We start from the raw sequence: 56927 nt of genomic DNA, 5'->3' as shown, positions 1-56927 counted from the left end.
TCGCCGTTCGGTCGGTCACTTCCTGAACACCACCTTCGCCGCCGTGTACTCGCCGGGCGAGCCGACGGTCTCCTCGATGGTCACCTTGGTGAAACCGTACTTCGCGGCCATCTTTCCGGTGAACGTCAACCGGGCGGCGTCCCCGTCAGTTGTGGCTGTGCAGGATCTCGTTCAGGCCGCCCCAGACCGCGTTGTTCGGGCGGGCCTCGACGGCGCCGGTGACCGAGTTGCGGCGGAAGAGGATGTTGGAGGCGCCGCTCAGGTCGCGGGCCTTGACGATCTGGCCGTCGGGCATGGTGACCCGGGTGCCCGCGGTGACGTACAGGCCGGCCTCGACCACGCACTCGTCGCCGAGCGCGATGCCGACGCCCGCCTCGGCCCCGACCAGGCAGCGCTCACCGATGGCGATGATCACGTTGCCGCCGCCGGAGAGAGTGCCCATGGTGGAGGCACCGCCGCCGATGTCCGAGCCGTTGCCGACGACCACACCGGCCGAGATACGGCCCTCGACCATCGACGTGCCGAGCGTGCCGGCGTTGAAGTTGACGAAGCCCTCGTGCATGACGGTCGTGCCCTCGGAGAGGTGCGCGCCGAGGCGGACCCGGTCGGCGTCGGCGATGCGCACGCCCTTCGGGACGACGTAGTCCGTCATCCGCGGGAACTTGTCGATGGAGGTCACCTGGAGGTGCAGGCCCTCGGCGCGGGCGTTCAGGCGGACCTGCTCGATCTCGTCGACGGCGACCGGGCCGAGGGAGGTCCAGGCGACGTTGGCGAGGAAGCCGAACTGGCCGTCCAGGCTCAGGCCGTGCGGCTTGACCAGGCGGTACGAGAGCAGGTGCAGACGCAGGTAGACGTCGTGCGCGTCGATCGGCTTCTCGTCGATCGAGGCGATGACCGTGCGGACCGCGACGACCTCGACGTTGCGGCGGGGGTCCGGGCCGATCGCCTTGGCCGCACCCTCGCCGAGGAGTTCCACGGCCTGCTCGGCGGAGAGCGTCTCGGTACCGGCCGGGCCGGGCTCGGCGACCAGCGCGGGGGCGGGGAACCAGGTGTCGAGAACGGTGCCGTCGGCGGCGATGGTGGCGAGCCCGGCGGCCACGGCGCCGGTGGGACGAAAAGCAGTCGTGTCGGTCATGAGGGCAACCTAACCGGCCGGGGGCCAGGGAGGCGAACCAGCGTGCGGGGCGTCTCGGAGGGCGGGCCGCGAAGACGCGCCCGGGCGGCCCGCACTCCCCCGTGGTCCGGGCCGCCCGGGATCGGGGGGTGGTGTCAGGGGCGCTTGCCGGCCTTGTCCACCACCGCCGTCGTGAGCCGCTCGCCGACGGTGACGACCTTGCCGTTCACGATCACGCGCGAGCCCATGAGGTGGTAGGTCCGCGGGTCGATCAGAAACTGGTCGGCCCTCCTGACCTTGCTGTTGCCGTCCAGGTCGTAGTTCAGGGCGACGGAATTGCGGCCGGTGGGCGTGTCGATCAGGTTGCCCGCGATGCCGTACAGCCACGGGCGCGCGTTGGGGCGCGCGAGGTCGTAGCGGGAGCGGAGCCGGAAGGCGACGGGGAAGGTGTCCGCGATGGGGGTCCCCCCGCGCGAGCGCATTCGAGCGTGGGGGAGTCGGCGGCGGCGGTGTCGCCGAGCCTGCGCGCCGCGTACCGGTGGATGTCGGGCGCGTAGCGATCGTAGAGCCGGGCGAAGAGCTCCGGTTGTTCCAGTGACTGGGCGACGGTCTCCGCGTCGTCCCCCGCCTGTGCCGTGGCCGGCGGCGGTCCGCTCACGAGGGCTCCCCCTGGTTCGTCGGTGCGTGCGTGTCGCCCCCTGTTCCCCGATGGCCGCCGGAGGGTTCACGGTGCCCCGGCCGGCTCGGCGGGAAGGGGAGCGGCAGACGCGTTCCGCTCAGGGAATCACGCGCCCCAGCATCTCCCGCGCGTACCGCTCGTCGTACGGCGTCCCCGTCAGCAGCACCTGGAGGCAGATCCCGTCCATCAGCGCGACCAGTGCCCGCGCCGTGACCGGGTCGGTGCGCCGTGCCAGCCGTTCGGCGAGGTCGTCGGCCCACTCGGCGGCGACGGGGCGCAGGGCCGGGCGGCGCAGGGCGGCGAGGTAGAGCTCGTACTCCAGCTCCACGGCGGTCGGGTCCCCGTTCAGCCAGTCGCCGAGAATCCGGGCGAGGGCGGTGGCGAGGTCCGCCGAGGAGTCGTCCAGTCCGCCGCGCGAGGCGATCACCTTGGCGAAGCCCTCGTTGGCCTGCCGCAGCGCGGCGACCATCAGCTCGTCGAGGGTCGTGAAGTGGTACGTCGTCGAGCCGAGCGGTACGTCCGCCGCGGCGGCGACGGAGCGGTGGGAGAGCCCGGCGAGCCCCTTCTCCCCCACCACGCGGATCGCCGCCTCGATGATCCGCTGCCGGCGTTCAGGGTCGTAACGGCGTGGCATCAGTGCGCGCCTCCCAGGTTCAGGACCACCACTCCGCCGATGATGAGCACGATCCCGGCGACCTTGACCAGGCTCAGCCCCTCCCCGAACAGCAGCAGGCCGAGTACGGCGATGGCCGCGGTGCCGGCTCCGGACCAGATCGCGTACGCCGTGCCGATCGACACGGTCTTCAGCGTCGCGGCCAGGAGCAGGAACGACACCACATATCCCAGTGCCGTCACCAGCGAGGGCCAGAGTCTGCTGAAGCCCTCGCTGTACTTCATCGCCGTCGTCGCGGCGACCTCGGCGGCTATGGCGCCGGCGAGCGTCAGGTATCCCATGTGTACGAGTGTACGCAACGTTGTGTACGACCGTACACAACAGCCGTGGCACAGCGCACCCGCGGGAGGGTGCCGAGAGCCACGCGTGAACTCCCCTGCGCCCACAGGAAGATGTTCAATTCTCATAGAAACCGCTAGCTGAAACGGCTCCCCGCGGCCACGCCACTCCACTAGTGTGTGCACCTCTGTGATCCATCACCGCTTCACACTTCACCCACCTCTCCCTCACACCCCCGGCTGCCGCTGCCTTGGCGCCGCTGGAGGAAAAGCGCATGCCAGAAAACACCCCCCAACCTCCGCCGCACCCCTCGTGGGAGAACGGCTGGGTCCCCGACACCTCCCGGCCTCCCGGAACCCGAAGACTCTGGCTGGCCGGCACGCTGGCGATCGCCACGGTCGTCGCCTGCATCACCGCGATAGCCGTCAGCCGCACCACCCCTGACCAGGCGTCGGCGACGCCTCCCCCGCCGACCGACGCGACCCTCGACCACGGCCCCGGCCTGCTCTCCTTCGCCTCACCGACGCCGACGGGACCGGCCACCCCCGCGAAGGACAAGTCGGGCATGCTGACGACTTCGCCGGCCTCGTCCTCCTCCGCCACGGCGTCGGCCGCGGCACCGGGCACCACCCCGAAGTCCTCGCCGTCCAGCGCGAAGCCCACCAAGTCCTCGCCGTCCAAGGGAAGTTCGGGCGGCTCAGGTGGTTCGGGCGGCTCGGGCGACTCCCCGCAGCAGTCCCCCACCCACAAATCGGTCCGCTCGGTCAACTACCCGGACCGCTACTGGCATGTGAGCGACGGCTACGTGAAGCTCGACCCGGTCCGCGGCTCGGAGTCCCGCGAGGACTCCACGTTCACCGTCGTCAAGGGCCTTGCGAACAGCTCCTGTTACTCGTTCAGGACGTCCGACGGGAAGTACCTGCGCCACCGCAACTTCGTGCTGCGCGCCGACCGCAGCGACGGCTCGTCCCTCTTCCACCAGGACGCCACCTTCTGCGCCCGGACCTCGGCCTACTCCGGCGCGGTCATGCTGGAGTCGGTGAACTACCCCGGCCGCTTCCTGCGCCACCAGAGCTTCCAGCTGAAACTGGTCTCCTACCAGAGCAGCGACCTCTACCGCGCGGACTCGGCGTTCCGCCTGGTTGATCCCCTGGCCTGAGCACACGAAAAGCGGCGGCACCTGCCCGGTGCCGCCGCTTTTTCGCTACGCGGGTGTCAGACGTTGAACCCGAGCGCCCGCAGCTGCTCACGACCGTCGTCGGTGATCTTGTCGGGGCCCCACGGGGGCATCCAGACCCAGTTGATGCGCAGTTCGTTGACGAGACCGTCCGTGGCGGACTTGGCCTGGTCCTCGATGACGTCGGTCAGCGGGCAGGCCGCCGAGGTCAGGGTCATGTCGATCGTCGCGATGTTCGCGTCGTCGATGTGGATGCCATAGATCAGGCCGAGGTTGACGACGTCGATGCCCAGCTCGGGGTCGACGACGTCGTACAGCGCCTCACGGAGTTCTTCCTCCGAGGCCGGCTTCATCTCAACGGTCTCGCTCATGCCGTCTTCCTTTCGGCGTCGGCGCCACCCAGCGCCTGGGCCGTCGCGTCCTTCCACGCCATCCAGCTCAGGAGGGCGCACTTGACCCGGGCCGGGTACTTGGAGACACCGGCGAACGCGACCGCGTCCTCCAGCACCTCCTCCATCGCGTCGTCGGGTTCGAGCCTGCCCTTGGACTGCATCAGCTCCAGGAAGGTCTCCTGGATCTGCTGCGCGTCGGCCAGCTCCTTGCCGACCAGGAGGTCATTCAGTACGGAGGCGCTCGCCTGGCTGATCGAGCAGCCCTGGCCCTCGTACGAGACGTCCTCGATCGTCGTGCCGTCGTACTTCACTCGGAGGGTGATCTCGTCGCCGCACGTCGGGTTCACATGGTGTACCTCGGCATCGCCATCCCTGAGACCACGCCCGTGCGGGTGCTTGTAGTGGTCCAGGATGACTTCCTGGTACATCGAGTCCAGCTTCACGGTTTCAGCTCACGCCCTTCAGCCGAAGAAGTTCCGTACGTGCTCCAGGCCCTCGACCAGTGCGTCGATCTCGGCCGGCGTGGAGTACAGATAGAACGACGCTCGCGTGGTCGCAGGAATTCCGTACCGCAGGCAGACCGGACGGGCGCAGTGGTGGCCGACCCGGACCGCGATGCCCTGCTCGTCGAGGACCTGGCCCACGTCGTGCGGGTGGATGTCCCCGAGGGTGAAGGAGATCGCGGCGCCCCGGTCCTCGGCCGTGGTGGGGCCGATGATCTTCAGATCGGGGACCTCGGCGAGCCGCCGTACCGCGTACTCGGTCAGCGCGTGCTCATGGGCGAGGATCTTGTCCATGCCGATCGAGTTGAGGTAGTCGATCGCCGCGCCGAGACCGACCGCCTGGGCGATCGGGGGGGTGCCCGCCTCGAACTTGTGGGGCGCCGGGGCGTAGGTCGAGGAGTGCATCGACACGGTCTCGATCATCTCGCCGCCGCCCAGGAAGGGGGGCAGGTCCTCAAGGAGCTCCTGGCGGCCCCAGAGGACGCCGATGCCCGTCGGGCCGCACATCTTGTGGCCGGTGAAGGCGACGAAGTCGGCCTGGAGTGCCTGGACGTCCAGCGGCATGTGGGGAGCCGCCTGGGAGGCGTCGATGCAGACCAGCGCGCCGACCTCCTGGGCGCGGCGGACTATCGCCTCGACCGGGTTGACCGTGCCCAGGATGTTCGACACCAGCACGAAGGAGACGATCTTCGTCTTCTCGGTGATGATCTCGTTGATGTTGGACAGGTCGAGGCGGCCGTCGTCGGTGAGGCCGAACCACTTCAGCTTCGCGCCCGTGCGCTGCGCCAGCAGCTGCCACGGCACGATGTTGGAGTGGTGCTCCATCTCCGTGATGACGATCTCGGTCTCGTGGTCCACCCGGTAGGGCTCGTCGGCCCAGCCGAGCATGTTCGCCACGAGGTTCAGCGACTCGGAGGCGTTCTTGGTGAAGATCACCTCGTCGCGGCTGGGCGCGTTGATGAACTCGGCGACCTTGTCGCGCGCGCCCTCGTACAGCGCCGTGGCCTCCTCGGCGAGCACATGCACACCGCGGTGGACGTTGGCGTTGTAGCGCTCGTAGTACTCACTGAGTGCGTCCAGCACCTGGCGCGGCTTCTGCGAGGTCGCCGCGTTGTCCAGGTACACGAGCTTCCGGTCGTCGTGGACCAGCCGGTCCAGGATGGGGAAGTCCTTGCGGATCGCCTCGGTGTCGAGGAGGCCCGGCAGCTGCGTCACGCGGATACGCCACCCTTCGTGTAAGCCTCGTAGCCCTCGTTCTCCAGCTTGTCGGCGAGCTCGGCACCGCCGGACTCGACGATGCGTCCGGCGGAGAAGACGTGGACGAAGTCGGGCTTGATGTAGCGCAGAATGCGCGTGTAGTGCGTGATGAGCAGGGTGCCCACCTCGCCGGTCTCGCGGACGCGGTTGACGCCCTCGGAGACGACGCGCAGGGCGTCGACGTCCAGGCCGGAGTCGGTCTCGTCGAGGATCGCGATCTTCGGCTTGAGCAGTTCCAGCTGGAGGATCTCGTGGCGCTTCTTCTCACCGCCGGAGAAGCCCTCGTTGACGTTGCGCTCGGCGAAGGAGGGGTCCATGGCGAGGCGCTCCATGGTCTCCTTGACCTCCTTCACCCAGGTACGCAGCTTGGGGGCCTCGCCGCGGACGGCGGTGGCGGAGGTGCGCAGGAAGTTGGAGACCGAGACGCCGGGGACCTCGACCGGGTACTGCATCGCGAGGAACAGGCCGGCGCGGGCGCGCTCGTCGACGGACATCTCCAGGACGTCCTCGCCGTCGAGGGTGACGGTGCCGCCGGTGATCGTGTACTTCGGGTGACCCGCGAGCGAGTAGGCGAGGGTCGACTTGCCGGAGCCGTTGGGGCCCATGATGGCGTGCGTCTCGCCCTGCTTCACGGTGAGGTCGACGCCCTTGAGGATCTCCTTCGTGGCGTTGTCGGCCTCGACGGTGACGTGCAGGTCGTGGATTTCAAGCGTTGCCATGGGTTCCTCAGGACTCCTGGGTGAGGGAGACGAGCACGTCGTCCCCTTCGATCTTTACGGGGTAAACGGGGACGGGGCGGGTGGCCGGGAGGCCGGACGGCTTGCCGGTGCGCAGGTCGAAGCTGGAGCCGTGCAGCCAGCACTCGATCTGGCAGTCCTCCACCTCGCCCTCGGAGAGCGAGACGTTGGCGTGGGAGCAGATGTCGTAGATCGCGAACACCTCTCCCTCGGTGCGGACGACCGATACCGGCGTGCCGTCGAGCTCCACCCGTTTCGGGGTGTCGTCCTCCAGCTCGCTCAGGCCGCAAGCGCGTACGAAGGTGGTCATGCGACCGCGGCCTCCAGCTCCTCCTCGATCTTGGCGAGCAGCCGCTCCTCGATGTCGGCGACGCCGATCTGCTGGACCAGCTCGGCGAAGAAGCCGCGGACCACCAGTCGGCGGGCCTCGTGCTGCGGGATGCCGCGGGCCATCAGGTAGAAGAGCTGCTCGTCGTCGAAGCGGCCGGTGGCGGAGGCGTGGCCGGCGCCGACGATCTCGCCGGTCTCGATCTCCAGGTTCGGCACCGAGTCGACCCGCGCGCCGTCCGTGAGGACCAGGTTGCGGTTCATCTCGTAGGTGTCGGTGCCCTCGGCCTTGGCCTCGATGAGGACGTCGCCGATCCAGACCGCGTGGGCCTGCTCGCCCTGGAGCGCGCCCTTGTAGGCCACGTTCGACTTGCAGTGCGGGGTGTTGTGGTCCACGAGCAGACGGTGCTCCTGGTGCTGCCCGGCGTCCGTGAAGTACAGGCCGAACAGCTCGGCCTCGCCGCCGGTGCCGGCGTAGGAGACCCGCGGGTGCAGCCGGACGACGTCGCCGCCGAAGGTGACGACGACCGACTTGAAGGAGGCGTCGCGGCCGATCAGGGCGTTGTGCTGGGCGACGTGCACGGCCTTGTCGTCCCAGTCCTGGACGGAGACGACGGTGAGCTTGGCGCCGTCGCCCAGGACGTACTCGACGTTGGCGGCGGTGACCACGTCGCCGGTGTGGTCGATGACGACGACGGCCTCGGCGAAGGCGCCCAGCTCGATGACCTGGTGGCCGTAGGAGACCCCGCCCTGGCCGTGCACGGTGATCCGGATCGGCTCGGTGAGCACCGTGTCCTTGGGGACGGTGACCACGCCGGCCTGCTCGAAGGCGGAGTACGCCTGGGCGGCGACCCGGTCCACCGGGGTGCCGGCCCGGCCGAGCCGGGGGTCGTCGCGGCCGACCAGCTCGACGGTGACGCCCTCGGGGGCCTCCACCGCGACCTTCAGGCCGTCGCCGGTGGCGACCGCCGTGCCGTCGTGCAGCCCGCGCAGGCGCTCCAGCGGGGTGAACCGCCACTCCTCCTCGCGGCCGTGCGGGACCGGGAAGTCCGCGACGTCGAAGGACGGGGGCGCGCTCATGCGCGTGGCGACGGTCGACTCGGCGGCGACCGCGATCGAGCCGGCGGTGGTGGAGCCCACCGGTGTGTTCTGAGCCTCAGCCATGGCTGTCGTAGTGCTCGCTTTCCGTTCCGTAAGTGGCTTGCTGGGAGAGGCGGTGGGGTTAGCCGACCGCGCCTTCCATCTGCAGCTCGATCAGCCGGTTGAGCTCCAGCGCGTACTCCATCGGCAGTTCCTTGGCGATCGGCTCGACGAAGCCGCGCACGATCATCGCCATCGCCTCGAACTCGGTCAGACCGCGGCTCATCAGGTAGAAGAGCTGGTCCTCGGAGACCTTGGAGACGGTCGCCTCGTGGCCCATGGACACGTCGTCCTCGCGGACGTCGACGTACGGGTACGTGTCGGAACGGGAGATCGTGTCGACGAGCAGCGCGTCGCACAGCACGTTCGACTTGGAGCCGTGGGCGCCTTCACCGATCTCGACCAGGCCGCGGTAGGACGTACGGCCGCCGCCGCGCGCCACGGACTTGGACACGATGTTGGAAGACGTGTTCGGCGCCATGTGGACCATCTTGGAGCCGGCGTCCTGGTGCTGGCCCTCGCCCGCGAAGGCGATGGAGAGGGTCTCGCCCTTGGCGTGCTCGCCCATCAGGTAGACGGCCGGGTACTTCATCGTCACCTTGGAGCCGATGTTGCCGTCGATCCACTCCATGGTCGCGCCCTCGTAGGCGACGGCGCGCTTGGTGACCAGGTTGTAGACGTTGTTCGACCAGTTCTGGATGGTCGTGTAACGGCAGCGGGCGTTCTTCTTGACGATGATCTCGACCACGGCGCTGTGCAGCGAGTCCGACTTGTAGATCGGGGCCGTACAACCCTCGACGTAGTGCACGTACGCGCCCTCGTCGACGATGATCAGGGTCCGCTCGAACTGGCCCATGTTCTCCGTGTTGATACGGAAGTAGGCCTGGAGCGGGATCTCCACCTGCACGCCCTTGGGCACGTAGATGAACGAGCCGCCCGACCACACCGCGCTGTTCAGCGACGCGAACTTGTTGTCGCCGACCGGGATGACGGTGCCGAAGTACTCCTTGAAGAGCTCCGGGTGCTCCTTCAGCGCGGTGTCGGTGTCCAGGAAGATGACGCCCTGCTCCTCCAGGTCCTCGCGGATCTGGTGGTAGACGACCTCCGACTCGTACTGGGCGGCGACACCGGCGACCAGGCGCTGCTTCTCCGCCTCCGGGATGCCCAGCTTGTCGTAGGTGTTCTTGATGTCCTCGGGCAGGTCCTCCCAGGACTCCGCCTGCTTCTCCGTGGAGCGCACGAAGTACTTGATGTTGTCGAAGTCGATCCCCGACAGGTCGGAACCCCAGTTCGGCATCGGCTTCTTCTCGAAGAGGCGCAGGCCCTTGAGTCGGAGCTTGGTCATCCACTCGGGCTCGGACTTCTTCTCGGAGATGTCGCGGACGACGTCCTCGTTGATGCCGCGCTTGGCAGAGGCGCCGGCCGTGTCGGAGTCGGCCCAGCCGTATTCGTACTTGCCCAGACCCTCGAGTTCGGGGTGGGCAGTCTCCGTGGGGAGCGTCATGCGGGGTTCCTCCCGGCCGTGCTAGCAGATGCGTCAGTGGAAATCTTGGGGATGTACGTCGTGCAGACGCCGTCGCCGTGCGCGATGGTCGCCAGCCGCTGGACGTGCGTTCCGAGCAGCTCGGCGAAGATCTCCGTCTCCGCCTCGCACAGCTGCGGGAACTGCTCCGCGACGTGGGCGACCGGGCAGTGGTGCTGGCACAGCTGTTCGCCGACCGGTGCGCTGCGCGCCGTTGCAGCGTACCCGTCCCTGCTCAGGGCCTTGGCCAGCGCTTCCGTGCGGTCGTCGGGGCTCACGGCCTCGATCGCCTTGCGGTAGGCGCCCGCCTGGGCGGCGATCCGGGCCCGCGCGAAGGCGGCGACCGCCTCCTGACCGCCCCCCTGCTCGGCGATCCAGCGCAGCGCGTCGGCGGCGAGGCTGTCGTACGACTGGTCGAAGGCGTCTCGCCCGCAGTCGGTGAGGGCGAAGACCTTGGCGGGCCGGCCGCGGGTCCGCGCGCCGTACACCCGCTGCTCGCGCGCCTCCACGACGTCGTCGGCGACCAGGGCGTCCAGGTGCCGGCGTACGGCCGCCGGGGTCAGGCCCAGGCGTCCGGCCAGCTCGGTGACGGTCGACGGGCCGTGGTCCAGGATCGACCGCGCGACCCGGTTGCGCGTCGAACGCTCACCGGTCGCGAGTTCCTCCTGCGGGGTTCCCGTGGGGGTCTCCCGAGCCTCGCCGACGTTTTTCACAACGCCATTGTTGCGTAATTCCTCAGAACCAGGCAAGCGGCGGCCGGACCGCCGGACGGTGCCCTGCGTCACTTAGGCATACCTAATCTGACCTGCGCAAACGATCTTTGATCGATCATCCCGCACGCAATCCGCTGGCGGTCGGCGGCCCCGTCCGGAACACTCCCCAACCATGCCCACACCCCCTCCGACCGGCCCTCTTGTCACCCGGGACACCCTCGCGAAGCAGCTTCGGATGCTCGGTGTCAAGACCGGCGAAACCCTCCTCGCACACACCTCGCTCAGTTCCCTCGGCTGGGTCAACGGCGGAGCCGTGGCGGTCGTAGAAAGTCTTCTCGACGCGCTCGGCCCGGACGGCACCCTGGTGGTCCCCACCCAGACCGGCGACCTCTCGGACCCCTCGGTGTGGCGCGACCCGCCGGTACCGGAGGAGTGGTGGGCGGACATCCGGGCGACCATGCCGTCGTACGACCCCCGGATCACCCCTGCGCGCGGGGTCGGCGTGATCCCGGAGACCGTGCGGACCTGGCCGGGGGCGCTGCGCAGCGCCCACCCGCAGACCTCCTTCGCGGCCGTCGGTCCCCGCGCCGCCGAGATCGTCGACGGCCACGCCCCCGACTGCCGGCTCGGCGAGCGCAGCCCCCTGGCCCGCCTGGAGAAGCTGGACGCGCGCGTGCTCATGCTCGGCACCGGCTATGCCACCTGCACCGGCTTCCACCTCGCCGAATACCGCATACCGTCGCCCCGGGTCCCGGTCGGCCGGCCCGCCCCGGGCGGCGGCTGGGAGGTGGTGACCGAGGTGTCGATCACCTCCGACCGCTTCGACGAACTGGGCTACGACTTCGAACGCGACCGGCCCGTCGTCGTCCGCGGGACGGTCGGCGCGGCCGAGGCGCGGCTCTTCCCCGTGCGTGAGGCGGTGGCCTACGCCGAGCGATGGCTGGCCGTACATCGACCCCGTGAGGAGGAGATCTAGCACCCGGCCGTCCGGGTGACGGCAGCCGTACCTAGACTCTGTCTCCATGCGAAGTGAGCCCGTGGTCCAGGTGCGGGACCTGGTGAAGCGGTACGGCACGAAAACCGCCGTGGACGGCCTCGACCTGGTGGCCCGGCCGGGTGTGACCGCCGTACTCGGACCCAACGGCGCGGGCAAGACGACGACGATCGAGACCTGCGAGGGGTACCGCAGGCCGGACTCCGGCGCGGTGCGCGTCCTGGGCCTCGATCCCGTACGTGAGTCCGCCGAGCTGCGCCCCAGAGTGGGCGTGATGCTCCAGTCCGGCGGCGTCTACTCCGGAGCCCGCGCGGACGAGATGCTCCGGCACGTGGCGAAGCTGCACGCGGATCCGCTGGACGTGGACGCGCTGATCGAGCGGCTGGGCCTCGGCGGCTGCGGCCGTACGTCCTACCGGCGGCTCTCCGGCGGCCAGCAGCAGCGCCTCGCGCTCGCCATGGCCGTGGTCGGACGCCCGGAACTGGTCTTCCTCGACGAGCCGACCGCCGGGCTCGACCCACAGGCCCGCCGGGCCACCTGGGACCTGGTGCGGGACCTGCGCACCGACGGCGTTTCGGTCATTCTCACCACCCACTACATGGAAGAGGCCGAGCAGCTCGCCGACGACGTCGCCGTCATCGACGCCGGCCGGGTGATCGCCCAGGGCTCCCCCGAGGAGCTGTGCAAGGGCGGCGCCGAGAACACCCTGCGGTTCACCGGCCGCCCCGGCCTCGACGTCGGCTCGCTGCTCAAGGCGCTCCCGGCCGACTCGGCGGCCGCCGAGCTGACACCGGGTTCCTACCGGATCATGGGCAAGGTCAATCCCCAGCTGCTGGCGACGGTGACCTCGTGGTGCGCCCAGCACGGGGTGATGCCGGACCGCATCTCGGTCGAACGCCACACGCTGGAGGACGTCTTCCTGGAGCTGACCGGCAAGGAGCTGCGCTCATGACCACCGCGACGGGCACCTACACCCCGAAGCCGGGTGCCGCCCCGCTGCCCCGCATGATCGCGGCGCAGGCGGCCCTGGAGACGAGAATGCTGCTCCGCAACGGCGAGCAGCTCCTGCTGACGGTGGTGATCCCCACACTCCTCCTCGTGCTCTTCAGCTCGGTGGACATCGTCGACACGGGATCAGGCAAGGCGGTCGACTTCCTCGCCCCCGGCATCCTCGCCCTCGCCGTCATGTCCACGGCGTTCACCGGCCAGGCCATCGCGACCGGCTTCGAGCGCCGCTACGGCGTCCTGAAGCGCCTGGCCTCCTCGCCGCTGCCCCGCTGGGGCCTGATGGCCGCGAAGACCGCGTCGGTCCTGGTCACGGAGATCCTCCAGGTGATCCTCCTGACGGTGATCGCCCTGGCCCTCGGCTGGTCCCCGCACGGAAACCCGCTCGCCGTCCTGCTCCTGCTGGTCCTCGGCACGGCCGCGTTCTCCGGCCTCGGCCTGCTGATGGCGGGCACCCTCAAGGCGGAGGCGACACTGGCCGCCGCCAACCTGGTGTTCCTCCTGCTCCTCGTGGGCGGCGGGGTCATCGTCCCGCTGGACAGGTTCGGCGCGACCGGACAGGACATCCTGGGCCTGCTGCCCATCTCCGCCCTGTCGGACGGACTCCGGGCCGTACTCCAGCACGGCGCCGGCATGCCATGGAGCGACCTGGGGATCCTCGCGGTGTGGGCGGTGGCGGGTCTGGGGGCGGCAGGCCGGTTCTTCCGCTGGGAGTGAGCGTCCGAGGAAACCGAGGAGCGGGCATGACAGCACGGTCGGTGTCAGGTCCGCGAACCGCTCGGTGACCATCCCGACGTGGTCGGCACCCTGATCCGTCTCGGACGGTTGCACCGCGACACGGGGGCGACCGGCGAGTCGTACGACGTTCTCGAGCGGGCCCGCCGGATGGCCGTGGCCGCGATGGGCCCCGACCACCCGTACGTGGCCGACGCCGAAGCCGATCTCGCCGAGACACTGCACGCACAGGACGACCGGGACGGCGCGGTCGACCGGCTGCGGGCGGCCGTGCGGCGCTACGAGGCGGCGTACGGCACCGACCACGTGCTCACCGTGCGCGCCCGGACCCGGCTGCACCTGCTGGAGACGCCACGCTCCGACGGCTGACCGGCCCGAACGCGACAGCGGGCCCCCACGTGAATTCGTGCACAAGCGGCGCCCTACCATGGTGGGCGTGCCAAAGCTGACCCCCGCCGATGCCGTAGCGGCCGTGCGCAACCCGCTCGCCTTCATCGCCGACCGCTGGACCCCTGATCCCCGGACCGTCCGGCGCGCGGCCCTCGCCGCACTCGTCATGTCGGTGGTCATCGTGGTCACCGGCGGCGCGGTCCGGCTCACCGGCTCCGGCCTCGGCTGCCCGACCTGGCCCGAGTGCACCGACGGCTCGCTGACCCCGACGACCACGCTGAGCTACCACAGCGCCATCGAGTTCACGAACCGCATGCTGACCTATGTGCTGTGCGCGGCGGTCGGGTGGGCGATCATCGCCGCCCGGTCCCAGAAGCCGTACCGGCGTAGCCTGACCCGGCTGGGCTGGGCGCAGTTCTGGATCGTGATGAGCAACGCGGTTCTCGGCGGTGTCGTGGTCCTGGTCGGCCTCAACCCGTACACCGTCGCCGCCCACTTCCTGCTGGCGACGGCCCTCATCACGGTGGCCGCCCTCATGTGGCAGCGCACCCGCGAGGGCGACGGCGAGCCGCGCCCGCTGGTCGGCAAGGCCGTGCAGCAGCTGGTGTGGGCCCTGGTGGTCGTGTCGCTGCTGCTCATCGCGGTGGGCACGGTGGTGACCGGCGCCGGACCGCACCCGGGCGACTCCGGCGAGGTGGAGCGCATCGACGTCAGCTGGGAGGGCGTCGCCGAGCTGCACGCGGTCCTGGCCTGGATCGTGGTCTCGCTGACCTTCGCGCTCTGGTTCTTCCTGCGGGGCGTCAACGCCCCCCAGGGGCCGCGCGACCGCACCCGTGACCTCTTCCTGATCCTGCTCGGCCAGGGCGTGATCGGTTACGTCCAGTACTTCACGCATCTGCCCACGGTCCTGGTGGGCTTCCACATGTTCGGCTCCTGCCTGGTGTGGATCGGCGTGTTGCGCGTCCTGCTCTCCCTGCGGGAACGCGCCGAGGCAACAGCCGAGGTGCCCGCTCAGTCGTACGACGCCGTGAGCGCGTCGGTGGCCGGCCCCCAGTAGTCCCGGGCCGGCCGGGTCCTGCGCGCCGTTCACTCCCCCGGCGGGCGGCGCGGGGTCGTCGCGGCGACGGCTCCGGCCCGCGCGTACGACGCAGTCGCCGGGTTCCCGGTTCGGCAGCGGCGGTAACGGCAGCGGCGTCCCGGTCGGCATGCGCCCGGTCCCGGCGGCTCAGTCCAGGCCGTACACCCGCCTCGCGTTCCCCGCCGCGATCAGCTTGGCCACACGCTGTGCGTCGCCGAGCGACCAGGCGCCCTCGGCGACCCAGGTGCCGAGGACCCGGGCGAGGGACTCGCGGAAGAGCCGGGCGCCGACGACGTGCAGTTCGGGCAGGCCGTGGGCGCCGCTGGAGAAGAGGATCTTGCCGAAGGGGGCCAGTTCCAGGATCTCGGCGAGGATCGTCGCGGCCCTGGCCCCGGTGCGGATCAGGGCCGCGCCGGAGTCGGCGTAGACGTGCGGGAAGACGCCGGCCAGGTGGGCGGCGTGACGGTGGTAGGGGTAGCCGTGCAGCAGGACCAGGTCGGTGCCGAGGCCCGCGGTGGCCCGGACGAAGTCGGTCAGCAGGACCGGGTCGGTACGGTCGATCCGGGCGCCGGGCTCGCCGAGGCCCGCGTGCAGCTGGAGCGGGAGACCGGAGGCCACGGCGATCCACAGCAGGTGCCGCAGGAGAACCGGGTCGGTCAGCTCGCCGCCGACCCGGCGGGCCGCCAGCCAGCGGCCCGCGGCGCCTCGCACCTCACCGGGTCCGGGCGGTTCGGGGGCCAGCGCGAGGCCGTGCCGCAAGCCGGCGACGGAGGTGAAGGCGACCGCGTTCGCCGCCGCGCCGTGCACCGACTCGGCGAGGTTGGCGAGGAAGGACTCGACGGTCCCGGAGGTGTCGGCGACCTGCTCGGCCAGCAGCTCAAGCCGGACGATCTCCCTGGCCTGGGCGGCGCCGGTGGACGCCAGCTCCGCGGGGCCGGTGAGGTCGCCGGGGAGGCCGGTGTCGACGAGGTAGGTGGTGATGCCGCTGCCGCGCAGCAGGCGCCGCCCCGCCTCCAGGACGCCGAGTTCACGGCGCCGGGCGAGGTAGCGGGCGGGCGGGCAGTGGGGTTCCAGACCGAGGAGCGGGGGGCACCAGCGCCGTACCGCGAAACCGGTCTGGGTGTCGAAGAGGGTGGTGCCGGCGGCCGGGGGGCCTTCGGTGCGGGCGAGCTGGGTCTCGAAGGTGCCCAGGCCTAGCTCCGTACGCAGCACTCCGTGGCAGTACTGGTCCACCAGGGACGGTGTTTCGATCATCCGGGCTCCCCCGTGGACGGCTGCATACCGTCTTAACGGGTGAACGGGGATTGAGGTCGCGGTCGAGGGTGGGTGGTACCGGTTGTACGGCGGCTGCGGACCGCATAGCTGGTCGCGGCCACGCGGCTGAGCCGCATGTCGGATACCGCGCGGTGCCCCTGAAAACTGCTGTTCAGCCGCCGATTTGAATGCCGGCCATCCGCTTCCACTCGTAAGGCCCCGTCCGGACCTTCGCCGCGAACTCGCCGTCGAAGGACTCGTGGACGGTGATGCCCGCCTTCTCCACCGCCTGCCGGGCGATCTCGGTGCTCGGGGCCACCAGGTCGCCCCAGCCGCCGTCCTCGCCGACGAGGACGATGCGGGCGCCGCGTTCGCCGATGTGGGCCACCTGGCCCTCGGCGCCGCCGTGGGCCTTGGCGAAGGTGCCGATCTGCTTGGCGAGGCGCGCGACCTTGCGCTCGGCCTTCTGGTCAACCTGCTGCGTGTCTGCCATGAGCAGGATGCTACTCACGAGTAGATCGACTGGCGAGGGCAGGGCGGTGTGACGTGGGCCCGCACGGGTCGGTGCGGGGTCAGCGCAGGAAGGGGTCCACGGCCACCGCCACGAACAGCAGCGACACATAGGTGATGGACCAGTGGAACAGGCGCATCTCCTTGAGCTTCCCGCCCGCCACCTCGGCCTTCGCGCGGTTCTGGAGCGCGTGCGCCTCCCAGAGCCACCAGCCGCCCGCCACCAGGGCGACCAGTGTGTAGAACCAGCCGGTGTAGCCGAGGGGGGTGAGGAGCAGCGACACCGCGACCATCACCCAGCTGTAGATGACGATCTGCTTGGCGACCACCTTGTTGGAGGCGACCACCGGCAGCATCGGCACGCCCACGCGCGCGTAGTCGTCCTTCACCTTCATGGACAGCGGCCAGTAGTGCGGCGGTGTCCAGAAGAACATGACGAGGAAGAGGATGACCGGCGCCCACGACATGGAGTCCGTGACGGCCGACCAGCCGATCAACACCGGCAGACAGCCGGCGATGCCGCCCCACACGATGTTCTGCGAGGTACGCCGCTTGAGGATCATCGTGTAGACGACGACGTAGAAGAGGAGCGCTCCGAGTGACAGCCAGGCGCTCAGCCAGTTGACGGTGAAACCGAACAACAGCGTGGAGACGACCGCCAGGGTGATGCCGAAGGCGAGGCACTCGCGCGGACTGACCATGCCGGTCACCAGGGGCCGCTGCGAGGTGCGGTCCATCAGCGCGTCGATGTCCCGGTCGATGTACATGTTGAGCGCGTTGGCGCCGCCCGCGGAGAGGTACCCGCCGACGCAGGTGAGCAGGACCAGCGTCATATCGGGCACACCCTGCTGCGCCAGGAACATCACCGGAACGGTGGTGATGAGCAGCAGCTCGATGATCCGCGGCTTGGTCAGCGCCACGAAAGCTTTGACACGGGCCCCGAACGGCCGGTGACTCGGGCTCTCGCTCGCACCGAGTACCCCCGCTGGACGGGATTCGACGGCCGTCACGCACACCCCTGACAGAGACATCCCAGCAAGCCTCCCCGTGTGAAGTCCCGGTAAAGGCTCGCGCGTACCACGCCACTTTAGACGTTGCCCATACCCCGACCTTCGCGGGGGTGGGGTCGTGTTGGCAGGCGTCTCCGGAGAGCCGGGAGGGGGCTCGGTTGAGCAGTCAGATGAGCGGCTCCGTATTCATGTGCCGAACGCCTTCCGGGCCAGTCGGGAGGCGGATCCCCGCAAGGCCCGGCAGTCTGGAAACACTCGAAAAAACGCACGTCCTTACGGGGGTAGGCTCGACAGCGGCCGGTGGGCACCCAGTGCACCGGCAGCCGGTGTGGGCGTGTGCCCGTGGACCGGTAACCGAACATGTGGAGAGGAGCCCTGACCCAGGGTGAGCACCAAGCCGACCACCACAGACCTCGACTGGACCGAGTTGGACCAGCGGGCCGTCGACACCGCCCGCGTCCTGGCCGCCGACGCCGTACAGAAGGTCGGCAACGGCCATCCGGGTACGGCGATGAGCCTGGCGCCGGCCGCGTACACCCTCTTCCAGAAGGTGATGCGGCACGACCCGTCCGACCCCGACTGGGTGGGCCGCGACCGTTTCGTGCTGTCCGCCGGTCACTCGTCGCTGACCCTCTACACACAGCTCTACCTGGCCGGCTTCGGCCTGGAGCTGGAAGACCTGGAGTCCTTCCGGACCTGGGGCTCGAAGACCCCGGGCCACCCGGAGTACGGCCACACCAAGGGCGTCGAGACCACCACCGGACCCCTCGGCCAGGGTGTCGCCAACGCCGTCGGCATGGCCATGGCCTCCCGCTACGAGCGCGGCCTGTTCGACCCGGACGCGCCGCAGGGCGAGTCCCCCTTCGACCACTTCGTCTACTGCATCGCCGGTGACGGCTGCCTCCAGGAGGGCATCTCCGCCGAGGCGTCCTCGATGGCCGGCCACCAGAAGCTCGGCAACCTGGTCCTGCTGTGGGACGACAACCACATCTCGATCGAGGGCGACACCGAGACGGCCGTCTCCGAGGACACCGTCAAGCGGTTCGAGGCGTACGGCTGGCACGTCCAGCGCATCGCCCCGAAGCCGGACGGCGACCTGGACCCGCACGCCATCTACAACGCGATCGAGGCCGCGAAGAAGGTGACGGACAAGCCGTCCTTCATCGCGATGCGCTCGATCATCGCCTGGCCCGCCCCGGACGCGCAGAACACCGAGGCCGCCCACGGCTCGGCGCTCGGCGAGGACGAGGTCGCGGCCACCAAGCGCGTCCTCGGCTTCGACCCGGCCAAGCACTTCGACGTCGCCGAGGAGGTCATCGCCCACACCCGCGCGGCCGGTGAGCGCGGCGCGGCCGCGAAGGCCGAGTGGGAGAAGTCGTTCCAGCTGTGGCGTGACGGCAACGCCGAGCGCGCCGCCGAATTCGACCGCATCGCCGCCGGCGAGCTGCCCAAGGGCTGGGAGGAGAAGATCCCGGTCTTCGAGCCCGGCAAGGGCGTCGCCACCCGCGCGGCCTCCGGCAAGGTGCTCCAGGCACTCGGTGCCGTGATCCCCGAGCTGTGGGGCGGCTCCGCCGACCTGGCCGGGTCGAACAACACGACCATCGACAAGGACAGCTCGTTCCTGCCGGCGGACAACCCGCTGCCGGGTGCGAACCCCTACGGCCGCACCATCCACTTCGGTATCCGCGAGCACTCCATGGCCGCGGAGATGAACGGCATCACCCTGCACGGCAACACCCGTGTCTACGGCGGTACGTTCCTCGTCTTCTCCGACTACATGCGCAACTCCGTGCGGCTGTCGGCACTGATGCACCTGCCGGTGACGTACGTGTGGACCCACGACTCCGTCGGTCTCGGCGAGGACGGCCCGACGCACCAGCCGGTCGAGCACCTCGCCTCGCTGCGCGCCATCCCCGGTCTGAACGTGGTCCGCCCGGCCGACGCCAACGAGACCGCGATCGTCTGGCGCGAGATCCTCAGGCGCTACACCAAGGTCTTCGGCAAGGGCGCCCCGCACGGCCTCGCGCTGACCCGCCAGGGCGTGCCGGTCTACGAGTCCAACGAGGACACGGTCAAGGGCGGTTACGTCCTCTTCGAGGCGTCGAACGGCACCCCCGAGGTCATCCTCATCGCCACCGGCTCCGAGGTGCACGTCGCCGTCGAGGCGCGCGAGCAGCTGGAGGCCGACGGCGTGCCCACCCGGGTCGTCTCCATGCCCTGCGTGGAGTGGTTCGAGGAGCAGGACCAGGGGTACCGGGACAGCGTGCTGCCGCCGTCCGTCAGGGCGCGGGTGTCGGTCGAGGCGGGTATCGGCCTCACGTGGCACAAGTACGTCGGGGACGCCGGCCGCATCGTTTCCCTGGAGCACTTCGGTGCTTCCGCCGACGGCAAGGTGCTCTTCCGTGAATTCGGCTTCACTGCCGAGAACGTGGCCGCCAAGGCCCGGGAATCCATCGCCGCCGCCCAGCGCTGACGCTCATATACGACACGTAGGAGATGTAATTCCATGACAGACGCACTCAAGCGCCTCTCCGAGGAGGGCGTCGCGATCTGGCTGGACGACCTGTCGCGCAAGCGGATCACGTCCGGCAACCTCGCCGAGCTGATCGACCAGCAGCACGTCGTGGGCGTCACCACCAACCCGACGATCTTCCAGAAGGCGATCTCGTCCGGTGACGGCTACCAGCAGCAGGTCACGGACCTCGCCGCCCGCAAGGTCACCGTCGAAGAGGCCATCCGCATGATCACCACGGCGGACGTCCGCGACGCCGCCGACATCCTGCGCCCGGTGTACGACGCGACCGGCGGCCAGGACGGCCGGGTGTCGATCGAGGTCGACCCGCGCCTGGCGCACAACACCAAGGCGACCGTCGCCGAGGCCAAGCAGCTGGCCTGGCTGGTGGACCGCCCCAACACGCTCATCAAGATCCCGGCCACCAAGGCGGGTCTGCCGGCGATCACCGAGGTCATCGGCCTCGGCATCAGCGTCAACGTCACGCTGATCTTCTCGCTGGAGCGCTACCGCGAGGTCATGGACGCCTACCTCTCCGGCCTGGAGAAGGCCAAGGAGCGCGGCCTCGACCTGTCGCTCATCCGTTCGGTGGCGTCGTTCTTCGTGTCCCGTGTGGACACCGAGATCGACAAGCGCCTGAACGACCTGGGCACCGACGAGGCGAAGGCGCTGCGCGGCAAGTCCGCCGTCGCCAACGCCCGGCTCGCCTACCAGGCGTACGAGGAGGTCTTCTCGACCTCCCGCTGGGGCGCACTGGAGAGTGCGGGCGCCAACAAGCAGCGTCCGCTGTGGGCGTCGACCGGTGTGAAGGACCCGGCGTACAAGGACACCCTGTACGTCGACGACCTGGTCGCGCCGAACACCGTGAACACCATGCCGGAGGCCACCCTCCTCGCGGTCGAGGACCACGGCGGCATCACCGGCGACACGATCACCGGCACCTACGAGCAGGCCCGCGCCGACCTCGACGCCGTCGAGCGGCTGGGCATCTCGTACGACGACGTGGTCCAGGTTCTGGAGGACGAGGGCGTCGAGAAGTTCGAGGCCTCCTGGAACGACCTGCTCAAGTCGACCCAGGCGGAGCTGGAGCGCCTGGCCCCCTCGGAGGGCTAAATTGTCGAGCAGCAACCCGCTGCGTGACCCCGCAGACCGACGGCTCCCGCGTGTCGCGGGACCGTCGGGTCTGGTGATCTTCGGTGTCACGGGCGACCTCTCCCGCAAGAAGCTCATGCCCGCGGTCTACGACCTCGCCAACCGGGGTCTGCTGCCGCCGGGCTTCTCCCTGGTCGGCTTCGCCCGCCGCGAGTGGGCCAACGAGGACTTCGCCGCCGAGGTCCACGACGCCGTCAAGGCACACGCCCGCACCCCGTTCCGCGAAGAGGTCTGGCAGCAGCTCATCCAGGGGATGCGCTTCGTCCAGGGCACCTTCGACGACGACGACGCGTTCGAGCGGCTCCGCTCCACCATCGAGGAGCTGGACAAGGCGCAGGGCACCGGCGGCAACTTCGCCTTCTACCTGTCCGTCCCGCCGCGCTCCTTCCCTGTCGTCATCCAGCAGCTGAAGAAGCACGGCCTGGCGGACCAGACCGGCGGCTCCTGGCGACGCGCGGTCATCGAGAAGCCCTTCGGCCACGACCTGAAGTCGGCCGAGGAGCTCAACAAGGTCGTGCACGAGGTGTTCGAACCGGACCAGGTGTTCCGGATCGACCACTACCTCGGCAAGGAGACCGTCCAGAACATCCTGGCGCTGCGCTTCGCCAACACCATGTTCGAGCCGATCTGGAACCGGTCCTTCGTGGACCACGTCCAGATCACCATGGCCGAGGACATCGGCATCGGCGGCCGCGCCGGCTACTACGACGGCATCGGCGCCGCCCGTGACGTCATCCAGAACCACCTGCTCCAGCTGATGGCCCTGACCGCGATGGAGGAGCCCGCCTCCTTCGACGCGGACGCGCTGGCCGCCGAGAAGGAGAAGGTGCTCGGCGCGGTACGGCTGCCGGACGACCTGGGCAGGCACACCGTGCGCGGCCAGTACGCGGCCGGCTGGCAGGGCGGCGAGAAGGTCACCGGCTACCTCCAAGAGGACGGCATCGACGGCAAGTCGAAGACCGACACCTATGCCGCGGTCAAGGTGGAGATCGACAACCGCCGCTGGGCGGGCGTCCCCTTCTACCTGCGCACCGGCAAGCGCCTGGGCCGTCGCGTCACCGAGATCGCGGTGGTCTTCCAGCGGGCCCCGCACTCCCCCTTCGACCACACGGCGACGGAGGAGCTGGGCCAGAACGCGATCGTCATCCGCGTCCAGCCCGACGAGGGCATCACGGTCCGCTTCGGCTCCAAGGTGCCGGGCACCTCGATGGAGATCCGGGACGTGTCGATGGACTTCGCCTACGGCGAGTCGTTCACCGAGTCCTCGCCGGAGGCCTACGAGCGGCTGATCCTGGACGTGCTGCTCGGCGACTCCAACCTCTTCCCGCGTACGGCGGAGGTCGAGCTGTCCTGGAAGATCCTCGACCCGATCGAGGAGTACTGGGACCAGCACGGCAGGCCCGCCCAGTACCCGTCGGGCACCTGGGGTCCCGCCGAGGCCGACGAGATGCTCGCACGAGACGGACGGAGCTGGCGCCGGCCATGAAGATAGACCTCACGGACACCACGGCCGGCAAGGTCAACAAGGCGCTGGTACAGGGCCGCCGGGCCATCGGCACGCCCGCCGTGGGCATGGTGCTGACCCTCGTCATCGTCACCGACGAGGAGAACGCGTACGACGCCCTGAAGGCCGCCGGCGACGCCTCGCACGAGCACCCCTCGCGCACGCTGGTCGTCATCAGGCGCGTCTCCCGCTCCCCCCGCGACCGTACGACGTCCCGCCTGGACGCCGAGGTCAGGGTGGGCGCGGACGCGGGCTCCGGCGAGACGGTCATCCTGCGGCTGTACGGCGAGGTCGCCGACCACGCCGACTCGGTCGTGCTGCCGCTGCTGCTGCCGGACGCGCCGGTCGTCGCCTGGTGGCCGGTGAACGCCCCCGTCGACCCGGCGAAGGACCCGCTGGGCGCCCTCGCCCAGCGCCGGGTCACCGACACCTACTCCTCGGAACAGCCGGTACGGGAGCTGTCCGCCCGCGCGGACGCCTACACCCCCGGCGACACGGACCTGTCCTGGACCCGGATCACGCCCTGGCGCTCGATGCTGGCGGCGGCCCTGGACCAGGTGGTCTGCGAGGTCCAGGCCGTCGAGGTGGAGGGCGAGGAGTTCAACCCGAGCTGCGAGCTGCTGGCGATGTGGCTCGCGGACCGGCTGGACGTCCCCGTCAAGCGCTCCCTCTCGTCCGGCCCGGGTCTGACGGCGGTCCGTCTCGACACCAGCGAGGGCGCGATCGCGCTCGACCGCGCGGACGGCTCCCTCGCCACCCTGTCCATCGACGGCCAGCCGGACCGTGCGGTGGCGCTGAAGCGGCGGGAGACGTCCGAGCTGATCGCGGAGGAACTGCGGCGGCTGGACCCGGACGACACCTACGCGTCGGCGCTGCGGTTCGGCGTGGAGCGGCTGAACGCGTCGGCCTCCCCGGCTGCGGAACCGGAGGCTCCCGCGGCTCAGGCGCCAGAGACGTCGGCTGCTCAGGCGCCAGAGACGTCGGCTGCTCAGGCGCCAGAGGCGTCGCCCGCTCCGGCTCCGGAGGCGCCTGCCAAAGGAGAACCGGCCGTCGAAGCCGCTGCCGCGGAAGCTCCCGCGCCCGAAGCGGCGGCGAAGGAACCGCTGAAGAAGAGGGTGAAGTCGCCATGAGCACCCCTCAGCTGGTCGTGCACCACGACAAGGAGCTGATGGCGCAGGCCGCCGCGGCCCGCCTGATCACGAAGATCGTGGACGCCCAGGCCTCCCGGGGCGAGGCGTCCGTGGTCCTCACGGGCGGCCGCAACGGCAACGGCCTGCTCGCGGCTCTCGCGGCGGCTCCGGCGCGGGACGCCATCGACTGGGGCCGGCTCGACCTGTGGTGGGGCGACGAACGCTTCCTGCCCGAGGGCGACCCGGAGCGCAATGACACCCAGGCCCGCGAGGCCCTGCTCGACCAGGTCCCGGTGGACCCGAAGCGCGTGCACGCCATGCCCGCGTCGGACGGCCCCTGGGGCGCGGACGTGGAGGCGGCGGCCGAGTCCTACGCGGCGGAGCTGGCCCGCGCGGCCGGCCCGGAGAACCACGGCTCGGTACCGACCTTCGACGTCCTGATGCTGGGCGTCGGCCCGGACACCCACGTGGCCTCGCTCTTCCCGGAGCTGCCCGCGGTCCGGGAGACGGAACGCACGGTGGTGGGCGTCCACGGCTCCCCGAAGCCGCCGCCGACCCGGGTCTCCCTCACCCTCCCCGCCATCCGCTCGGCCCGCGAGGTCTGGCTGCTGGCCGCGGGCGAGGACAAGGCCGAGGCCGTCGCCATCGCCCTCTCGGGCGCGGGCGAGATCCAGGCCCCGGCAGCGGGCGCCCGGGGCCGCCAGCGCACCCTGTGGCTCCTGGACGCGGCCGCGGCGTCCCAGCTGCCGCGGTCGCTGTATCCGCCGGCTTCACCGTGACGAAGCCCTGAAAAGGAACCCGTACGGCCCGCGGCCGTACGGGTTCTTTCATGACCGGACCTAACGCCCCCGCAGCTCCCGGTACTTGGCCACCAGGGCCTTCGTCGACGCGTCCAGGCCGGGTACCTCCGCGCCCTCCGTCAATGCCGGTTCCACGCGCTTGGCGAGGACCTTGCCGAGCTCCACGCCCCACTGGTCGAAAGAGTCGATGTTCCAGACGGCGCCCTGGGTGAACACCTTGTGCTCGTAGAGGGCGACGAGCTGGCCGAGGACCGACGGGGTCAGGGCGCGGGCGAGGATGGTGGTCGTCGGGCGGTTGCCCTTGAAGGTCTTATGCGGGACCAGCTCTTCCGGCACGCCCTCCGCGCGGACCTCCTCCGCCGTCTTGCCGAAGGCCAGCGCCTGGGTCTGGGCGAAGAAGTTCGCCATCAGCAGGTCGTGCTGCGCCTTGAGCTCACCGCTCAGCTCGGCGACCGGCTCGGCGAAGCCGATGAAGTCCGCCGGAATCAGCTTGGTGCCCTGGTGGATCAACTGGTAGTACGCGTGCTGCCCGTTGGTGCCGGGCGTGCCCCACACCACCGGGCCGGTGGTCCACTCGACCTCCTTGCCGTCCCGCGCCACGTGCTTGCCGTTGGACTCCATGTCCAGCTGCTGGAGGTACGCGGTGAACTTCGACAGGTAGTGGCTGTAGGGCAGTACCGCGTGCGACTGGGCGTCGTGGAAGTTGTCGTACCAGATGCCGAGCAGGCCCAGCAGGAGCGGGACGTTGGACTCGGCGGGGGCGGTGCGGAAGTGCTCGTCCACCAGGTGGAAGCCGTCGAGCATCTCGCGGAAGCGGTCCGGGCCGATGGCGATCATCAGCGAGAGGCCGATCGCGGAGTCGTACGAGTAGCGGCCGCCGACCCAGTCCCAGAACCCGAACATGTTCTCCGTGTCGATGCCGAAGTCGGCGACCTTCTCGGAGTTGGTCGACAGCGCCACGAAGTGCTTGGCGACGGCGTCCTGACCGGCCTTCAGCTCGCCGAGCAGCCAGTTGCGGGCCGAGGTGGCGTTGGTGATCGTCTCGATCGTGGTGAACGTCTTCGAGGCGATGATGAACAGCGTCTCGGCCGCGTCCAGGTCACGGGTGGCCTCGTGCAGGTCGGCGCCGTCGACGTTGGACACGAAGCGGACCGTGAGGTCGCGGTCGGCGAAGCTGCGCAGCACCTCGTAGGCCATCGCCGGGCCGAGGTCGGAGCCGCCGATGCCGACGTTGACCACGTTCTTGATGCGCTTGCCGGTGTGGCCGGTCCAGGCGCCGGAGCGGACGCGGTCGGCGAAGCCGCTCATCTTGTCCAGGACCGCGTGCACCTGCGGTACGACGTTCTCACCGTCGACCTCGATCACCGCGTCACGCGGGGCGCGCAGTGCCGTGTGCAGCACGGCGCGGTTCTCGGTGACGTTGATCTTCTCGCCGCGGAACATGGCGTCCCGCAGGCCGAAGACGTCGGTGGCGGCGGCCAGCTCGCGCAGCAGCCGCAGTGTGTCGTCGTTGACCAGGTGCTTCGAGTAGTCGATGTGGAGGTCACCGACCTGGAGGGTGTAGCCCGTGCCGCGCGCCGGGTCGGCGGCGAACAGGTCCCGCAGATGGGTGTCGGCGAGCTCCTCCCGGTGCTTGGCGAGCGCGGTCCACTCGGGCGTCTGGTTGAGCCTGGTACGGCCGTCTGCGTTCATGTGCGACTTCAGCCTTCTTCCTTGCACCTGTCCTGTTGCGTGCCTGCCCCGCTGCCGTTCCAACCTAATTGATCAGCGTGGGGCGCGGCCTGCTGTCGCGCCGTCCCGCGGCGCAACAACAGGTACGTCCGGCTTGCGCACCGGTATCAACGAGGTGACGGCCAGACCGAACAGGACCGCGGCGAGCAGCGCGGGCCCGTTCAGGCCGTACGCCCCGGCGACGGCTCCGCCGAGGAGGGCGCCGAGCGGCGCGCCGGCCGTCGAGGAGGTACGGAAGGCGGCGGCGATCCGGCCGGTCATCGACTCGGGTGCGCGTTGCTGCATCAGCGTGACCTGGTTGACGTTCCACACCATGTTCATCGCGCCGAGCAGCAGCATGCCCACGACGAGGGCGCCGAGGTGGCGGACGGAGCCGACGAGGACCAGGGACGCCGTCTGGACGGTCCCGGCGACCAGCAGGGCGCGCACCCGCCCGGTGCGGCGGGCGACGCGCTGGGCGAGGAAGCCGCCGGTGATGCTGCCGGCCGAGTACGCGGTCATGGCCGCCGCGTATCCCGCGCTGCCCGCGTGCAGCCAGCGCGTCACATGCAGCACCAGGGTGGCGATCAGGGCGCCCATGCCGATGTTGCACAGCAGCGTGGCCACGCAGACCGCCCGCAGGGCGCGGTCCTGCCACAGCGCGCGCAGGCCCTCGCCGATCTCCGTGCGCAGGGTGCTGCCGGCCGGGCGTGGCGCCCGCTCCGGCGGCCGTGTCCGCAGGGAGGCGACCAGGGCGGCGGCGGCCAGATAGGTGGTCGCGTCGGCGGCGAAGGGCATGAACGCGCCGGCGGCCAGCAGCAGCGGGACCAGCGGGGCGCCGAGCAGCCCGCCCGCGATCTGCTGTCCGGTCATCAGCCGGGCGTTGGCCCCGCCCAGTGTCTGCCGGTCGACCAGGGAGGGCAGCAGGGCCGTGGACGCGTTGTCGAAGAGCGTCTGGAGCGTGGTCAGCGCGAAGGCGAGCAGGAGCAGCAGCGGGATCGAGGCGTGGCCGAGCCCCACGGCGAGCGCGAAGGCGGCGACGAGCAGCCCTCGTACGGTGTCCGCGGCCCACATGGCGCGCCGCTGGTCCACCCGGTCCGCGACGGCGCCGCCGAGCAGCCCGAACAGCAGCCACGGCACATAGCCGCAGGCGGTCACCGAGGCGATGGCGAGGGGATCGTCGGTCAGGCGCGCGGCCAGCAGGGGCAGCGCGGACGTCCGTAACGCGTCCCCGAACCGGGAGACCACGGCGGCCGTCCACAGCCGCCCGAATCCCCCGCGCCACGCGGGCGCCCGCTCCTCCACCGTCATCGTCGCCCCCTCACGATTCGCCGATGCGCAAACCGTAGAGGGCACCACTGACAACGGCCCGGGGCCGGCCGCGGAGACGACTCCGGCCAGACGCCCTCAGGCACCCGGCCGGTCCCGACTCCTAGATCTCGCCCCGCAGTTTGGCGAGCGCCTCGGCGAGGATCGCCTCGCCGTCCGCGTCGCTGCGCCGCTCCCGTACATACGCGAGGTGCGTCTTGTACGGCTCGGTGCGCGGCGGGTCCGGCGGGTTGTCCCGGTCCTGACCGGCCGGGAAGCCACAGCGCGGGCAGTCCCAGGTCTCGGGCACCTGCGCGTCGCTGGCGAAGCTCGGCACCGTCTCGTGCCCGTTGGAGCACCAGAAGGAGATGCGCAGACGCGGCGCGGACTCGCCGCGCTCGGCCTCGCCCATCGGCCCCGCCCCGACCCGGCTACCTCGGATCGCGTTGCCACTTGCCACGGTCGTAACTCCCTGCGTGATGGTGCCGCGAAGCGAGTCGGCGTGTCGCTTCGTTGCGAGCGCCTCAGTCTACGTAAGGCCCAACGCGCGTCCAGTGTTGGGAGTTACCGCCCCCGCACCTAGACGCAAGCCCCATGATAGGCCGCGCTCAGGTGCGCGTACCGAACATGGGGCCTTACGTGCGGATTGTGCGTGTGTGCGAGTCGCGGATCAGCTGTTCGTCTTCATCAGCATGCCGAGGACGATGATGCACGCGAACCACAGCAGACCGACCACCACGGTGATCCGGTCCAGGTTCCGCTCGGCGACCGAGGAGCCGCCGACGGAGGACTGCATGCCGCCACCGAACATGTCGGAGAGGCCGCCGCCCTTGCCCTTGTGCATCAGCACCAGCAGCATCATCAGCAGGCTGAAGACGATCAGGGCGATCGAGAACCCCAAAACCACGGCTGGACCAACTTCCTCGGATACGGATGGACTGCGGGGCCGAATCTCGTATTGAACCTCGGAACGCGGATCCAATAACAGTTTCGGCCCCGCAAGGGTACGACGGATCGCCGCTACCGCCTACTGGCAGGTCCCCTCACTGGTCGCGGAAGCGCACGATCTTGACGAATTCGTCGGCGTCCAGCGAGGCACCGCCGACCAGCGCGCCGTCGATGTCGGCCTGCGCCATGATCTCGGCGACATTGCCGGCCTTGACGGAGCCGCCGTACTGGATACGGACCTGGTCGGCCAGCTCCTGGCTGTACAGCTCGGCGACCTTGGCGCGGATCGCGGCGCAGACCTCCTGGGCGTCCCCGGAACCGCAGACCTTGCCGGTGCCGATGGCCCAGACGGGCTCGTAGGCGATCACGACCGACTCGGCCTGCTCGGCCGGGACGTCCTTCAGACCGCCCTCGACCTGGGCGAGGGTGTGGGAGACGTGGTTGCCGGCCTCGCGGACGTCCAGCTCCTCGCCGACGCACAGGATCGGGGTCAGGCCGTGCTTGTAGGCGGTCTTGACCTTGGCGTTCACGATCTCGTCGGTCTCGGCGTGGTACTGCCGGCGCTCGGAGTGGCCGATGACCACGTACGTGCACTTCAGCTTGGCCAGCATCGGACCGGAGATCTCGCCGGTGTAGGCGCCGGAGTCGTGCGCCGAGAGGTCCTGGGCGCCGTACTTGATCTTGAGCTTGTCGCCGTCGACCAGGGTCTGCACGGAACGCAGGTCCGTGAAGGGCGGCAGGACGGTGACCTCCACGGCCTCGTAGTCCTTGTCGGCCAGGGCGAAGGCGAGCTTCTGGACGTGCGCGATGGCCTCGAGGTGGTTGAGGTTCATCTTCCAGTTGCCCGCCATGATCGGCGTGCGCCCAGAAGAAACAGATTCAGCCATGTAGGTCAGTCCTCCAGTGCGGCGAGGCCGGGGAGCGTCTTGCCCTCGAGGTATTCGAGGGAGGCGCCGCCACCGGTCGAGATGTGTCCGAACGCGTTCTCGTCGAAGCCGAGGATGCGCACGGCGGCTGCGGAGTCACCGCCACCGACGACGGTGAAGCCCTTGGACTCGACGAGAGCCTGGGCGACCGTCCGGGTGCCCGCGGCGTAGTCGGGGTGCTCGAAGACGCCCATGGGGCCGTTCCAGAAGACGGTGGCGGCGTCGGCGAGCTTCGAGGCGTACAGCTTGGCCGTCTCCGGGCCGATGTCCAGGCCCATCTGACCGGCCGGCATGGCGTCCGCGGCGACCGTGCTGGGGTCGGACGGAGCCTTGCCCGACAGGTCCGGGAACTCGGGAGCGACCAGCGTGTCGACGGGCAGGACGATCTCGACACCGGTCTTCTCGGCGCGCTCCAGGTACTCGGTGACGGTGCCGAGCTGGTCCTCCTGGAGGAGGGAGCTGCCGACCTCGTACCCCTTGGCCTTGAGGAAGGTGTAGACCATGCCGCCGCCGATCAGGAGGCGGTCGGCCTTGCCGAGCAGTTCGTCGATGACGGCGAGCTTGTCGGAGACCTTGGCGCCGCCGAGCACCACCACGTAGGGGCGCTTGACGTCCTCGGTGAGCTTCTTCAGGACGCCGACCTCGGTGGCGATCAGGTAGCCGGCGTAGTGCGGCAGCCGGGCCGGGAGGTCGTAGACGGAGGCGTGCTTGCGGTGCACGGCGCCGAAGCCGTCGCCGACGTAGACGTCCGCGAGGGCGGCGAGCTGGTCGGCGAACTCGCCGCGCTCGGTGTCGTCCTTCGAGGTCTCGCCGGCGTTGAAGCGCAGGTTCTCGATGACCGCGACCTGGCCGGGCTGCAGGCCGTTCACCGCGTCGTGGGCAGCGGGGCCGACGGTGTCCTGGGCGAACGCGACCGGGGCGGCGAGCAGTTCGGCGAGCCGCTCGGCGGCCTGGATCAGCGAGAACTTCAGGTCCGGGGCGCCCTTGGGGCGGCCCAGGTGCGAGGCGACGACCACCTTGGCGCCCGCGTCGGCGAGGGCCTTGACGGTGGGCAGGACGGCGCGGATGCGGCCGTCGTCGGTGATGAGGCCGTCGGACATCGGCACGTTGAGGTCGGCGCGGACGAAGACCCGCTTGCCGTCGACCCCTTCGGCGAGGAGTTCGTCGATCGTCTTCATGGGTGGGGACTCCTACAGGAGGGCTCTTGATCGTACGAGGGCTGATCGAACCGTAGACGCCGGGTCGATCCTTACGTGCGTCAGGGCTCGGGCGGCGCGACCTTGCGCTGCCCGAGCCCTGCTACCGCATCGAGGTGCCTGCTCGGCCGATCAGAGCTGGTTGCCGACGAAGACCGTGAGGTCGACGAGGCGGTTGGAGTAGCCCCACTCGTTGTCGTACCAGCCGAGGATCTTCACCGTGTTGCCCTCCTGGACCATGGTCAGGGAGGAGTCGAAGGTGCAGGAGGCCGGGTCGCCGACGATGTCCGAGGAGACGATCTCGTCCTCGGTGTAGGCCAGGTAGCCGCTCAGGTCGCCGTCCTCGGAGGCCTTCTTGAACGCGGCGTTGACCTCGTCCTTGGTGACCTCGCGCTGCAGCGTCACGACCAGGTCGGTGGCCGAGCCGGTCGGGACCGGGACGCGCATCGCGATGCCGTCCAGCTTGCCCTTGAGCTGCGGCAGGACCAGGGCGGTGGCCTTCGCGGCACCGGTGGTGGTCGGGATGATGTTCTCGGCGGCGGCACGCGCGCGACGCAGGTCCTTGTGCGGGAAGTCCAGGATCCGCTGGTCGTTCGTGTACGCGTGCACCGTCGTCATCAGGCCCTTGACGATGCCGAAGTTCTCGTCGAGGACCTTCGCCATCGGCGCCACACAGTTGGTGGTGCAGGAGGCGTTGGAGATGACGTGGTGGCTGGCCGGGTCGTACTTGTCCTGGTTGACGCCCATCACGATGGTGATGTCCTCGTCCTTGGCCGGAGCCGAGATGAGGACCTTCTTGGCGCCACCGGCGATGTGCTTGGCGGCGTCTTCCTTCTTGGTGAAGATGCCGGTCGACTCGATGACGATGTCGACGCCCAGCTCGCCCCACGGGATGTCGGAGGGGTTGCGCTCGGACAGGACCTTGATGGTGTGACCGTCGACCGTGATGGTGTCGGCGGTGTGCGAGACCTCGGCCTTGAGACGCCCAAGGATCGTGTCGTACTTGAGCAGGTGGGCGGTGGTTGCGGTGTCACCCAGGTCGTTGACAGCCACGATCTCGATGTCAGCACCCTGCTCCAGCAGCGCGCGGAAGTAGTTGCGACCAATACGACCGAAGCCGTTGATGCCTACGCGGATCGTCACGAACCGATCTCCTCGTTGGTACGCCGGCCATGCGGTGCCGGCGAGCTGTATTTGGGATGTCCCCGACCACCCACGACCCTACCTCCCTGAGGCTCCCGAGGTGACATCCAGATCCCCCATACACGGCGAGGCGGTCCGTACCCGCCAGTAGGGGTACGGACCACCTCGGATCGGGGGTCGCATCACACCGTTTTGTCACGGAATGCCGACCGCGTTTCAGGCCGTTGTCACTCGTTCGTGAGCGGGTCGGCTCACTTGTCGCGCGCCGTCGCCATCAGTTGTCGAGTGCCGTCAACGCCTTCTTCACCAGAGCGGCACGCTCGGCGGCCGAGGTGAGCTGTTCCAGGCCGAAACCGAGCAGCACGGTGCGGCCGGTGGTGACGGCCCCGTACGTCTTGAACAGGGCTCCGGTGCGCTCCCAGTCCTTGAGGACGGCCGGGCTGCCCGCGGGCGGTCCGGTGACGCTCCAGGCACCCAAGGAGGTTTCGAAGCCCTCGGTCTCGACGGCCGTGCCACCGGTCACGAGCGAGGCGTCGTCGACGAGGACGCCGTGTCCGCCGGTGCTCGGGTCGGTGATGTAGCCGATGGAGACCTCGACGGTCCTGCCCGCGTAGGCGCTCAGGTCGAACTTCACGGACTGCCAGCCCGTGGAGCTGCCGGTGAGGCTGTGCCAGGAGCCGGTGGTGCCGCTCGCGGTGCACCCGTTGTTCCCGATGGTCAGGTAGTGCTTGAGCCACGGGTGCTCGGCGATCAGGAACCCGGCCCCACACTCGGTCGGCACGGCGTCACTGGTGGCGCCGCCCGCCTCGGGCAGGGTCGTCCAGTCGTCGGCGCCCACGATGTGCGCCTCGACCACCGCGTGGTCGTAACCGGGCTCGGTGTCCCAGAGCAGCTTGGCGCTCAGCGCCGGCTGGTCGGCCGCTGTGACGCCGGTGAGGTCGATGGTGCGGGTGAGGCGCTTGTAGGCGTCGTCGGTGTGGACGGCCGCCGCCATGGCGGACCCCGAGTACGGCCCGTACGGGTTGATGGTCCCCGCGAACTGGCCGGCGCCCGCGCTGGCGAACTGGGGGTAGGTGTCGGTGGCGAGCTCGTCGGAGGTGACGGAGTAGGTCCCGGCCTTGTCGAGCGGGTTGGCGGAGGTGCCGCTCAGGGCACCGCCGAAGCCGTCCAGCGAACCGGAGCCGGTGAAGCCGGTGGCGCCCGGTGTCGACGTACGGGAGTAGGCGCCCAGGTAGTACTGGCTGAAGTCGTTGGACGGGGTGCCGTCGCCGAGGTCGACGCTGCCGCCGGCCAGCTCGCCCGCCTCGACCAGCTTGCCGCCCTCGTTGAGATAGGCGCGCAGCTGCAGCTGGGTGTCGTTGCCGGGGCCCTTGGTGCCGGAGTAGTGGACGACCGTCCCGAAGTGCTTCAGTACGCCGAGCGCGTCGGGCGCGCCCTGGGTGGCGACGTCCCAGACGACCGCCTTGTGCCCGGCCGCCTTCAGCGCGTCGACATAGGTCTGGGCCTCGGTGGCCTTGGCGCCTTCCTCGGCGACCACGAGGGTGTCCGCCTTGGGGCGCTCGGCGACGGTGTACGTGAAGTGCGAGCTGGCGACCTTCTTGCCGCTCTTGGTCTCACCGGTGAACCAGACCTCGACCTTGTCGCCCGGCACGCCGTCCTTCACCTTGGCCCGGTACTCGTCGAAGTAGAGGTTGTCCTCGCCGCCGTAGGTCTCGCCGCCCTTCCAGGGCTTGAGCGCCATGTCGAGCGTACGGCCGCCGTTGACGCGGTACTTCAGCTCCTTGTCGCGGATCGCCTTGCGGACGACGGCGGAGACCTCCTGGTCGGCGCCGCGCGAGTACGACGTGGAGAACGTGGCCGGGGTGAAGTCGGCGGCGCTCAGGCCGACCGAGGAGACCGGCTGGTCGGGGTGGGCGGCGGTCTCGGCGACGGAGAGCGCGAACGGCACGTTCTTCGCGAACTCGTCCTGGATCAGCGTCTCGTCGTCCGGGAAGTTGAAGACCGACTGGCAGTCGGCGGCGTTCCAGGCGTCGTTCGGGTCGATGTTCGAGGCCGTCTGGCAGGTCGACATCTCGGGGGTGAACATCGCCATGCCGTTGACGTTCGACGCGTGGCCGTCCGCCTCGCCGTTGGTGGTGTAGAGCTCCGAGGAGACCTGCGGGTGGTAGCCGGGGACCGCCGAGTTGTCCGGGGTGCCGGCGAGCGCCTTGTAGAGGACGTCGTCCGGGGTCGGGGTGGCCACCTGCCAGCCGACGCCGTAGAGGAGGAGCTCGGCGGCCGAGTGGTAGTTGATGCCGTACGTGAAGTCGACGCGCTTCTCGAAGTCGTCCAGCGCCTTGGTCTCGGGCTCGGACTCGGGGCTCGCGCCGCGGTAGGTCTCGCTGGTGGGGTTCGGGGACGAACCCTCGTCGTCGTAGCCCCACTTGTAGCCGAAGTTGCGGTTGAGGTCGACGCCGTCGCCCGTGCTGATGGCGCCGTCGCCGTTGACGTCCCGCAGGTTCTTGCGCCACAGGCGGGTGTCGGAGTCCTGGAAGGTGTAGTCGTAGCCGTCGGGGTTGGCGGACAGCACGAACCACAGCTCGGTCGAGTCGACGATCTTCTTGACGCGCTTGTCGGTGCTGTAGTTGTCCAGGTAGTAGTGCATCAGCCGGCGGGTCATCTCCGGCGTGATCCACTCGCGCGCGTGCTGGTTGGACACGTACAGCACGGACGGCTTCGAACCGTCCTTGGAGCTCTTCGCACCCTTGGTCAGTTTGAGCGCGAGGATGTCCTGGCCGCTGATCGTCCTGCCGATGGACTCGACCTTGGTGAGACCGGGGTTGGCCTGCGCGGTCCGGAGGATCTCCTCCTTGAGCCCGCCGCTGCCGCTGTACGGGCGGAACACGCCCTGGGAGGCGTCCGCGACACGCGTCTCCGCCTTGGCCGACAGCGTGTGCTCGGTGAGGTCGACGCCCTGCTTCTCCAGGGTCCGGGCCTGCCCGCCGGTGAGATAGAGCTCGACTTCGGTCTTGCCGGATCCGGTGACCTGGTCGCCGAGCTCATGGCCGTCCTGACCGGCCTTGAGCAGCAGGGGAATCTGCTTCTTGGTGACGTCGGCATGGTAGACCTTGACCTCGTCGGGGTCGGGCTTCGCCGAACCTCCGGTCTGCGCCTGGGCCATGGGTGCGAGTGCGGCTCCGCCGATCAGGAGCGCGCCGACAGCGAGGATCGATCTCGCTCTGTGTCTCATGTACCCCCCTAGCAGTGGTCCGCCACGGCGGCGAACCTCTGCCAGGCTCATGACACTCCATGATCGAGTCAAGGGCGCCTCACGGACAGCTCACGGTGGCTCAAAAGAGATGCAAACGCCGGTGCCGACGACCACTTGGCCGTCGGCACCGGTGCGCTGACGGATCCTCAGCCTGCGAGGTTGTCGGCCAGTTCCTCGCTGAGGTTGGCCTCGGTGCCCGGGATGCCCAGGTCGGACGCGCGCTTGTCGGCCATCGCCAGCAGACGGCGGATCCGGCCCGCGACGGCGTCCTTGGTGAGCGGCGGGTCGGCGAGCGCGCCCAGCTCCTCCAGGGAGGCCTGCTTGTGCTCCATGCGCAGCCGCCCGGCCGCCGCGAGGTGCTCGGGCACCTCGTCGGCGAGGATCTCCAGGGCACGCTGGACCCTTGCTCCGGCGGCGACCGCCGCGCGCGCGGAGCGGCGCAGATTGGCGTCGTCGAAGTTGGCGAGGCGGTTCGCGGTGGCCCGCACCTCGCGGCGCATCCGGCGCTCCTCCCAGGCCAGCACGGACTCGTGCGCGCCGAGGCGGGTCAGCAGGGCGCCGATCGCGTCACCGTCCCGGACGACCACCCGGTCCACCCCGCGCACCTCACGGGCCTTCGCGGCGATGGACAGCCGGCGAGCCGCCCCGACCAGGGCGAGCGCGGCCTCCGGGCCGGGGCAGGTCACCTCCAGGGAGGACGAGCGGCCGGGCTCGGTCAGCGAGCCGTGTGCCAGGAATGCGCCGCGCCAGGCGGCCTCCGCGTCACAGGTCGCCCCGGAGACGACCTGCGGGGGCAGGCCCCGGATCGGGCGGCCCCGGCCGTCCACCAGTCCGGTCTGGCGGGCCAGCTGGTCACCGCCCGCGACCACCCGCACCACGTACCTCGAACCGCGGCGCAGCCCGCCGGGTGCCATCACGATCAGCTCGGAACTGTGGCCGAAGATCTCCAGGATGTCCCGCTTGAGACGCCGGGCCGCCATCGCCGTGTCCAGCTCCGCCTCGATCACGATGCGCCCGCTCACCAGGTGGAGGCCGCCCGCGAACCGCAGAATGGCGGAGACCTCGGCCTTCCGGCAGCAGGTCCGGGTGACGGGTAGCCGGGAGATCTCGTCCTTCACCGCTGCCGTCATCGCCATGGGCCGATCCTTCCATGCATCCGAAAAATACGGTCGTACGCGGCGGCCAACAGCTCCGGATCATGCCGGGGTGATCCGTCGGTCCGGGCCACGGGGCCCAGCTCGACCGCGGCTCCCAGCCACTTGGCGGCTTCGGTGAGCGAGTCGCGGTCGGGCACGGCGGCCTCGTCGGCCAGCACCACGTCCAGGGCGAGTTTAGGGGCGTGTCGGCCCAAAACCTCCAAATGACGCTGCGGGGAGAAGCCTTCGGTTTCACCCGGCTGCGGTGCGAGGTTCAGCGACAGGACCTTCCGGGCCTTGGTCTCGGTGAGCGCGTCGAGGAGATCGGGCACGAGCAGGTGCGGGATCACCGACGAGAACCAGGACCCGGGGCCCAGCACCACCCAGTCCGCGTCCAGGACCGCCGCGACGGCCTCCGGCACGGCCGGCGGGTCGTGCGGCACCAGGTGCACGGACTGCACCTCGCCGGGTGTCAGCGCCACCGTGGCCTGCCCCCGGACGATGTCCACCTCCTCCGGCCGCTCCGGGTCGTGCCCCTTGACCAGGGCCTGGAGCTCCAGCGGCACGGCGGACATGGGCAGCACCCGCCCGTGCGCGCCGAGCAGCTTGCCGACCAGGTCCAGGGCCTGGACGTGGTCGCCGAGCTGTTCCCACAGGGCGACGATCAGCAGATTGCCGACCGCGTGCTCGTGCAGGTCGCCCTTGGACTGGAAGCGGTGCTGGATGACCCGGGCCCAGGTCTGGCCCCAGTCGTCGTCACCGCACAGCGCGGCGAGGGCCTTGCGCAGATCACCCGGAGGAAGCACGCCGAGTTCGTCGCGGAGGCGCCCGCTGGAGCCGCCGTCGTCGGCCACGGTGACGACGGCGGTGAGGTCGCCGGTGATCCGGCGCAGCGCGGCGAGCGAGGCGGACAGGCCCATGCCGCCGCCCAGGGCGACCACCTTGGGCTGGGCACCACGCCGGCGCGGCCGGGCGCCGCGGGCCTCGACGGGGCGGCCCGAGCGGGACTCGGGCACGACCCGGCGCAGCCTGCTCAGCCGTGGAGAGCGTCCGGTCACTCGCGCCCCATGTCCCGGTGCACGACTACGGTCTCCACTCCCTCGGCGGCCAGACGGGCAGCGAGCTTCTCGGACACGGCGACCGAGCGGTGCTTGCCGCCCGTGCAGCCGATGGCGATGGTCACATAGCGCTTGCCCTCGCGCCGGTATCCGGTCGCGATCAGCCGCAGCAGCTCGGCGTACCGGTCGAGGAACTCCTTGGCGCCCGGCTGGTTGAAGACGTACGCCGACACCTCCTCGTTGAGGCCGGTGTACGGGCGCAGCTCCGGCACCCAGTGCGGGTTGGGCAGGAACCGCATGTCGGCGACCAGGTCGGCGTCGACCGGCAGGCCGTACTTGAAGCCGAACGACATCACGGTGGCCCGCAGCTCGGGCTCCTCCTCGCCGGCGAACTGGGCGTCCATCTTGGCGCGCAGCTCGTGCACGTTGAGGCTGGAGGTGTCGATCACCAGGTCGGCGTCGCCGCGCAGCTCGCGCAGCAGCTCGCGCTCGGCGGCGATGCCGTCCACGATCCGGCCGTCGCCCTGGAGGGGGTGCGGGCGGCGCACCGACTCGAAGCGGCGGACCAGGGCGTCGTCCGAGGACTCCAGGAAGACGATCCGGCGGGTGACGCCCCGGCTGTCGAGGTCGGCGAGGGACTCGCGCAGGTTGTCGAAGAAGCGCCGGCCGCGCACGTCGACGACGACCGCGATCCGGGCCACGTTGCCCTGGGAGCGGGCGCCCAGTTCGACCATGGTGGGGATGAGGGCCGGCGGGAGGTTGTCCACGACGAACCAGCCGAGGTCCTCCAGACACTTCGCCGCCGTGGACCGGCCCGCTCCCGACATGCCCGAGATGATCACCAGCTCGGGGATGGCGGCCTCGGGCGCCCCGGCCGGAGTGGCATCCGTACTCACTTCTGCTCCGTTTTCCTGGCCCGCTTCCACTTCCGCTTCCGCTTCCGCTTGCTGCGGCTGATCCTGGCCCGCCTCGTTGTGCGATTCCTTTGGCGCGCCCTGCGTGTCGCTGAACGCCGGATCTCGTCGGGCTGTGTGCTGTGCGTCGCGCTCGGTCATCTCTCCTGCCCCCGATCGTCCGGGGCACCCGCGGGTACGGGCTCCCCCGAGGCGTCCGCCGTCGTCTCGGGCGCCTCGTCTTCCCTGTCATCCATGATCTCTCCGGTCGCCGTGTTCACGGCAGGCGCGGCCGGGGCCGCCTGGGCGAGGGCCACGGCGATGGTCTCGGCCGTCTTGCGGCCTATCCCGGGCACCTCCTGGATCTGCTCGATTGTGGCGGACCGCAGCTTCTTCACCGAGCCGAAATGCTTGATCAACGCCTGTTTGCGGGTCTCGCCGAGGCCCGGTACGTCGTCCAGCGGGCCGGAGCGGAAGCGCTTGGCGCGCTTGGTGCGCTGGTAGGTGATGGCGAAGCGGTGCGCCTCGTCACGGACGCGCTGGAGCAGGTAGAGGCCCTCGCTGGTGCGGGGCAGGACCACGGGGTCGTCGTCCTCGGGCAGCCAGACCTCTTCGAGGCGCTTGGCGAGGCCGCAGACGGCGATGTCGTCGATACCCAGCTCGTCGAGCGCCCGCTTGGCCGCCGCGACCTGCGGCTGGCCGCCGTCGACGACCACGAGCTGGGGTGGGTAGGCGAACTTCCTGGGACGGCCGTCGTCGTCCTTGAAACCGTTGACCGGGTCGGTGGCGGTGGCGGTGGCGGTGGCGGTGGCGGTGGCGGTGGCCGGGGGGATATCTGCGACCGTGGGTGCGCCAGGGGCCGTGAGTGCACCGACGGCCGTGAGTGCACCGACGGCCGTGGGTGCGTCGGAGGTCATGGGTCCACCGGAGGCCGTGGGTGCGTCGGAGGCCGTGAGGGCATCGGTGTCGGTGGGCGCACCGACGTCCGTGAGGGGCGTTTGCGTGCCGTCCTCCTCCGCCCACTCACCGGTCCTCTCCTTCTCGGCGAGGTAGCGGCGGAAGCGGCGGGTGATCACCTCGTGCATGGAGCGCACGTCGTCCTGGCCGGCGAAGCCCTTGATCTGAAAGCGACGGTACTCGCTCTTGCGCTGCAGGCCGTCCTCGAAGACGACCATGGAGGCCACGACGTCGTCGCCCTGGAGGTGCGAGATGTCGTAGCACTCGATACGCAGGGGGGCGCTGTCCAGGTCCAGGGCGTCGGCGATCTCCTCCAGCGCCCGGGAGCGGGTGGTGAGGTCGGAGGCGCGCTTCGTCTTGTGCAGGCCGAGCGCCTGCAGGGCATTGCGCTGCACGGTCTCCATCAGGGCCTTCTTGTCGCCGCGCTGCGGAATGCGCAGCGAGACGTTCGACCCGCGGCGGCCGGTCAGCCACTCCTGGACCGGCTCGACCGGCTCGGGCAGCGCCGGGACCAGCACCTCCTTGGGGACGGCGTCCCCGCTCTCCTCGCCGTAGAGCTGCTGGAGGGCATGCTCGACGAGCGCTCCGGTGGTGACGTCCTCCACCTTGTCCGTCACCCAGCCGCGCTGACCGCGCACGCGGCCGCCGCGCACATGGAAGATCTGGACGGCCGCCTCCAGCTCGTCCTCGGCGACGGCGATCAGGTCAGCGTCGGTCGCGTCGGCGAGCACGACCGCGTTCTTCTCCATGGCCTTCTTCAGGGCCTCGATGTCGTCGCGCAGGCGGGCGGCCCGCTCGTACTCCATCTCCTCGGCGGCCTCCATCATCTGCTTCTCCAGACGGCGGAGGTAGGTGCCGGTGCGGCCGGCCATGAAGTCGCAGAACTCCTCGGCCAGTTCTCGGTGGTCCTCCGGGGAGATCCGGTCGACGCAGGGGGCGGAGCACTTGCCGATGTAGCCGAGCAGGCAGGGGCGGCCGGTGCGGGTGGCGTTCTTGAACACCCCGGCGGAGCAGGTGCGCACCGGGAACACGCGCAGCAGCAGGTCGACGGTGTCCCGGATCGCCCATGCGTGGCCGTACGGCCCGAAGTAGCGAACGCCCTTCTTTTTGTGACCGCGCATCACCTGGACACGCGGGAACTCCTCGTTCATCGTCACCGCGAGGTACGGGTAGCTCTTGTCGTCGCGGTACTTGACGTTGAACCGGGGGTCGTACTCCTTGATCCAGGAGTACTCCAGCTGGAGCGCCTCGACCTCCGTGGACACCACGGTCCACTCCACGGACGCGGCAGTGGTGACCATCGTCCGGGTGCGGGGGTGCAGGCTCGTCAGGTCCTGGAAGTAGTTCGCCAGGCGCTGGCGCAGGCTCTTCGCCTTTCCGACGTAGATCACCCGGCGGTGCTCGTCACGGAACCTGTACACCCCGGGAGAGTCCGGGATCTGTCCCGGCTTGGGGCGGTAGCTGGAGGGGTCGGCCATGTCTCACACCCTACTGGCGCACACCGACACCGCGACGAGCCTGTGGACAACCCCGGCGGGGCCGACGGGGGCGGCGGAGCCAGCAGGGCTGCGGAAAGGAGAGGGCTCCCGGGGTGTCCCGGGGCGCTGAGCGGAGAGGGTCCGGGGGTATGCGGGGGGGGCGCCCGGCAGAGGGGCGTCGGGGCATCTGGGGGAAGCCGACCGACAGGGTGGGGGCATCGGCGCGTCCGGAGATGGTGGGCTGGCAGGGCAGGGGGCTCCTGGAGCGCAAAGGAGACGGCGCACCGGCCGGGGGCCCGGGGCGAGACCAGCGGCGCCAAGCGGACCCGGTGGACTCAATGAACCCAGTGAACCCGGCGGACCCGGCGGACCCGGCGGACCCGGCGGACCCGGCGGACCCGGCGGCGGCATATGCCGAGGTGGCCGCGCAGCCCCGTCACCACTCAGCCCTGTCACCACGCCCCCGCCGCACAGCCCCCCTGCCGTGCTGCCCCTCGCCGCACAGCCCCCCTGCCGTGCTGCCCCTCGCCGCACAGCCCCTCTCCCCGTACAGCCCCGCCGTGCCGCTCTCCGTCATCGTCGCGAGAACCCCGCGCTCCGGGCGCGGCCAGGCTCCGCCCGCCGGCCCGCCCGCGCCGGGCGGATCTCGGAATCGGCCACCTCGGTGGCATCGTGAGCCGTCCCGGCACTCCGCCGACGCGGGGCCGCCCCGTGACCGGCGCGGAACCGCTGAGCCGATCGCAACGGACCTTGCACGGACCTTGCGCGGCTTCCTCCCCAAATCGGCGCCTTGCGCTCGAACGGGCTTCGGTCTCCCGGACAGCCACGGCGCCCTCTCCCCCGCACCGTCCTTCCGGCGACGGGGTCACGCCTCGGCCAGGTGGGGCGCCTTCGACCGGCCGAAGGTGTTGTCGGGGATTGGTCAACACGCTTCAATGCGGGGGAACTCGGGGCCGTGAGCAGCGGTCTGCGGACGCGGCGTACCCAGGTGCGGCCGCCCCGACACCGACGGGGTGGCCCCGGACCCGCGCCAACGGCCTGACCAGCCGTTGTGAACCCCCCAAGAGAAAGGCCCCTCTGCATGCGGCACGGCACACAGCACGCGGACGTCGCCACCGCGGAACTGGACTCGGCCCTGCGCGGCGGCCCCTTCCATGTGGCCCTGCGCGCCGCGATCGCCGCCCGCGGGCTGCCTCTCCAGCGCGTGCAGCACCATCTGTCGCGCTACGGGGTCAAAGTGGGTGTCACCAGCCTGAGTTACTGGCAGCAGGGGGCCCGCCGCCCGCAGCGCCCGGAGTCGCTGCGGGCCGTGCGCGCGCTGGAGGAGATACTCCAGCTCCCCGAGGAGTCCTTGATCCGGCTGCTCGCCGATACCGACCAGGGCCCTGCCGTACGCCGCCCCGCCGCCCGCTCCTACCGCTCGCTGGTCGAGGCCTCCGACGTCCTGGACCGTCTGCAGGCCGAGCTCGACTGGTCGCTCGACGGCGGTCTGCACACCCTTGGACACCACGAGCGCGTGCGGATCGGCGCCCACCGCGAACTGACCGCCCGTGAATCGCAGCACATCGTGCGCGCCCACCGGGACGGCGTCGACCGCTTCGTGGCCGTCCACCACGGCGACCCCGGCTGCGCCCCGCAGCACATGACCGTGCGCGCCCTGGAGAACTGCCGCACCGGACGCACCCGTTCGGACCCGGAGACCGGCCTGCTCGTCGCCGAACTCCTCTTCGGCACCCGCCTGCGCTCCGGCGACACCTTTCTCTTCCGCTACGCCGTGGAGGACGGCACGGCCGGTGTCTCCCGCGAGTACGTCCGTGACTTCGGCTTTCCCGGCGGCCAGTACACCCTCCAGGTGCGTTTCACCGCCGACGCGCTGCCGACGCGCTGCCACCGGTTCGCCCAGCACTCCGCGGCGGCCCCGCGCAGCGGCCGGCAGGCTCTCCCGCTGAGCGGACTGCACCGCTCCGTGCACCTGGTCGAGCCCCGGGTACGGCCAGGCCTTCTCGGGATCGGCTGGGACTGGGAATGACCCGGCGCTGAACCGGTCCCCAGGGATCAGGCGCCCGGCCCCGCCACGATCCGCCCGTTCGCGGCCTTGACCGGCAGCTCGTTCAACGGCTCGGTGGCCGGCGACCGGACCACCTTTCCGGTGACCGCGTCGAACTCACTGCCGTGGCAGGGGCAGACCAGTGTCGTGCCCTGGAGTTTGTTGATCGGGCACCCCGCGTGTGTGCAGATCGTGCTGTACGCCTTCAGCGCGCCGTCGGCGGAGCGGCTGACGACGACGTTGTGCTCCCGGTAGAGCTTCGCGCCGCCCTTGGTGACCTCGCCCTCGGCCCCGAGGTCGACCGGTGCGGTCGGCGTCGCGTCCGCCGGGGCTCCGCCGCCGGGAGCCGAACAGGCGGCCAGCCCGAGCCCGGCGACCGGTGTGACCGCGGCCCCACGCAGGACGGTACGGCGGCTGGCGGAGGGGCGGGCGGCGTGCATGAGGGGCTCCAGGCGGGGCGAGGCGCGGCAGGGCAGAGCAGGGGCGGTGGTGGTAGAGCAGAGCGACGATACCTGGGCGGATCATCCCGCTTCGGGGTGGGTCGGGGGCGCGGGGGGCGGTGGAGCGGTGGAGCGGTGGGGGCAAACGGGCCGACGGCGGACGCGGGTAGAGGCTGGTGAGGGCTGAGGGCGGGTGGACCAGCGCAGTCGACGGACCGGGCGGAGGAGGCGAGAACATGACCGGGGGCAGTTCACCCGATCTGACGTAAACGCTTACGCAAGCGTTTACGCGACGGTTCCGGATGGGGTAGCTTCCCGGCCGGGGCCCAAGGCCCGAGGCAACCCGCGAGGGAACGGAAGAGCCTTGCCCAAGGGCGGGACGCGAAGGAGGAGAGCCCCGTGCCCACCATGGCCGACGTCGCCCGAAGTGCCGGTGTCTCCGTGGCGACCGTCTCCCATGTGCTGAACGAGACGCGTCCGGTGCTGCCCCACACCCGTCAGGCGGTGCTCGACGCCATCGAGGAACTGGGCTACACGCCCAACACCCTCGCCCGCTCCCTGGTGACCTCCCGCACCCGCTCCATCGGGCTCGCGGTGTCGGCGATCACCAACCCCTACTTCACGGAGATCCTCCAGGGCGTCGAGGCCGCTGCCCTGGAACACGGCTACAGCCTGCTCATCGCCGATCCGCACGACGACCCCGAGCACGAACGCAAGGTCGTCCAGCTTCTGCACGAGCGCCGCGTCGACGGCATGATCGTCGCCCCCTCCGCCGAGCCTCGCGCACTCCTCGCCTACCTCGACCGGCACGCCGTGCCGACCGTCCTCCTCGACCGGGTGATCGATGTCGGCACGGACGCCACCCCGCGCTTCGACCAGGTCTGCGCCGAGAACACCGAGCCGACGGCCCGGCTCGTCACCCACCTCGCCGGTCTCGGTCATCGCCGGATCGGCCTGGTTGCGGGGCTGCCCGGGCTCAGCACCACCGGCGAACGGATCACCGGCTACCGGCAGGGGCTCGCCACCGCCGGGCTGCCCCTCGACGAGGGTCTGGTCGTCCCCGGCCACTCCGAGTCCGCCGGAGCCGAGCGGGCCACCACGACCCTGATGTCGCTCACCGTGCCGCCCACGGCGCTCGTCACTGCCAACAACGCGATGACCATCGGCGCGCTGCGCGCCCTGCGCGCACACGGCTTCTCCGTGCCGGACGACATCGCCCTGTGCTGCTTCGACGACTTTGCCTGGGCCGATCTGTTCTCGCCTCGCCTCACCGCCGTCGCCCAGCCCAGCAGAGAGATCGGCGCCGAGGCGGTCCGGGTGCTCCTCGAACGGCTGGCCGTACCCGACCGGCCCGCCAGGACCGTACGGCTTCCGTGCACCTTCGTGCACCGGACGTCGTGCGGCTGCCAGGAGGAGGAAGAGGGCGGGGCGGCGGCGCAGGCCCGGTCGCCCTGGTCGGCGGAGTCGCGTCCGCGGTCCGCACGCTCCCGGCAGGTCCCGCGGTCCGCACGCTCCCGGCAGGTCCCGCGGTCCGGACGGTCCGGGCCGTCCGGACGCCACCAGCAATCCGAGTCCCCCGAGGAAGGAACCCTCTCGTGATCGTCGTCGCCGGTGAGGCACTGATCGACCTGGTACCGCAGGGCACGGGCGCCCTGGCACCCCTGCAGCCGGCGCTCGGCGGCGGCCCGTACAACACGGCCGTGGCCCTCGGCCGCCTCGGCTCCCCCACCGCGTTCTGTTCCCGCACCTCGTACGACGCCTTCGGCGAGGCCCTGCTGGACGGGCTGCGGCGCGCGGGTGTCGATGTCTCCCTCGTGGAGCGCGGCACGGAACCGACCACCCTCGCGGCCGCCACGATCGACGCGCAGGGCTCGGCCTCCTACTCCTTCTATGTCGACGGCACCGCCGACCGCCTGTTCACCGCCCCCGCCGGCCTTCCCGCCGCGACCCGTGCCGTCTCCTTCGGCACGCTCTCGCTCGTCCTGGAACCGGGGGCGAGCGCCTACGAGGAGCTGATGCGCGGTGCGGCCGGGCAGGGCCTGTTCACCGCCCTCGACCCGAACATCCGGGCAGGTCTGATCACGGACCCGGACGCCTACCGGGCGCGCTTCAAGAGCTGGCTGCCCTCGGTGACTCTCCTCAAGCTCTCGGAGGAGGACGCGCTGTGGCTGGGCGGCACCCCGCGCGAATGGCTGGCGTCGGGCCCCTCCGCAGTGGTGATCACCCACGGCGGTGACGGTCTCAGCGCCTTCACCCCCGACGGCACCGTGTACGCCGTCCCGGGTGAGGAGGTCGACGTCGTGGACACGATCGGCGCCGGCGACACCGTGAACGCGGCTCTGCTGCATGGGCTTGCCGCCCAGGACGCCCTGTCCGCCGAGGCGCTCGCGGGACTGGGCGCCGACGGCTGGACGAGGCTGCTGCGATTCGCGGCGCGGGCAGCCGCGATCACCTGCTCCCGGGCGGGTGCGGAGCCGCCGTACGCCTCCGAACTCGGGGCGCTGTAAGGGACGTTCGGCTCTCCGTCGCCGATTCGTCGCTACCAGCTGATTCCACTGATTCCGCTGTTGATGAGTCAAGGTTCTTCGTCGCCGCGGGGATCGGGCGGCTGATGGTGGAACGAGCGGTGCCCCGCGGGAAGTTCCCCGGGGGCACCGCACTTTTCTGGATTTGTCCGATCCGGTTGCCCGGGGGCCTCAGGCCTTGCGGGCCCGCGTCGTCTTCTTCGCGGGCGTCGTCTTCCTCGTGGCCCCGGCCGCCTTCTTCGTGGCCGTGTTGTTGGCGGTCGTGACGGTCGCCGTCTTCTTCGCCGCCGTCTTGCGCGGCGCCTTCACCGAGCTGGCGTCGCTGATGCGGTCGGCGCCGAGGACCTCGCGCAGGAACTTGCCAGTGTGGCTGGCCGGGACGGCGGCGACCTCCTCGGGCGTGCCTTCCGCGACGACGAGACCGCCGCCGGCACCGCCTTCCGGGCCCATGTCGACGACCCAGTCCGCGGTCTTGATCACATCGAGGTTGTGCTCGATGACGATGACCGTGTTGCCCTTGTCCACGAGGCCGGCGAGGACCTTCAGCAGCTTGCTGATGTCCTCGAAGTGCAGACCGGTGGTCGGCTCGTCCAGGACGTAGACCGTGCGCCCGGTGGAGCGCTTCTGCAGCTCGCTGGCGAGCTTCACGCGCTGCGCCTCACCGCCGGACAGCGTGGTCGCGGACTGGCCGAGGCGGACGTAGCCGAGACCGACGTCGTTCAGCGTCGAGAGGTGGCGGTTGATCGCCGGGACGGCCTCGAAGAAGTTCATGGCTTCTTCGATGGGCATGTTCAGGACCTCGGCGATGGACTTGCCCTTGTAGTGGACCTCCAGCGTCTCCCGGTTGTACCGGGCTCCGTGGCAGACCTCGCACGGGACGTAGACGTCCGGGAGGAAGTTCATCTCGATCTTGATGGTGCCGTCGCCCGCGCAGTTCTCGCAGCGGCCGCCCTTGACGTTGAAGGAGAAGCGGCCCGGCAGGTAGCCGCGGACCTTCGCCTCGGTGGTCTCCGCGAACAGCTTGCGGACGTGGTCGAAGACACCGGTGTACGTCGCCGGGTTCGATCGCGGGGTGCGGCCGATGGGCGACTGGTCGACGTGCACGACCTTGTCGACGAGGTCGTCGCCGTCCACGCGCGTGTGCCTGCCGGGGACGTTCCGCGCACCGTTCAGCTCACGGGCCAGGTGCGTGTACAGGATGTCGTTGACCAGCGTCGACTTGCCGGAGCCGGACACGCCCGTGACGGCCGTGAACACGCCCAGCGGGAAGGACACGTCGATGTCCTGGAGGTTGTTCTCGCGGGCGCCGTGCACCGTGAGCCGGCGGGACGGGTCCTGCGGGCGGCGGATGTCGGGCAGCGGGATCGACCTCTTGCCGGACAGGTACTGGCCGGTCTGCGACTCCTCGTTGGCGAGCAGTTCCTTGAGGGAGCCGCTGTGCACGACCTTGCCGCCGTGCTCGCCGGCGCCGGGGCCGATGTCGACGACCCAGTCGGCGACCTTGATGGTGTCCTCGTCGTGCTCGACGACGATGAGCGTGTTGCCCATGTCGCGGAGCCGGACCAGGGTCTCGATCAGCCGGTGGTTGTCACGCTGGTGCAGGCCGATCGACGGCTCGTCCAGGACGTACAGGACGCCGACGAGACCGGAGCCGATCTGCGTGGCCAGGCGGATGCGCTGGGCCTCGCCGCCGGAGAGGGTGCCGGCCGCGCGGTTCAGCGAGAGGTAGTCCAGGCCGACGTCGACCAGGAACCGCAGACGCTCGTTGACCTCCTTCAGCACGCGCTCGGCGATCTTCTTGTCGCGGGCGTTGAGCTTGAGCTCGCCCAGGAACTCCGCGCAGTCGCTGATGGACATCGCCGAGACCTCGGCGATCGACTTGTCCATGATCGTGACCGCGAGGACGATCGGCTTCAGGCGCGTGCCCTGACAGGTCGGGCAGGGCACCTCGCGCATATAGCCCTCGAAGCGCTCGCGGCTGGCGTCGCTCTCGGCCTCGCTGTGCCGGCGCTTGACGAAGGGCACCGCGCCCTCGAAGGGCGTGGTGTACACGCGCTCGCGGCCGTAACGGTTGCGGTAGCGGACCTCGATCTGCGTCTTGTGGCCGTAGAGCAGGGCCTTCCTGGCGCGCTGCGGCAGGCCGGCGAAGGGGATGTCGGTGCGGAAGCCCAGCGCGTCCGCGAGGGCGCCGATCAGACGGCCGAAGTAGTCCTTGGTGTGCCCGTGCGACCAGGGGTGGATGGCGCCCTCGTCGAGGGACTTGTCCTCGTCCGGGACGATCAGCTCCGGGTCGACCTCCATGCGCGTGCCGATGCCGGTGCACTCGGGGCAGGCGCCGAAGGGCGAGTTGAAGGAGAAGGAGCGGGGCTCCAGCTCCTCGAAGGACAGGTCGTCGTACGGGCAGTACAGGTGCTCCGAGTACATGCGCTCGCGCTCGGGGTCGTCCTCGGGGAGGTCGACGAAGTCGAGCACGACCATGCCGCCGGACAGGCCGAGCGCGGTCTCCACGGAGTCCGTGAGGCGGCGCTTGGCGGTGTCCTTCACCGTGAGACGGTCGACGACCACCTCGATGGTGTGCTTCTCCTGCTTCTTCAGCGTCGGCGGCTCGGAGAGCTGGACGGTCTCGCCGTCCACGCGCGCGCGGGAGTAACCCTTGGTCTGGAGGTCGGCGAAGAGGTCGACGAACTCGCCCTTGCGCTCGCGCACCAGCGGCGACAGCACCTGGAAGCGGCTCCCCTCCGGCAGCTCCAGGACCTTGTCCACGATGGCCTGCGGCGACTGGCGGGAGATCGGACGGCCGCACTCGGGGCAGTGCGGCTTGCCGATGCGCGCGAAGAGCAGACGCAGGTAGTCGTAGACCTCGGTGATGGTGCCGACCGTCGAGCGCGGGTTGCGCGAGGTCGACTTCTGATCGATGGACACCGCCGGGGACAGACCCTCGATGAAGTCCACATCCGGCTTGTCCATCTGCCCGAGGAACTGGCGGGCGTACGAGGAGAGCGACTCCACGTACCGACGCTGACCCTCGGCGAAGATCGTGTCGAAGGCCAGGGAGGACTTGCCCGACCCGGACAGCCCCGTGAAGACGATGAGCGAGTCACGAGGCAGGTCGAGCGAGACATTCTTCAGATTGTGCTCGCGCGCGCCACGGACGATGAGACGGTCGGCCACAGCCGGTCCGCACCTTTCTTGAGAGAAGTGACAGGGGCAGGGCCCCGTGCTTCTTCAGACTAGGGGGAGCCACTGACAACGCCGGTCGGATTCCTGGATGCGTAAACAATCCCGGACCATCCAGCATGCCCGACGCCGCCACCGACGATATAGCACGTGCATTCGATTTACGGACCTAGCGCGAAACCTTCACCCGAAGGTGTGGCGGGGCTACTGTCAGCCTCATGATTGATCACGCTCATGACCTGGCGTCTGTACGGGAAGCGACGGACCGGCTCCTCACCGCAGTCGCCAAACTGGACAACGCGTCCGTAGCGCGACCGTCACGGCTGCCCGACTGGACGGTCGGCCACATCCTGGCCCACCTCGCCCGCAACGCGGACGCGCTCACGAACGTCCTCGAAGGACGTCCCATGTACGTCTCCGGCGAGGCCCGGGACACCGACATCGAGCGGGACGCCCCGCGCCCGCTCGACGTTCAGCTCACCGACCTGCGCGAGAGCGACGCGCGGTTCCGGGCCCGCGGAGCGGAGCCCGCGGACTGGACGCGCACCGTGGAACTGCGCAACGGGGTCACCGACGCGGCGGCACGGGTGCCGTTCCGGCGCTGGGTCGAGGTCGAGCTGCACCATGTCGACCTGGGGATCGGGTACGAGCTGGAGGACCTCCCGAAGGAGTTCACGGAACGGGAGATCGACTTTCTGGCGGAGCGCTTCGGGGGCCACCGGGACGTCCCCTCGACCGGGTTGCGCAGCGAAGACGGCCGCGTCTGGACGACGGGCGGCGGTGCCGCGGGAGGCCCGGTCGGCGTGGAGGGAAGCGCCGCGGATCTGCTGGGCTGGCTCGCCGGCCGCCGTGACGGCGCGGCGCTGACGGTGCACGGCGGCACCCTGCCCGCGCTTCCTCCGCTGTAGCGCACGGCACCCCGCCGGCCACTCCCCGCTATAGGCTGACCGCCATGACGTACAGCGGAGAGGTGACGGTCGGCGGACCGGCGGACGTGCACGAGCTCAAGGACCTGATGATCACCAAGATCGCGGTCGGGCCCATGGACAACAACGCCTATCTGCTGCGCTGCCGCGCCACGGACGAGCAACTGCTGATCGACGCGGCCAACGACGCGGAGACACTCCTCGGCATGATCGGTGACGACGGCATCGCGTCCGTCGTCACCACGCACCAGCACGGCGACCACTGGCAGGCGCTGGCCGAGGTCGTCGCCACCACCGGCGCACGAACGTACGCGGGCCGCGAGGACGCCTCCGGCATCCCGGTCACCACCGACGTCGCCGTCGACGACGGCGACGTCATCCGGGTCGGCCAGGTCGAACTGACCGCCCGGCACCTGGTCGGCCACACCCCCGGCTCCATCGCCCTGGTCTACGACGACCCGCACGGCCATCCGCACGTCTTCACCGGGGACTGTCTCTTCCCCGGCGGGGTCGGCAACACGCGCAAGGACCCGAAGGCCTTCGCCAGCCTGATCCGCGACGTCGAGACCAAGATCTTCGACGTGCTGCCGGACGAGACCTGGGTGTACCCGGGACACGGCAACGACACCACTCTGGGCACCGAGCGTCCGCACCTGCCGGAGTGGCACGCGCGCGGGTGGTGAGTGCGGAGGCGCGTGCGGGTGGTGAGCACGGGCGCTCGCGCGCGTGGTGAACGCCAGGCGCACGCGCGCCATGGGCGCGAGCCGTCCGGGTGGGCCGGGCGAGCGAGCGCGCGGCCCGGCGCGCGAGCCTCGGTTCACCCGGCGCACGGTTCTCAACTCGCGCCCGGCGCGCACCCCTTCACCCGCGCCCCGCGCGCACGACGTCACACGCCCCGCGCGGACTCCTCGCGCGCCCCGTGTGAACGGTTCGCACGCGCCGGAGTCCAGCGCACGCTCCCCGCGCGCGTCGTTGCGCGGTCAACTGGTGACAGCCCCGCACAGGATGACGGCTCCTGCGCGGTACGGGCCGCCGGTCACCATTCCCCGCCCTCGACCGGCGGCCCCGGCGTGACCACCTCGCAACCCGCAGCAGGCAACGTTCACAAGACCGCAACACCGGTTCCCAGTATGCGGACAAATACGCTCTTGACCTGGACAAACGCGGCCTCCGCTGTCACTCTCCCGCCATGCACCCTGCCCCGAGCGCACTGCGCCGCGCTGTCGCCGCCGCCACCATAGCCCTGCTCGCCACCGCTGTCGGCTGTGCTCCGCAGCCGGACGACAAGGCCTCGGGCGGTACCTCCTCGTCGGCCGGAACCACCTGCGCCAAGGGCAAGTTGGCCACACAGACGTCCGGCAAGCTGACGATCGCGACGGACGAACCGGCGTACGAGCCCTGGTTCAAGGACGACAAGCCAGCCAACGGCGAGGGCTTCGAGTCGGCGGTCGCGTACGCCGTGGCGAAGCAGCTGGGGTACGACAAGAGTGCGGTCGTCTGGCAGAGCGTGCCGTTCAACAAGGCGTTCGCGCCCGGGGTGAAGACCTTCGACTTCGACATCAACCAGGTGTCCATCAGCGCCGAGCGCAAGAAGGCCGTGGACTTCTCGTCGGGTTACTACGACGTGCGCCAGGCGGTCATCGCGCTGAAGGGCAGCAAGGCCGCGAAGGCGACCACCATCGCGGATCTGAAGGGGCTGAAGCTGGGCGCCCAGGTCGGCACCACCAGCCTCGACTACATCACCGACGTGGTGAAGCCGTCGCCGCAGCCCGCCGTGTACGCCAAGAACGACCAGGCCAAGTCGGCGTTGAAGAACGGCCAGGTGGACGCGATCGTGGTCGACCTGCCGACCGCCTTCTACATCACCTCGGCCGAGGTGACCGACGCGAAGATCGTGGGCCAGTTCGAGAACCAGGGCGGTACGCCCGAGCAGTTCGGCCTGGTCCTCGACAAGGGCAGCGCGCTCACCTCGTGCGTCACGAACGCCGTCGACGCGCTGCGCAAGGACGGCACCCTGGCGAAGATCGAGCAGCAGTGGCTCTCCGACGCCGTCGACGCCCCGGTGCTCAAGTGACCGTCACAAAGGACGGGGCAGGACGGGAGGACGCGGACGGCGCGAGTGACATGTCCGAGCGCGGGGACGACGGCTACACCCCGTCCGGACGGCGGCTGGAGCGGGAGCGCTACCGGCGTACCCGGGCCCGCCGTGCCACCGCGATCGCCGCGCTCTCGACGCTGGTCACGGCGGCCGTGCTCTATCTGGTCGTCGTCAGCGCGCCCGGCTGGCCGCGTACCAAGGAGACGTTCTTCAACGGGCAGTACGCGCGCGAGGCGTTTCCGAAGGTCCTCGAAGGGCTGTGGCTGAACGTCCGGCTGCTGGTCGTCTGCGGTGCCGCCGTACTGGTCCTCGGCATGCTGATCGCCATCGCGCGCACGCTGCGCGGGCCGGTGTTCTTCCCGCTGCGGGCGCTCGCGGCGGCGTACACCGACTTCTTCCGCGGGCTGCCGCTGATCATCAACCTGATGATCGTGGTCCTGGGCGTCCCGGCGCTGCGGCTCCAGGGTGTGACGGTCGATCCGGTACTGCTGGGTGGTACGGCGCTGACGCTGACGTACTCCGCGTATGTCGCCGAGGTGTTCCGCGCCGGCATCGAGTCGGTCCACCCCTCGCAGCGCGCGGCGGCCCGCTCGCTCGGCCTGACCAACCGGCAGGCCCTGCGCCACGTCGTGCTTCCGCAGGCGGTACGGCGTCAGGTGCCACCGCTGCTGAACGACCTGGTGTCGCTCCAGAAGGACACCGGACTCGTGTCGATCGGCGGTGCGATCGACGCCGTACGCGCGGCGGACATCATCGTGGGCCGCAGCCTCAACTACACGCCGTACATCGTCGCCGGGCTGGTCTTCGTGGCGCTGACCATCCCGATGACCCGTTTCACGGACTGGGTGACGGCCAGGATGGACCGGCAGCGGGCCCAGGGAGGATCCATATGAGCGACGCACCTGTCCTGCGCATGGAGTCCGTCCGCAAGACCTTCGGCGACTCGGTGGTCCTGCGGGACGTGGACCTGGCGGTCGCCCCGCACACGGTGACCGCGCTGATCGGCGCGTCCGGATCCGGCAAGTCGACGCTGCTGCGCTGTGCCAACCTCCTTGAGGAGATCGACGACGGCGCGATCTGGCTGGACGGCGAGGAGATCACCGACCCGCGCGCGGACCAGGACGCGGTGCGCCGCCGTATCGGCGTGGTCTTCCAGGCGTACAACCTCTTCCCGCACATGACCGTGCTGGAGAACATCACCCTGGCGCCGCGCCGGGTGCACGGCGTCTCCCGCGCGGAAGCCGAGGAGCGGGCCAGGGAGCTGCTCGAGCGCCTCGGCCTGGGTGACAAGGCGGGCGCCTACCCCGACCGGCTGAGCGGCGGTCAGCAGCAACGGGTGGCGATCGTGCGCGCCCTTGCGGTGCGGCCCCGGCTGCTGCTGCTCGACGAGATCACCGCCGCCCTCGACCCAGAGCTGGTCGGCGAGGTGCTCACCGTGGTCCGTGGTCTGAAGGACGAGGGCATGACCATGGTGCTGGCGACGCACGAGATGGGCTTCGCCCGGGACGTCGCCGACCAGATCTGCTTCCTCGACGGCGGCGTCGTACTCGAACGCGGCACCGCCGAGCAGGTGTTCCAAGACCCGCAGCAGGAACGCACCCGGCGCTTCCTGCGGCGGATCGTGGAGGCCGGACGGCTCTGAGGGGTCACGCGTCGGCGGTGGCGGCGCCGACCAGCGCCGCCACCCGCTCCACGCCGAACACATAGCCCTGCACACCGCATCCGGCGATCACGCCGTCGGCACGCAGGGAGACATAGGAGTGGTGCCGGAACGACTCGCGCTGGTGGATGTTGGAGATGTGGACCTCCAACACCGGCATCCCGTCACAGGTGTTGAGGGCATCCAGGATCGCGACCGAGGTGTGCGAGTAGGCCCCCGGGTTGATGACGATCCCGCAGTGGCCAAGGCGCGCCTCGTGGATCCAGTCGACCAGTTCACCCTCGTGGTTGGACTGGCGGAAGTCCACGGTGCCGCCGTGCGCGGCCGCCGCCTTGACGCACAGGGCCTCGATGTCGGCGAGCGTGTCGGAGCCGTAGATCTCGGGCTGACGCTGGCCGAGCAGGTTCAGGTTCGGCCCGTTGAGGATCATGATCGGGGCGTTGGCCAGGGTGCGGGGCACGCTTCCTCCGGTCCGTTCGGACGATGAGCGGTCCTGGGCGGACCGCGGCTCAGACCGGTTTATCACGGTGCGCCGAGGCGCCCGCGAAGGGCGCCGTGCGCCCCCGTAACTGACGGTCACCGTGGGTAGTTGACGCGACATGCACGATGTACGCACCGTAAAGGTTCCCTCGATGATGCGGCTGGCGGCCGCCTCGCTCGCCGGGACCGCCATCGAGTTCTACGACTTCTTCGTCTACGGCACGGCCGCGGCGCTGGTCCTGGGGCCGCTGTTCTTCCCGACGTTCTCGCCGCTCGCGGGGACGCTGGCGGCGTTCGGGACGTTCGGCGTGGGGTTCGTGGCCCGGCCGCTGGGCTCGGTGCTGTTCGGGCACATCGGGGACCGGCGCGGCCGGCGTCCGGTCCTGGTCGCGTCCCTGCTGCTGACCGGCGCCTCGACGGTCGCGGTCGGGTTCGTGCCGTCGTACGACAGGATCGGCGTTGCCGCTCCCCTGCTGCTTCTCCTGCTGCGTTTTCTGCAGGGGCTGGGGCTCGGCGGTGAGTGGGGCGGGGCGGTGCTGCTGACCGCGGAGCACGCGCCCCCCGGGCGGCGCGCCCTGTGGTCGAGCTTTCCGCAGATCGGCCCGGCCGTCGGCTTTCTGCTCGCCAACGGCGTGATGCTGGCCCTGTCCGCGTCGCTGTCCGAAGCCGAGTTCGCGCAGTGGGGCTGGCGGGTGCCGTTCTGGGCGGCCGGGGCGCTGGCGCTGAGCGGGCTGTGGCTGCGTTCGTCGCTCGCCGAGAGCCCCCGGTTCCTGGAGCTCGACGACCACGCGCGCGTACCGATCGCCGAGGTCGTACGGCATCACTGGCGGCTGGTGCTGCTGACGGCGGGGGCGCTCGCGGTCGGGTACGCGGTGTTCTACGCGGTGACCACCTGGGCGCTGGCGTACGGGACGGACCGGCTCGGGGTGAGCCGTACCGTCATGCTCGTCTGCATCATGGCCGCCGTGGTGGTGAAGGGCTCGCTCACGCCGGTCATGGCCCTGCTCGGCGATCGCTACGGGCGGCGGCCGCTGTGCCTGGCGGGGTGCACGGCCTCGGCGCTGTGGATGTTCCCGATGGTCGCGCTGCTGGCGACCGGTGAGCCCCTGCTGATGTTCCTCGGGTTCACGGGCGCGCTGGTCTCCTTCATCACCATGTTCTCGGTGATCGCCGCCTATCTGCCGGAGCTGTACGAGCCCCGGGTGCGCTGCACCGGCGCCGCCGTCGGCTACAACCTCGGCGGGGTCCTCGGGGGCGCGCTCACGCCGATCGCGGCGACGGCACTGGCCGAGCACAGCGGGCGCGTGCCGTGGGCTGTGGGGGCGTACCTCACGGCGATCGCACTGCTGAGCCTCGGCTGCTTCGCGCTGCTGCCGGAGACGCGCCCGGTGCCGGTGGCGGCGGCCGAGCCGGTCACCGGGTGACCGCGATCTAGGGGTTGATCGCCAGCTCCAGGTAGGCGGCGAACAGCACCAGGTGGACGCCGCCCTGGAGCGGTGTGGCCCGGCCCGGCACGACCGTGAGAGAGCTGACCACCACGGTGAGCGCGAGCAGCAGCATGTGGGTGGCGCCGAGACCGAGGACCAGCGGGCCGGAGAGCCAGATGGAGGCGAGGGCGACGGCGGGAATGGTCAGGCCGATGCTGGCCATGGCCGAGCCGAGCGCGAGGTTGAGGCTGGTCTGCACACGGTCGCGGCGGGCGGAGCGCAGGGCGGCGATGGTCTCGGGGAGCAGCACCAGCAGGGCGATGATCACACCGACGACGGCTTGGTGCAGTCCGGCCGCCTCCACACCGGACTCGATCGTCGGCGACACACCCTTGGCCAGTCCGACGACGCCGACGAGGGCGAGGCCCAGCAGGCCGAGGCTGATCGAGGCGGTGCGCGCGGAGGGGGCCTCGGCGTGGTCGGCGCCGTCGATCACCTCCCCCTGCCGGGTGACCGGCAGAAAGTAGTCGCGGTGCCGCACGGTCTGGGTCGCGACGAACAGGCCGTAGAGGATCAGTGAGGACAGGGCCGCGAAGGTCAGCTGGACGCCGGAGAACTCCGGGCCCGGTCTGCTGGTGGTGAAGGTCGGCAGAACCAGGCTGAGCGTGGCCAGGGTGGCCACGGTCGCGAGAGCGGCGCCGGTGCCCTCGGGGTTGAAGACCGCGGTGCCGTGGCGCAGGGAGGCGACGAGGAGACAGAGGCCGACGATGCCGTTGCAGGTGATCATCACGGCGGCGAAGACGGTGTCCCGGGCCAGGGTGGAACTCTTGTCGCCACCGTCGACCATGAGGGTGACGATCAGGGCGACCTCGATGATCGTGACGGCGATGGCGAGGACCAGGGAGCCGAAGGGTTCCCCGACCCGGTGGGCGATGACCTCGGCATGGTGGACGGCGGCGAGGACGGATCCGGCGAGAACCACGGTCACCAGCGCGACGACCGCGCCGGGCAGATCACGGCCCCAGGTGAACAGGAGCAGGACGACCGCGAGCACCGGCACGAGGAACGTCCACTGAGTGGTGAGCGACCTGAGCCGAGTGATCATGCAGCGATGGTGGCAGAGGCGTACGGGGTCCGCATTCCGGTCCTTTCGGGCTCCGAGGGCCCGCCGCCGGCACGGCATGGCCCTCGGGTCGTACGGGTGCGGTCGGTCGAACGGTTACGTGAAGTCGGTCATGTCCACGACGTCGCAGTCGGTGAAGGTCGGCGGGCGGTTGCACAGGGCGGCCATCCGCTCGGCGAACTTGCTTGTCTCGGGGTCGTCGCTGTTGCGCATGGCCTCCTCGTAGGAGTTGAACTCGATCACGCCCAGGTAGTGGCCTGGCCGGCTCCGGTCCCTGAGGATCAGTCGGCGCGTCGGGCTGTTCTCACCGCCGGCGAGTTGGTTGCCCATCTCGTCCGCGAGGGCCCTCATCTCGTCGATGCGGTCGGTCTCGAAGTCGATGATCTGGACGAATGTCACTGTTGCCTCCACCGGGTGGCGGAGCGTCCCCGGCC

52 protein-coding genes and 1 pseudogene (1 of these 53 running past the window's edge) are annotated in these 56927 nt (G+C 70.2%); 20 read left to right on the top strand and 33 right to left on the bottom strand.

Going from position 1 to position 56927, the window contains the following annotated elements; all coding sequences use genetic code 11:
• The 5 genes and pseudogenes from ACFWXC_RS42255 to ACFWXC_RS42235 form a co-directional block, all read right to left on the bottom strand.
• On the bottom strand, window positions 1–19 hold the 5' portion of the coding sequence (locus ACFWXC_RS42255; RefSeq protein WP_384487649.1) for a hypothetical protein. Its footprint begins 257 nt before the window's first position; 19 of the gene's 276 nt are visible here — the first part of the coding sequence; its start codon is at window positions 17–19; the stop codon falls past the left edge of the window.
• Between the two features lie 126 nt (window positions 20–145).
• Window positions 146–1135, bottom strand: coding sequence for a 2,3,4,5-tetrahydropyridine-2,6-dicarboxylate N-succinyltransferase (gene dapD / locus ACFWXC_RS42250; RefSeq protein WP_384487647.1), 990 nt, complete (start codon window positions 1133–1135; stop codon window positions 146–148).
• A gap of 335 nt (window positions 1136–1470) precedes the next feature.
• Window positions 1471–1772, bottom strand: a pseudogene (locus ACFWXC_RS42245) (RNA polymerase sigma factor); the annotation flags it as partial.
• A gap of 118 nt (window positions 1773–1890) precedes the next feature.
• Window positions 1891–2427, bottom strand: coding sequence for a TetR/AcrR family transcriptional regulator (locus ACFWXC_RS42240; RefSeq protein WP_384487645.1), 537 nt, complete (start codon window positions 2425–2427; stop codon window positions 1891–1893).
• A complete protein-coding gene (locus tag ACFWXC_RS42235; protein ID WP_384487643.1) occupies window positions 2427–2747 on the bottom strand; it encodes a DMT family transporter in 321 nt (106 codons plus the stop codon). The genes ACFWXC_RS42240 and ACFWXC_RS42235 overlap by 1 nt, the downstream gene beginning before the upstream one ends.
• Window positions 2748–3019: 272 nt before the next feature.
• Here ACFWXC_RS42235 and ACFWXC_RS42230 point away from each other — a divergent pair, with 272 nt between their 5' ends.
• On the top strand, window positions 3020–3904 hold the full coding sequence (locus tag ACFWXC_RS42230) for an AbfB domain-containing protein (protein WP_384487641.1): 885 nt from the start codon (window positions 3020–3022) through the stop codon (window positions 3902–3904).
• A gap of 56 nt (window positions 3905–3960) precedes the next feature.
• Here ACFWXC_RS42230 and ACFWXC_RS42225 read toward each other — a convergent pair whose 3' ends face one another.
• The 8 genes from ACFWXC_RS42225 to ACFWXC_RS42190 are packed head-to-tail and all read right to left on the bottom strand — an operon-like array spanning window position 3961 to window position 10513.
• Window positions 3961–4293, bottom strand: a complete 333-nt coding sequence (locus ACFWXC_RS42225; RefSeq protein WP_037743875.1) for a metal-sulfur cluster assembly factor — start codon at window positions 4291–4293, stop codon at window positions 3961–3963.
• Window positions 4290–4757 carry a Fe-S cluster assembly sulfur transfer protein SufU gene (sufU, locus tag ACFWXC_RS42220; RefSeq protein WP_384487639.1) on the bottom strand — a complete coding sequence of 156 codons (468 nt, stop codon included), beginning with the start codon at window positions 4755–4757 and terminating at the stop codon, window positions 4290–4292. The genes ACFWXC_RS42225 and sufU overlap by 4 nt, the downstream gene beginning before the upstream one ends.
• Before the next feature lie 18 nt (window positions 4758–4775).
• On the bottom strand, window positions 4776–6032 hold the full coding sequence (locus tag ACFWXC_RS42215; protein ID WP_384487638.1) for a cysteine desulfurase: 1257 nt from the start codon (window positions 6030–6032) through the stop codon (window positions 4776–4778).
• A complete protein-coding gene (gene sufC, locus ACFWXC_RS42210; protein WP_384487636.1) occupies window positions 6029–6793 on the bottom strand; it encodes a Fe-S cluster assembly ATPase SufC in 765 nt (254 codons plus the stop codon). Before sufC ends, ACFWXC_RS42215 begins: the two co-directional genes overlap by 4 nt.
• Window positions 6794–6800: 7 nt before the next feature.
• Window positions 6801–7121, bottom strand: a complete 321-nt coding sequence (locus ACFWXC_RS42205; protein WP_360481787.1) for a non-heme iron oxygenase ferredoxin subunit — start codon at window positions 7119–7121, stop codon at window positions 6801–6803.
• Window positions 7118–8302, bottom strand: coding sequence for a Fe-S cluster assembly protein SufD (sufD, locus tag ACFWXC_RS42200; protein WP_384487634.1), 1185 nt, complete (start codon window positions 8300–8302; stop codon window positions 7118–7120). The genes ACFWXC_RS42205 and sufD overlap by 4 nt, the downstream gene beginning before the upstream one ends.
• Window positions 8303–8360: 58 nt before the next feature.
• Window positions 8361–9782, bottom strand: coding sequence for a Fe-S cluster assembly protein SufB (gene sufB / locus ACFWXC_RS42195; protein WP_384487632.1), 1422 nt, complete (start codon window positions 9780–9782; stop codon window positions 8361–8363).
• Entirely contained in the window at window positions 9779–10513 is a 735-nt protein-coding gene (locus ACFWXC_RS42190) for a helix-turn-helix transcriptional regulator (protein WP_384487630.1), read from the bottom strand. The genes sufB and ACFWXC_RS42190 overlap by 4 nt, the downstream gene beginning before the upstream one ends.
• 172 nt (window positions 10514–10685) lie before the next feature.
• On the opposite strand from ACFWXC_RS42190, the gene ACFWXC_RS42185 reads away from it, so the two are divergent.
• The 5 genes from ACFWXC_RS42185 (at window position 10686) to ACFWXC_RS42165 (ending at window position 14694) form a co-directional block, all read left to right on the top strand.
• Window positions 10686–11489 carry an aminoglycoside N(3)-acetyltransferase gene (locus tag ACFWXC_RS42185; RefSeq protein WP_384487628.1) on the top strand — a complete coding sequence of 268 codons (804 nt, stop codon included), beginning with the start codon at window positions 10686–10688 and terminating at the stop codon, window positions 11487–11489.
• Between the two features lie 46 nt (window positions 11490–11535).
• Window positions 11536–12459 (top strand): ABC transporter ATP-binding protein, encoded by a 924-nt coding sequence (locus ACFWXC_RS42180; protein WP_384487626.1) that lies wholly within the window; start codon window positions 11536–11538, stop codon window positions 12457–12459.
• Window positions 12456–13229, top strand: coding sequence for an ABC transporter permease (locus ACFWXC_RS42175; protein WP_384487624.1), 774 nt, complete (start codon window positions 12456–12458; stop codon window positions 13227–13229). Before ACFWXC_RS42180 ends, ACFWXC_RS42175 begins: the two co-directional genes overlap by 4 nt.
• Window positions 13230–13307: 78 nt before the next feature.
• Window positions 13308–13616, top strand: a complete 309-nt coding sequence (locus ACFWXC_RS42170) for a tetratricopeptide repeat protein (RefSeq protein ID WP_384487622.1) — start codon at window positions 13308–13310, stop codon at window positions 13614–13616.
• A gap of 58 nt (window positions 13617–13674) precedes the next feature.
• A complete protein-coding gene (locus ACFWXC_RS42165) occupies window positions 13675–14694 on the top strand; it encodes a heme A synthase (protein WP_384487620.1) in 1020 nt (339 codons plus the stop codon).
• 168 nt (window positions 14695–14862) lie between these two features.
• Here the strand turns inward: ACFWXC_RS42165 and ACFWXC_RS42160 are convergent, their stop codons facing one another.
• From ACFWXC_RS42160 to ACFWXC_RS42150, 3 genes are all read right to left on the bottom strand, one after another.
• Window positions 14863–15969 carry an amidohydrolase family protein gene (locus ACFWXC_RS42160; protein WP_384487618.1) on the bottom strand — a complete coding sequence of 369 codons (1107 nt, stop codon included), beginning with the start codon at window positions 15967–15969 and terminating at the stop codon, window positions 14863–14865.
• 172 nt (window positions 15970–16141) lie between these two features.
• A complete protein-coding gene (locus tag ACFWXC_RS42155) occupies window positions 16142–16462 on the bottom strand; it encodes a hypothetical protein (protein WP_384487616.1) in 321 nt (106 codons plus the stop codon).
• Between the two features lie 79 nt (window positions 16463–16541).
• Window positions 16542–17495, bottom strand: a complete 954-nt coding sequence (locus ACFWXC_RS42150; RefSeq protein WP_384487697.1) for a heme o synthase — start codon at window positions 17493–17495, stop codon at window positions 16542–16544.
• Window positions 17496–17874: 379 nt separating this feature from the next.
• Here ACFWXC_RS42150 and tkt point away from each other — a divergent pair, with 379 nt between their 5' ends.
• The 5 genes from tkt to pgl are packed head-to-tail and all read left to right on the top strand — an operon-like array spanning window position 17875 to window position 24566.
• Complete coding sequence (tkt, locus tag ACFWXC_RS42145; RefSeq protein WP_384487614.1) at window positions 17875–19962, top strand: transketolase; 2088 nt, start codon at window positions 17875–17877, stop codon at window positions 19960–19962.
• A 33-nt stretch (window positions 19963–19995) separates the two neighbouring features.
• Window positions 19996–21114, top strand: a complete 1119-nt coding sequence (gene tal / locus ACFWXC_RS42140) for a transaldolase (RefSeq protein WP_384487612.1) — start codon at window positions 19996–19998, stop codon at window positions 21112–21114.
• A gap of 1 nt (window position 21115) precedes the next feature.
• Window positions 21116–22639 carry a glucose-6-phosphate dehydrogenase gene (gene zwf / locus ACFWXC_RS42135; protein WP_384487610.1) on the top strand — a complete coding sequence of 508 codons (1524 nt, stop codon included), beginning with the start codon at window positions 21116–21118 and terminating at the stop codon, window positions 22637–22639.
• Complete coding sequence (gene opcA / locus ACFWXC_RS42130; RefSeq protein WP_384487608.1) at window positions 22636–23787, top strand: glucose-6-phosphate dehydrogenase assembly protein OpcA; 1152 nt, start codon at window positions 22636–22638, stop codon at window positions 23785–23787. The genes zwf and opcA overlap by 4 nt, the downstream gene beginning before the upstream one ends.
• Window positions 23784–24566, top strand: a complete 783-nt coding sequence (pgl, locus tag ACFWXC_RS42125; protein WP_384487606.1) for a 6-phosphogluconolactonase — start codon at window positions 23784–23786, stop codon at window positions 24564–24566. Before opcA ends, pgl begins: the two co-directional genes overlap by 4 nt.
• Before the next feature lie 60 nt (window positions 24567–24626).
• Here the strand turns inward: pgl and pgi are convergent, their stop codons facing one another.
• The 12 genes from pgi to uvrC form a co-directional block, all read right to left on the bottom strand.
• On the bottom strand, window positions 24627–26279 hold the full coding sequence (gene pgi, locus ACFWXC_RS42120; RefSeq protein WP_384487604.1) for a glucose-6-phosphate isomerase: 1653 nt from the start codon (window positions 26277–26279) through the stop codon (window positions 24627–24629).
• A gap of 72 nt (window positions 26280–26351) precedes the next feature.
• Complete coding sequence (locus ACFWXC_RS42115; RefSeq protein WP_384487602.1) at window positions 26352–27608, bottom strand: MFS transporter; 1257 nt, start codon at window positions 27606–27608, stop codon at window positions 26352–26354.
• A 121-nt stretch (window positions 27609–27729) separates the two neighbouring features.
• Window positions 27730–28065, bottom strand: coding sequence for an RNA polymerase-binding protein RbpA (locus ACFWXC_RS42110; RefSeq protein WP_078615979.1), 336 nt, complete (start codon window positions 28063–28065; stop codon window positions 27730–27732).
• Window positions 28066–28275: 210 nt separating this feature from the next.
• Window positions 28276–28512: a preprotein translocase subunit SecG gene (gene secG, locus ACFWXC_RS42105; RefSeq protein WP_351694907.1), complete on the bottom strand. Its 237-nt coding sequence runs from the start codon at window positions 28510–28512 to the stop codon at window positions 28276–28278.
• A gap of 136 nt (window positions 28513–28648) precedes the next feature.
• A complete protein-coding gene (tpiA, locus tag ACFWXC_RS42100; RefSeq protein WP_384487695.1) occupies window positions 28649–29404 on the bottom strand; it encodes a triose-phosphate isomerase in 756 nt (251 codons plus the stop codon).
• 41 nt (window positions 29405–29445) lie between these two features.
• Window positions 29446–30657, bottom strand: a complete 1212-nt coding sequence (locus tag ACFWXC_RS42095; protein WP_384487600.1) for a phosphoglycerate kinase — start codon at window positions 30655–30657, stop codon at window positions 29446–29448.
• 150 nt (window positions 30658–30807) lie between these two features.
• The gene (gene gap, locus ACFWXC_RS42090) at window positions 30808–31818 is read right to left on the bottom strand and encodes a type I glyceraldehyde-3-phosphate dehydrogenase (RefSeq protein WP_365798973.1); all 1011 of its coding nucleotides are present in this window, start codon (window positions 31816–31818) and stop codon (window positions 30808–30810) included.
• Window positions 31819–32092: 274 nt separating this feature from the next.
• The gene (locus ACFWXC_RS42085; RefSeq protein WP_384487598.1) at window positions 32093–35047 is read right to left on the bottom strand and encodes a M14 family zinc carboxypeptidase; all 2955 of its coding nucleotides are present in this window, start codon (window positions 35045–35047) and stop codon (window positions 32093–32095) included.
• 167 nt (window positions 35048–35214) lie between these two features.
• Window positions 35215–36204 carry a DNA-binding protein WhiA gene (gene whiA, locus ACFWXC_RS42080; protein ID WP_089100932.1) on the bottom strand — a complete coding sequence of 330 codons (990 nt, stop codon included), beginning with the start codon at window positions 36202–36204 and terminating at the stop codon, window positions 35215–35217.
• Entirely contained in the window at window positions 36195–37262 is a 1068-nt protein-coding gene (gene yvcK, locus ACFWXC_RS42075) for a uridine diphosphate-N-acetylglucosamine-binding protein YvcK (protein WP_384487596.1), read from the bottom strand. The genes whiA and yvcK overlap by 10 nt, the downstream gene beginning before the upstream one ends.
• The gene (gene rapZ, locus ACFWXC_RS42070; RefSeq protein WP_384487594.1) at window positions 37259–38317 is read right to left on the bottom strand and encodes an RNase adapter RapZ; all 1059 of its coding nucleotides are present in this window, start codon (window positions 38315–38317) and stop codon (window positions 37259–37261) included. Before rapZ ends, yvcK begins: the two co-directional genes overlap by 4 nt.
• Complete coding sequence (uvrC, locus tag ACFWXC_RS42065; RefSeq protein WP_384487592.1) at window positions 38314–40590, bottom strand: excinuclease ABC subunit UvrC; 2277 nt, start codon at window positions 40588–40590, stop codon at window positions 38314–38316. The genes rapZ and uvrC overlap by 4 nt, the downstream gene beginning before the upstream one ends.
• A gap of 1081 nt (window positions 40591–41671) precedes the next feature.
• Here uvrC and ACFWXC_RS42060 point away from each other — a divergent pair.
• Complete coding sequence (locus tag ACFWXC_RS42060; RefSeq protein WP_384487591.1) at window positions 41672–42619, top strand: hypothetical protein; 948 nt, start codon at window positions 41672–41674, stop codon at window positions 42617–42619.
• A gap of 26 nt (window positions 42620–42645) precedes the next feature.
• Here ACFWXC_RS42060 and ACFWXC_RS42055 read toward each other — a convergent pair whose 3' ends face one another.
• Window positions 42646–43077 (bottom strand): Rieske 2Fe-2S domain-containing protein, encoded by a 432-nt coding sequence (locus tag ACFWXC_RS42055; RefSeq protein ID WP_384487589.1) that lies wholly within the window; start codon window positions 43075–43077, stop codon window positions 42646–42648.
• Window positions 43078–43476: 399 nt separating this feature from the next.
• On the opposite strand from ACFWXC_RS42055, the gene ACFWXC_RS42050 reads away from it, so the two are divergent.
• The gene (locus ACFWXC_RS42050; RefSeq protein WP_384487587.1) at window positions 43477–44676 is read left to right on the top strand and encodes a LacI family DNA-binding transcriptional regulator; all 1200 of its coding nucleotides are present in this window, start codon (window positions 43477–43479) and stop codon (window positions 44674–44676) included.
• Window positions 44673–45584 carry a carbohydrate kinase gene (locus ACFWXC_RS42045; RefSeq protein WP_384487585.1) on the top strand — a complete coding sequence of 304 codons (912 nt, stop codon included), beginning with the start codon at window positions 44673–44675 and terminating at the stop codon, window positions 45582–45584. Before ACFWXC_RS42050 ends, ACFWXC_RS42045 begins: the two co-directional genes overlap by 4 nt.
• A gap of 189 nt (window positions 45585–45773) precedes the next feature.
• Here the strand turns inward: ACFWXC_RS42045 and uvrA are convergent, their stop codons facing one another.
• Entirely contained in the window at window positions 45774–48773 is a 3000-nt protein-coding gene (gene uvrA / locus ACFWXC_RS42040; protein WP_384487583.1) for an excinuclease ABC subunit UvrA, read from the bottom strand.
• 224 nt (window positions 48774–48997) lie between these two features.
• Here uvrA and ACFWXC_RS42035 point away from each other — a divergent pair, with 224 nt between their 5' ends.
• From ACFWXC_RS42035 to ACFWXC_RS42015, 5 genes are all read left to right on the top strand, one after another.
• Window positions 48998–49687: a maleylpyruvate isomerase family mycothiol-dependent enzyme gene (locus tag ACFWXC_RS42035; protein WP_384487581.1), complete on the top strand. Its 690-nt coding sequence runs from the start codon at window positions 48998–49000 to the stop codon at window positions 49685–49687.
• A 44-nt stretch (window positions 49688–49731) separates the two neighbouring features.
• A complete protein-coding gene (locus ACFWXC_RS42030; RefSeq protein ID WP_384487579.1) occupies window positions 49732–50388 on the top strand; it encodes an MBL fold metallo-hydrolase in 657 nt (218 codons plus the stop codon).
• A 506-nt stretch (window positions 50389–50894) separates the two neighbouring features.
• Window positions 50895–51779, top strand: a complete 885-nt coding sequence (locus ACFWXC_RS42025) for an ABC transporter substrate-binding protein (protein WP_384487577.1) — start codon at window positions 50895–50897, stop codon at window positions 51777–51779.
• The gene (locus ACFWXC_RS42020; RefSeq protein WP_384487575.1) at window positions 51776–52696 is read left to right on the top strand and encodes an amino acid ABC transporter permease; all 921 of its coding nucleotides are present in this window, start codon (window positions 51776–51778) and stop codon (window positions 52694–52696) included. The genes ACFWXC_RS42025 and ACFWXC_RS42020 overlap by 4 nt, the downstream gene beginning before the upstream one ends.
• Window positions 52693–53445 (top strand): amino acid ABC transporter ATP-binding protein, encoded by a 753-nt coding sequence (locus ACFWXC_RS42015; protein WP_384487573.1) that lies wholly within the window; start codon window positions 52693–52695, stop codon window positions 53443–53445. Before ACFWXC_RS42020 ends, ACFWXC_RS42015 begins: the two co-directional genes overlap by 4 nt.
• A 4-nt stretch (window positions 53446–53449) precedes the next feature.
• Here the strand turns inward: ACFWXC_RS42015 and aroQ are convergent, their stop codons facing one another.
• The gene (gene aroQ / locus ACFWXC_RS42010; protein ID WP_384487571.1) at window positions 53450–53923 is read right to left on the bottom strand and encodes a type II 3-dehydroquinate dehydratase; all 474 of its coding nucleotides are present in this window, start codon (window positions 53921–53923) and stop codon (window positions 53450–53452) included.
• Between the two features lie 172 nt (window positions 53924–54095).
• Here aroQ and ACFWXC_RS42005 point away from each other — a divergent pair, with 172 nt between their 5' ends.
• Window positions 54096–55367 (top strand): MFS transporter, encoded by a 1272-nt coding sequence (locus ACFWXC_RS42005; protein WP_384487569.1) that lies wholly within the window; start codon window positions 54096–54098, stop codon window positions 55365–55367.
• Between the two features lie 7 nt (window positions 55368–55374).
• On the opposite strand, the gene ACFWXC_RS42000 is transcribed toward ACFWXC_RS42005, so the two are convergent.
• Together ACFWXC_RS42000 and ACFWXC_RS41995 are read right to left on the bottom strand one after the other, a co-directional pair.
• Window positions 55375–56475: a calcium:proton antiporter gene (locus ACFWXC_RS42000; protein ID WP_384487567.1), complete on the bottom strand. Its 1101-nt coding sequence runs from the start codon at window positions 56473–56475 to the stop codon at window positions 55375–55377.
• 114 nt (window positions 56476–56589) lie between these two features.
• Window positions 56590–56927: hypothetical protein (locus ACFWXC_RS41995; protein ID WP_384487565.1), on the bottom strand; the 338-nt coding region annotated here is incomplete at its 5' end.

Origin of the sequence: Streptomyces sp. NPDC058683 (genome assembly GCF_042716195.1) — a bacterium.
GTDB lineage: Bacteria > Actinomycetota > Actinomycetes > Streptomycetales > Streptomycetaceae > Streptomyces.
Note: the sequence above shows the minus strand (reverse complement) of the source record. Positions and strands in the feature narration are given on the sequence as shown.

What these genes read in the sequence shown, in the direction of transcription:
- pgi (WP_384487604.1), bottom strand. Translation starts at nt 26,279, where the DNA reads ATGAACGCAGACGGCCGTACCAGGCTCAACCAGACGCCCGAGTGGACC.
- rapZ (WP_384487594.1), bottom strand. Translation starts at nt 38,317, where the DNA reads ATGACCGAGCGCGACGCACAGCACACAGCCCGACGAGATCCGGCGTTC.
- ACFWXC_RS42230 (WP_384487641.1), top strand. Translation starts at nt 3,020, where the DNA reads ATGCCAGAAAACACCCCCCAACCTCCGCCGCACCCCTCGTGGGAGAAC.
- sufB (WP_384487632.1), bottom strand. Translation starts at nt 9,782, where the DNA reads ATGACGCTCCCCACGGAGACTGCCCACCCCGAACTCGAGGGTCTGGGC.
- ACFWXC_RS42225 (WP_037743875.1), bottom strand. Translation starts at nt 4,293, where the DNA reads ATGAGCGAGACCGTTGAGATGAAGCCGGCCTCGGAGGAAGAACTCCGT.
- ACFWXC_RS42015 (WP_384487573.1), top strand. Translation starts at nt 52,693, where the DNA reads ATGAGCGACGCACCTGTCCTGCGCATGGAGTCCGTCCGCAAGACCTTC.
- dapD (WP_384487647.1), bottom strand. Translation starts at nt 1,135, where the DNA reads ATGACCGACACGACTGCTTTTCGTCCCACCGGCGCCGTGGCCGCCGGG.
- ACFWXC_RS42180 (WP_384487626.1), top strand. Translation starts at nt 11,536, where the DNA reads ATGCGAAGTGAGCCCGTGGTCCAGGTGCGGGACCTGGTGAAGCGGTAC.
- whiA (WP_089100932.1), bottom strand. Translation starts at nt 36,204, where the DNA reads ATGGCGATGACGGCAGCGGTGAAGGACGAGATCTCCCGGCTACCCGTC.
- ACFWXC_RS42205 (WP_360481787.1), bottom strand. Translation starts at nt 7,121, where the DNA reads ATGACCACCTTCGTACGCGCTTGCGGCCTGAGCGAGCTGGAGGACGAC.
- ACFWXC_RS42035 (WP_384487581.1), top strand. Translation starts at nt 48,998, where the DNA reads ATGATTGATCACGCTCATGACCTGGCGTCTGTACGGGAAGCGACGGAC.
- ACFWXC_RS42115 (WP_384487602.1), bottom strand. Translation starts at nt 27,608, where the DNA reads ATGACGGTGGAGGAGCGGGCGCCCGCGTGGCGCGGGGGATTCGGGCGG.
- uvrC (WP_384487592.1), bottom strand. Translation starts at nt 40,590, where the DNA reads ATGGCCGACCCCTCCAGCTACCGCCCCAAGCCGGGACAGATCCCGGAC.
- opcA (WP_384487608.1), top strand. Translation starts at nt 22,636, where the DNA reads ATGAAGATAGACCTCACGGACACCACGGCCGGCAAGGTCAACAAGGCG.
- ACFWXC_RS42160 (WP_384487618.1), bottom strand. Translation starts at nt 15,969, where the DNA reads ATGATCGAAACACCGTCCCTGGTGGACCAGTACTGCCACGGAGTGCTG.
- tal (WP_384487612.1), top strand. Translation starts at nt 19,996, where the DNA reads ATGACAGACGCACTCAAGCGCCTCTCCGAGGAGGGCGTCGCGATCTGG.
- ACFWXC_RS42060 (WP_384487591.1), top strand. Translation starts at nt 41,672, where the DNA reads ATGCGGCACGGCACACAGCACGCGGACGTCGCCACCGCGGAACTGGAC.
- ACFWXC_RS42030 (WP_384487579.1), top strand. Translation starts at nt 49,732, where the DNA reads ATGACGTACAGCGGAGAGGTGACGGTCGGCGGACCGGCGGACGTGCAC.
- ACFWXC_RS42025 (WP_384487577.1), top strand. Translation starts at nt 50,895, where the DNA reads ATGCACCCTGCCCCGAGCGCACTGCGCCGCGCTGTCGCCGCCGCCACC.
- ACFWXC_RS42055 (WP_384487589.1), bottom strand. Translation starts at nt 43,077, where the DNA reads ATGCACGCCGCCCGCCCCTCCGCCAGCCGCCGTACCGTCCTGCGTGGG.
- ACFWXC_RS42235 (WP_384487643.1), bottom strand. Translation starts at nt 2,747, where the DNA reads ATGGGATACCTGACGCTCGCCGGCGCCATAGCCGCCGAGGTCGCCGCG.
- ACFWXC_RS42005 (WP_384487569.1), top strand. Translation starts at nt 54,096, where the DNA reads ATGATGCGGCTGGCGGCCGCCTCGCTCGCCGGGACCGCCATCGAGTTC.
- ACFWXC_RS42185 (WP_384487628.1), top strand. Translation starts at nt 10,686, where the DNA reads ATGCCCACACCCCCTCCGACCGGCCCTCTTGTCACCCGGGACACCCTC.
- tpiA (WP_384487695.1), bottom strand. Translation starts at nt 29,404, where the DNA reads ATGGCGGGCAACTGGAAGATGAACCTCAACCACCTCGAGGCCATCGCG.
- ACFWXC_RS42155 (WP_384487616.1), bottom strand. Translation starts at nt 16,462, where the DNA reads ATGGCAGACACGCAGCAGGTTGACCAGAAGGCCGAGCGCAAGGTCGCG.
- ACFWXC_RS42095 (WP_384487600.1), bottom strand. Translation starts at nt 30,657, where the DNA reads ATGAAGACGATCGACGAACTCCTCGCCGAAGGGGTCGACGGCAAGCGG.
- ACFWXC_RS42085 (WP_384487598.1), bottom strand. Translation starts at nt 35,047, where the DNA reads ATGAGACACAGAGCGAGATCGATCCTCGCTGTCGGCGCGCTCCTGATC.
- ACFWXC_RS42240 (WP_384487645.1), bottom strand. Translation starts at nt 2,427, where the DNA reads ATGCCACGCCGTTACGACCCTGAACGCCGGCAGCGGATCATCGAGGCG.
- ACFWXC_RS42165 (WP_384487620.1), top strand. Translation starts at nt 13,675, where the DNA reads ATGGTGGGCGTGCCAAAGCTGACCCCCGCCGATGCCGTAGCGGCCGTG.
- sufC (WP_384487636.1), bottom strand. Translation starts at nt 6,793, where the DNA reads ATGGCAACGCTTGAAATCCACGACCTGCACGTCACCGTCGAGGCCGAC.
- sufD (WP_384487634.1), bottom strand. Translation starts at nt 8,302, where the DNA reads ATGGCTGAGGCTCAGAACACACCGGTGGGCTCCACCACCGCCGGCTCG.
- pgl (WP_384487606.1), top strand. Translation starts at nt 23,784, where the DNA reads ATGAGCACCCCTCAGCTGGTCGTGCACCACGACAAGGAGCTGATGGCG.
- ACFWXC_RS42175 (WP_384487624.1), top strand. Translation starts at nt 12,456, where the DNA reads ATGACCACCGCGACGGGCACCTACACCCCGAAGCCGGGTGCCGCCCCG.
- ACFWXC_RS42000 (WP_384487567.1), bottom strand. Translation starts at nt 56,475, where the DNA reads ATGATCACTCGGCTCAGGTCGCTCACCACTCAGTGGACGTTCCTCGTG.